49 protein-coding genes and 4 tRNA genes (1 of these 53 running past the window's edge) are annotated in these 57,671 nt (G+C 61.5%); 17 read left to right on the top strand and 36 right to left on the bottom strand.

Features of this window, described 5'->3' with window-relative positions:
• Positions 1-112 precede the first annotated feature (112 nt).
• Both R3175_RS13690 and R3175_RS13695 read right to left on the bottom strand, forming a co-directional pair.
• A tRNA-Arg gene (locus tag R3175_RS13690) sits at positions 113-189 on the bottom strand.
• Positions 190-225: 36 nt separating this feature from the next.
• A tRNA-Pro gene (locus tag R3175_RS13695) sits at positions 226-302 on the bottom strand.
• Between the two features lie 256 nt (positions 303-558).
• On the opposite strand from R3175_RS13695, the gene folD reads away from it, so the two are divergent.
• The gene (gene folD, locus R3175_RS13700; protein ID WP_318944883.1) at positions 559-1,416 is read left to right on the top strand and encodes a bifunctional methylenetetrahydrofolate dehydrogenase/methenyltetrahydrofolate cyclohydrolase FolD; all 858 of its coding nucleotides are present in this window, start codon (positions 559-561) and stop codon (positions 1,414-1,416) included.
• An 89-nt stretch (positions 1,417-1,505) separates the two neighbouring features.
• On the opposite strand, the gene R3175_RS13705 is transcribed toward folD, so the two are convergent.
• From R3175_RS13705 to R3175_RS13715, 3 genes are all read right to left on the bottom strand, one after another.
• A complete protein-coding gene (locus R3175_RS13705) occupies positions 1,506-3,686 on the bottom strand; it encodes a malate synthase G (protein ID WP_318944884.1) in 2,181 nt (726 codons plus the stop codon).
• Between the two features lie 167 nt (positions 3,687-3,853).
• Positions 3,854-5,239, bottom strand: a complete 1,386-nt coding sequence (gene cysS / locus R3175_RS13710) for a cysteine--tRNA ligase (RefSeq protein WP_318944948.1) — start codon at positions 5,237-5,239, stop codon at positions 3,854-3,856.
• A 17-nt stretch (positions 5,240-5,256) separates the two neighbouring features.
• Complete coding sequence (locus tag R3175_RS13715; RefSeq protein WP_318944885.1) at positions 5,257-6,933, bottom strand: glutamine--tRNA ligase/YqeY domain fusion protein; 1,677 nt, start codon at positions 6,931-6,933, stop codon at positions 5,257-5,259.
• Positions 6,934-7,127: 194 nt separating this feature from the next.
• Here R3175_RS13715 and R3175_RS13720 point away from each other — a divergent pair, with 194 nt between their 5' ends.
• A complete protein-coding gene (locus R3175_RS13720) occupies positions 7,128-7,637 on the top strand; it encodes a peptidylprolyl isomerase (protein WP_318944886.1) in 510 nt (169 codons plus the stop codon).
• Positions 7,634-8,362, top strand: coding sequence for a UDP-2,3-diacylglucosamine diphosphatase (locus R3175_RS13725; RefSeq protein WP_318944887.1), 729 nt, complete (start codon positions 7,634-7,636; stop codon positions 8,360-8,362). Before R3175_RS13720 ends, R3175_RS13725 begins: the two co-directional genes overlap by 4 nt.
• Positions 8,363-8,405: 43 nt before the next feature.
• On the opposite strand, the gene R3175_RS13730 is transcribed toward R3175_RS13725, so the two are convergent.
• The 5 genes from R3175_RS13730 to R3175_RS13750 all read right to left on the bottom strand — a co-directional run bounded on the left by R3175_RS13730 (position 8,406) and on the right by R3175_RS13750 (position 12,775).
• The gene (locus R3175_RS13730) at positions 8,406-9,209 is read right to left on the bottom strand and encodes an SDR family NAD(P)-dependent oxidoreductase (protein ID WP_318944888.1); all 804 of its coding nucleotides are present in this window, start codon (positions 9,207-9,209) and stop codon (positions 8,406-8,408) included.
• A gap of 110 nt (positions 9,210-9,319) precedes the next feature.
• Entirely contained in the window at positions 9,320-10,036 is a 717-nt protein-coding gene (locus R3175_RS13735; protein ID WP_318944889.1) for a transglutaminase-like domain-containing protein, read from the bottom strand.
• Between the two features lie 67 nt (positions 10,037-10,103).
• Positions 10,104-10,820 (bottom strand): helix-turn-helix transcriptional regulator, encoded by a 717-nt coding sequence (locus R3175_RS13740; RefSeq protein WP_318944890.1) that lies wholly within the window; start codon positions 10,818-10,820, stop codon positions 10,104-10,106.
• Positions 10,821-10,987: 167 nt separating this feature from the next.
• Positions 10,988-11,815, bottom strand: a complete 828-nt coding sequence (locus R3175_RS13745; RefSeq protein WP_318944891.1) for an alpha/beta fold hydrolase — start codon at positions 11,813-11,815, stop codon at positions 10,988-10,990.
• 189 nt (positions 11,816-12,004) lie between these two features.
• Complete coding sequence (locus tag R3175_RS13750) at positions 12,005-12,775, bottom strand: ferredoxin--NADP reductase (protein WP_318944892.1); 771 nt, start codon at positions 12,773-12,775, stop codon at positions 12,005-12,007.
• A 114-nt stretch (positions 12,776-12,889) separates the two neighbouring features.
• Here R3175_RS13750 and R3175_RS13755 point away from each other — a divergent pair, with 114 nt between their 5' ends.
• On the top strand, positions 12,890-13,801 hold the full coding sequence (locus tag R3175_RS13755; RefSeq protein ID WP_318944893.1) for a LysR family transcriptional regulator: 912 nt from the start codon (positions 12,890-12,892) through the stop codon (positions 13,799-13,801).
• Here the strand turns inward: R3175_RS13755 and R3175_RS13760 are convergent.
• Positions 13,791-14,399, bottom strand: coding sequence for a tRNA-(ms[2]io[6]A)-hydroxylase (locus tag R3175_RS13760; RefSeq protein ID WP_318944894.1), 609 nt, complete (start codon positions 14,397-14,399; stop codon positions 13,791-13,793). The two genes, R3175_RS13755 and R3175_RS13760, sit on opposite strands and share 11 nt — an antisense overlap.
• A gap of 336 nt (positions 14,400-14,735) precedes the next feature.
• On the opposite strand from R3175_RS13760, the gene R3175_RS13765 reads away from it, so the two are divergent.
• Entirely contained in the window at positions 14,736-17,330 is a 2,595-nt protein-coding gene (locus R3175_RS13765) for a bifunctional aconitate hydratase 2/2-methylisocitrate dehydratase (RefSeq protein ID WP_318944895.1), read from the top strand.
• Positions 17,331-17,451: 121 nt separating this feature from the next.
• Here R3175_RS13765 and putP read toward each other — a convergent pair whose 3' ends face one another.
• From putP to R3175_RS13830, 13 genes are all read right to left on the bottom strand, one after another.
• The gene (gene putP / locus R3175_RS13770; protein WP_413231776.1) at positions 17,452-18,924 is read right to left on the bottom strand and encodes a sodium/proline symporter PutP; all 1,473 of its coding nucleotides are present in this window, start codon (positions 18,922-18,924) and stop codon (positions 17,452-17,454) included.
• Positions 18,925-19,027: 103 nt separating this feature from the next.
• Entirely contained in the window at positions 19,028-22,207 is a 3,180-nt protein-coding gene (putA, locus tag R3175_RS13775; RefSeq protein ID WP_318944897.1) for a bifunctional proline dehydrogenase/L-glutamate gamma-semialdehyde dehydrogenase PutA, read from the bottom strand.
• 218 nt (positions 22,208-22,425) lie between these two features.
• On the bottom strand, positions 22,426-23,214 hold the full coding sequence (locus R3175_RS13780; RefSeq protein ID WP_318944898.1) for an AraC family transcriptional regulator: 789 nt from the start codon (positions 23,212-23,214) through the stop codon (positions 22,426-22,428).
• 232 nt (positions 23,215-23,446) lie between these two features.
• Positions 23,447-24,070, bottom strand: coding sequence for a dTMP kinase (tmk, locus tag R3175_RS13785; protein ID WP_318944899.1), 624 nt, complete (start codon positions 24,068-24,070; stop codon positions 23,447-23,449).
• Complete coding sequence (mltG, locus tag R3175_RS13790; protein WP_413231773.1) at positions 24,070-25,122, bottom strand: endolytic transglycosylase MltG; 1,053 nt, start codon at positions 25,120-25,122, stop codon at positions 24,070-24,072. Before mltG ends, tmk begins: the two co-directional genes overlap by 1 nt.
• A gap of 5 nt (positions 25,123-25,127) precedes the next feature.
• Complete coding sequence (gene pabC, locus R3175_RS13795; protein WP_318944901.1) at positions 25,128-25,937, bottom strand: aminodeoxychorismate lyase; 810 nt, start codon at positions 25,935-25,937, stop codon at positions 25,128-25,130.
• 5 nt (positions 25,938-25,942) lie between these two features.
• Positions 25,943-27,184 (bottom strand): beta-ketoacyl-ACP synthase II, encoded by a 1,242-nt coding sequence (gene fabF / locus R3175_RS13800; protein ID WP_318944902.1) that lies wholly within the window; start codon positions 27,182-27,184, stop codon positions 25,943-25,945.
• Between the two features lie 116 nt (positions 27,185-27,300).
• Complete coding sequence (gene acpP, locus R3175_RS13805; RefSeq protein ID WP_092021478.1) at positions 27,301-27,534, bottom strand: acyl carrier protein; 234 nt, start codon at positions 27,532-27,534, stop codon at positions 27,301-27,303.
• A 132-nt stretch (positions 27,535-27,666) separates the two neighbouring features.
• Complete coding sequence (gene fabG, locus R3175_RS13810) at positions 27,667-28,410, bottom strand: 3-oxoacyl-ACP reductase FabG (protein ID WP_318944903.1); 744 nt, start codon at positions 28,408-28,410, stop codon at positions 27,667-27,669.
• Between the two features lie 46 nt (positions 28,411-28,456).
• Positions 28,457-29,395 carry an ACP S-malonyltransferase gene (fabD, locus tag R3175_RS13815; protein ID WP_318944904.1) on the bottom strand — a complete coding sequence of 313 codons (939 nt, stop codon included), beginning with the start codon at positions 29,393-29,395 and terminating at the stop codon, positions 28,457-28,459.
• A 117-nt stretch (positions 29,396-29,512) separates the two neighbouring features.
• The gene (gene plsX / locus R3175_RS13820; protein WP_318944905.1) at positions 29,513-30,514 is read right to left on the bottom strand and encodes a phosphate acyltransferase PlsX; all 1,002 of its coding nucleotides are present in this window, start codon (positions 30,512-30,514) and stop codon (positions 29,513-29,515) included.
• Between the two features lie 41 nt (positions 30,515-30,555).
• Entirely contained in the window at positions 30,556-30,735 is a 180-nt protein-coding gene (rpmF, locus tag R3175_RS13825) for a 50S ribosomal protein L32 (RefSeq protein WP_318944906.1), read from the bottom strand.
• 87 nt (positions 30,736-30,822) lie between these two features.
• Positions 30,823-31,368 carry a YceD family protein gene (locus R3175_RS13830; protein WP_318944907.1) on the bottom strand — a complete coding sequence of 182 codons (546 nt, stop codon included), beginning with the start codon at positions 31,366-31,368 and terminating at the stop codon, positions 30,823-30,825.
• A gap of 208 nt (positions 31,369-31,576) precedes the next feature.
• Between R3175_RS13830 and R3175_RS13835 the strand changes: the two genes are divergently transcribed.
• The gene (locus R3175_RS13835; protein WP_318944908.1) at positions 31,577-32,194 is read left to right on the top strand and encodes a nucleoside triphosphate pyrophosphatase; all 618 of its coding nucleotides are present in this window, start codon (positions 31,577-31,579) and stop codon (positions 32,192-32,194) included.
• On the opposite strand, the gene R3175_RS13840 is transcribed toward R3175_RS13835, so the two are convergent.
• The 3 genes from R3175_RS13840 to rluC are packed head-to-tail and all read right to left on the bottom strand — an operon-like array spanning position 32,170 to position 34,965.
• A complete protein-coding gene (locus tag R3175_RS13840; RefSeq protein WP_318944909.1) occupies positions 32,170-33,183 on the bottom strand; it encodes a S49 family peptidase in 1,014 nt (337 codons plus the stop codon). The genes R3175_RS13835 and R3175_RS13840 overlap by 25 nt on opposite strands.
• Positions 33,184-33,232: 49 nt before the next feature.
• Positions 33,233-33,880, bottom strand: coding sequence for an HAD-IA family hydrolase (locus R3175_RS13845; protein WP_318944949.1), 648 nt, complete (start codon positions 33,878-33,880; stop codon positions 33,233-33,235).
• A 35-nt stretch (positions 33,881-33,915) separates the two neighbouring features.
• Positions 33,916-34,965 carry a 23S rRNA pseudouridine(955/2504/2580) synthase RluC gene (gene rluC, locus R3175_RS13850; protein WP_318944910.1) on the bottom strand — a complete coding sequence of 350 codons (1,050 nt, stop codon included), beginning with the start codon at positions 34,963-34,965 and terminating at the stop codon, positions 33,916-33,918.
• A 640-nt stretch (positions 34,966-35,605) separates the two neighbouring features.
• On the opposite strand from rluC, the gene rne reads away from it, so the two are divergent.
• Entirely contained in the window at positions 35,606-38,731 is a 3,126-nt protein-coding gene (rne, locus tag R3175_RS13855; protein ID WP_318944911.1) for a ribonuclease E, read from the top strand.
• A gap of 3 nt (positions 38,732-38,734) precedes the next feature.
• A complete protein-coding gene (locus tag R3175_RS13860; protein WP_318944912.1) occupies positions 38,735-39,274 on the top strand; it encodes a YecA family protein in 540 nt (179 codons plus the stop codon).
• On the opposite strand, the gene R3175_RS13865 is transcribed toward R3175_RS13860, so the two are convergent.
• The gene (locus R3175_RS13865) at positions 39,271-40,155 is read right to left on the bottom strand and encodes a PHP domain-containing protein (protein ID WP_318944913.1); all 885 of its coding nucleotides are present in this window, start codon (positions 40,153-40,155) and stop codon (positions 39,271-39,273) included. The genes R3175_RS13860 and R3175_RS13865 overlap by 4 nt on opposite strands.
• 97 nt (positions 40,156-40,252) lie before the next feature.
• Between R3175_RS13865 and R3175_RS13870 the strand changes: the two genes are divergently transcribed.
• From R3175_RS13870 to R3175_RS13880, 3 genes are all read left to right on the top strand, one after another.
• On the top strand, positions 40,253-40,552 hold the full coding sequence (locus R3175_RS13870) for a YciI family protein (protein WP_318944914.1): 300 nt from the start codon (positions 40,253-40,255) through the stop codon (positions 40,550-40,552).
• 112 nt (positions 40,553-40,664) lie between these two features.
• Positions 40,665-41,327: a TIGR04211 family SH3 domain-containing protein gene (locus R3175_RS13875; RefSeq protein WP_318944950.1), complete on the top strand. Its 663-nt coding sequence runs from the start codon at positions 40,665-40,667 to the stop codon at positions 41,325-41,327.
• A 177-nt stretch (positions 41,328-41,504) separates the two neighbouring features.
• On the top strand, positions 41,505-41,807 hold the full coding sequence (locus R3175_RS13880) for a PilZ domain-containing protein (protein WP_318944915.1): 303 nt from the start codon (positions 41,505-41,507) through the stop codon (positions 41,805-41,807).
• A 61-nt stretch (positions 41,808-41,868) separates the two neighbouring features.
• Here the strand turns inward: R3175_RS13880 and rraA are convergent, their stop codons facing one another.
• Positions 41,869-42,351 (bottom strand): ribonuclease E activity regulator RraA, encoded by a 483-nt coding sequence (gene rraA / locus R3175_RS13885; protein ID WP_318944916.1) that lies wholly within the window; start codon positions 42,349-42,351, stop codon positions 41,869-41,871.
• Positions 42,352-42,402: 51 nt separating this feature from the next.
• Entirely contained in the window at positions 42,403-44,772 is a 2,370-nt protein-coding gene (gene ppsA, locus R3175_RS13890) for a phosphoenolpyruvate synthase (protein WP_318944917.1), read from the bottom strand.
• 257 nt (positions 44,773-45,029) lie between these two features.
• Here ppsA and R3175_RS13895 point away from each other — a divergent pair, with 257 nt between their 5' ends.
• The gene (locus tag R3175_RS13895; protein WP_318944918.1) at positions 45,030-45,845 is read left to right on the top strand and encodes a pyruvate, water dikinase regulatory protein; all 816 of its coding nucleotides are present in this window, start codon (positions 45,030-45,032) and stop codon (positions 45,843-45,845) included.
• A 27-nt stretch (positions 45,846-45,872) separates the two neighbouring features.
• Here the strand turns inward: R3175_RS13895 and R3175_RS13900 are convergent, their stop codons facing one another.
• The gene (locus R3175_RS13900) at positions 45,873-48,797 is read right to left on the bottom strand and encodes an insulinase family protein (RefSeq protein WP_318944919.1); all 2,925 of its coding nucleotides are present in this window, start codon (positions 48,795-48,797) and stop codon (positions 45,873-45,875) included.
• Positions 48,798-48,948: 151 nt separating this feature from the next.
• Between R3175_RS13900 and R3175_RS13905 the strand changes: the two genes are divergently transcribed.
• From R3175_RS13905 to R3175_RS13915, 3 genes are all read left to right on the top strand, one after another.
• A complete protein-coding gene (locus R3175_RS13905; RefSeq protein ID WP_318944920.1) occupies positions 48,949-49,464 on the top strand; it encodes a hypothetical protein in 516 nt (171 codons plus the stop codon).
• Positions 49,465-49,611: 147 nt separating this feature from the next.
• On the top strand, positions 49,612-50,934 hold the full coding sequence (locus tag R3175_RS13910; protein WP_318944921.1) for a PEGA domain-containing protein: 1,323 nt from the start codon (positions 49,612-49,614) through the stop codon (positions 50,932-50,934).
• A 95-nt stretch (positions 50,935-51,029) separates the two neighbouring features.
• Positions 51,030-52,112 carry a response regulator gene (locus R3175_RS13915; RefSeq protein ID WP_318944922.1) on the top strand — a complete coding sequence of 361 codons (1,083 nt, stop codon included), beginning with the start codon at positions 51,030-51,032 and terminating at the stop codon, positions 52,110-52,112.
• Between the two features lie 18 nt (positions 52,113-52,130).
• Here the strand turns inward: R3175_RS13915 and R3175_RS13920 are convergent, their stop codons facing one another.
• The gene (locus R3175_RS13920) at positions 52,131-52,718 is read right to left on the bottom strand and encodes a nucleotidyltransferase family protein (RefSeq protein WP_318944923.1); all 588 of its coding nucleotides are present in this window, start codon (positions 52,716-52,718) and stop codon (positions 52,131-52,133) included.
• A gap of 145 nt (positions 52,719-52,863) precedes the next feature.
• On the opposite strand from R3175_RS13920, the gene R3175_RS13925 reads away from it, so the two are divergent.
• Positions 52,864-53,715: a 6-pyruvoyl trahydropterin synthase family protein gene (locus R3175_RS13925; protein WP_318944924.1), complete on the top strand. Its 852-nt coding sequence runs from the start codon at positions 52,864-52,866 to the stop codon at positions 53,713-53,715.
• A gap of 204 nt (positions 53,716-53,919) precedes the next feature.
• Here R3175_RS13925 and R3175_RS13930 read toward each other — a convergent pair.
• The 3 genes from R3175_RS13930 to gltX form a co-directional block, all read right to left on the bottom strand.
• A tRNA-Glu gene (locus R3175_RS13930) sits at positions 53,920-53,995 on the bottom strand.
• Between the two features lie 7 nt (positions 53,996-54,002).
• Positions 54,003-54,078 (bottom strand) — tRNA-Ala (locus tag R3175_RS13935).
• A 170-nt stretch (positions 54,079-54,248) separates the two neighbouring features.
• Entirely contained in the window at positions 54,249-55,724 is a 1,476-nt protein-coding gene (gene gltX, locus R3175_RS13940) for a glutamate--tRNA ligase (RefSeq protein ID WP_318944925.1), read from the bottom strand.
• Between the two features lie 209 nt (positions 55,725-55,933).
• On the opposite strand from gltX, the gene R3175_RS13945 reads away from it, so the two are divergent.
• A complete protein-coding gene (locus R3175_RS13945; RefSeq protein ID WP_318944926.1) occupies positions 55,934-56,920 on the top strand; it encodes a zinc ABC transporter substrate-binding protein in 987 nt (328 codons plus the stop codon).
• On the opposite strand, the gene R3175_RS13950 is transcribed toward R3175_RS13945, so the two are convergent.
• Positions 56,897-57,671 carry the 3' portion of an AEC family transporter gene (locus R3175_RS13950; protein WP_318944927.1) on the bottom strand. It continues 140 nt past the right edge of the window, so only the last 775 of its 915 coding nucleotides appear in the window; the start codon falls outside the window, past its right edge; it ends in the stop codon at positions 56,897-56,899. The two genes, R3175_RS13945 and R3175_RS13950, sit on opposite strands and share 24 nt — an antisense overlap.

The raw sequence follows: 57,671 nt of genomic DNA on the forward strand, positions 1-57,671 counted from the left end.
AGTCACAATCCTGAGCTCTACCAACTGAGCTACGTCCACCACATTCTGAGGTACTGCTATCACTTTGCTGCATCGCGATGGTTCGCCTGCCAACCCGACCGAGGAGCTATGATGGCACGCCCGGCAGGATTTGAACCTGCGACCCACGGCTTAGAAGGCCGTTGCTCTATCCAACTGAGCTACGGGCGCTTAACCTTTCGCCCACTTGAATATTCAGTTCGGGAATGGTCGGGGTAGAGAGATTCGAACTCCCGACATCCTGCTCCCAAAGCAGGCGCGCTACCAGACTGCGCTATACCCCGATCTGCCTGAACAACAAGTGCCTCAGCAAAGTTGGCGCGCATATTACCCGCGGATCTCCGCCCCGTCAACAACGATTTGGAAATTTCCCGGCAAAACAACGCAGGAAGCACCCCGGCAGGTCCGCGCGCCTCTGCTATTCTATCACCACCCCGCGAACGCCGCCTCTGTCTTTAATTCGCCTCCCCCGCATTGGAGTCGGGGCCGAAGCATGAGACAATGCGGCGTTTTTAACCGCTGGACCGAATAGACATCGAAATGACCGCGAAACTGATCAACGGAAAAGAAATTTCAGCCCGCGTCCGCCAGGAAGTCGCCGCCGGCGTGGAAGCCCGGAAACAGCAGGGGCTGAGAGCGCCCGGACTGGCCGTGGTGCTGGTCGGTAACGACCCTGCCTCCCAGGTCTATGTGGGCAACAAGCGCAAGGCCTGTGACCAGGCCGGCATTGTCTCCCTGTCCTACGACCTGCCCGCCGACACCTCCCAGGACTCCCTGGAAGCGCTGATTGACGAGCTGAACGAGAACCCGGCGGTGGATGGCATCCTGGTCCAGCTACCACTGCCGGAGCACCTGGACGCCGACCCGATCCTGGTGAAGATCCGCCCGGACAAAGACGTCGATGGCTTCCACCCCTACAACCTCGGCCGCCTGGTGCAGCGCCGGCCGGAACTGAGGCCCTGCACTCCCGCCGGCATCATCACCCTGCTGGACAGCGTCGGCACCCCCTACAAGGGCCAGCACGCGGTTATTGTGGGCGCCTCCAACATTGTCGGCCGGCCAATGGCCATGGAACTGCTCCTCAAGGGCGCCACCACCACCGTCGCCCACCGGTTCACCGATGACCTCGCCAAGTTCGTGGGCGAGGCGGACATCCTCATCGCAGCCGCCGGCAAACCCGGGCTGGTCAAGGGTGAATGGATCAAGCCCGGCGCCACCGTGATCGACGTGGGCATCAACCGCATGGAAGACGGCAAGCTGAAAGGCGACGTGGAGTTTGAAGCGGCCGCCGAACGCGCTGCCTACATTACGCCGGTGCCCGGCGGTGTCGGCCCCATGACCATCGCCACCCTGCTGCAGAACACCCTGTACGCGGCCAACGAGCTGCACAGGGACTGATCCCCGGGACCACCCCCCTTACTTCGCCCATCAACCAGCCGGGCAATAAAAAACCCCGCACTCAGGCGGGGTTTTTTATGCGCTTTGGCTTACTGACCGTACTTGGCTTTCGCCTTCAGACGGTAAGCGTGCAGAAGCGGCTCGGTGTAGCCATTCGGCTGCTCGCGACCTTTCAGCACCAAGTCAACGGCTGCCTGGAATGCCACGCTGTCGTCGAAGTCCGGGGCCATGCTGCGGTAGGCCGGATCATTGGCATTCTGACGGTCTACCACGGCGGCCATGCGCTTCATGGTTTCCATCACCTGCTCTTCGGTGCAGATGCCATGGTACAGCCAGTTGCAGATGTGCTGGGAAGAGATCCGCAGGGTTGCACGGTCTTCCATCAGGCCCACGTCGTTGATGTCAGGCACCTTGGAACAGCCCACACCCTGGTCAATCCAGCGCACCACGTAACCGAGGATACCCTGGGCGTTGTTGTCCAGCTCCTGCTGGATCTCATCGGCAGACAGGGAGCTCGGATCGTCCATCAGCGGCACGGTCAGGATGTCTTCCAGCTTGGCGCGCTCACGGCTCTCCAGCTGCTGCTGCACTTCCGCCACGTTCACCTGATGGTAGTGCAGCGCGTGCAGGGTTGCGGCGGTCGGGGACGGAACCCACGCGGTGTTGGCGCCAGCCTTCGGATGACCGATTTTGGCCACCATCATGTCGGCCATGTTGTCGGGAATCGGCCACATGCCCTTACCGATCTGGGCCACACCGCGGAACCCGGTTTCCAGACCAATGTCCACGTTCCAGTTTTCGTACGCCTGAATCCAGGTTGCCTGCTTCATCGGCCCCTTGCGGATGATCGGACCCAGGTCCATGGAGGTGTGGATCTCGTCGCCGGTGCGGTCGAGGAAGCCGGTGTTGATGAACACGGCGCGGTCCTTGGCAGCGTTGATGCACGCCTTGAGGTTCACGGTGGTACGACGCTCTTCGTCCATGATGCCGACCTTCAGGGTGAAGCGCGGCAGGGACAGGGCGTCTTCGACGCGGCCGAAGAATTCGTTGGTGAACGCCACTTCTTCCGGGCCGTGCATCTTCGGCTTAACGATGTAGACCGAGCCCTTGGTGCTGTTCTGGAACTTGCCCAGACCCTTCAGGTCGTGGATGGCGATCAGCGAGGTGACCAGGCCGTCCATCAGGCCTTCGGGAATCTCGCCGCCGTCTTTCAGCAGGATGGCGTTGTTGGTCATCAGGTGACCCACGTTGCGCACGAACATCAGGCTGCGGCCCTTCAGGCTCAGCTCGCCACCGTCCGGCGCGGTGTAAACGCGGTCCGCGTTCATCTTACGGGTCACCTGCTGGCCGCCCTTCTCGAAGCTCTCCTGCAGGTCGCCCTTCATCAGGCCCAGCCAGTTGCGGTAGACCACGGTCTTGTCGTCCGCGTCCACGGCGGCAACGGAGTCTTCGCAGTCCATGATGGTGGTCAGTGCGGACTCCATCAGCACGTCTTTGACGTGGGCACCGTCGTCCTTGCCGATCGGGTGGGAGGCGTCGATCTGGATCTCGAAGTGCATGCCGTTCTTGACCAGCAGGATGCCGGTTGGCGCATCGGCGGCACCGGTGTAGCCAACGAAGCCGGCTTCGTCTTTCAGGCCAGTGCTTTCGCCGTTCTGCAGCTTGACCACCAACTTGCCGCCTTCAACCAGGTACTTGGCAGCGTCCTTGTGGGAGCCGGACGCCAGCGGTGCGGACGCGTCCAGCACGTCGCGGGCGTAGGCGATGACCTTGGCGCCACGAATCGGGTTGTAACCGCGGCCCTTCTCGGCACCGTCTTCCTCGGACAGCACGTCGGTACCGTACAGGGCGTCGTACAGGCTGCCCCAGCGGGCGTTGGCGGCGTTCAGGGCAAAACGCGCGTTCATCACCGGCACAACCAGCTGCGGGCCGGCCATGGTGGCAATTTCCGGATCAACGTTGGCGGTGTCGATCTTGAAATCCGCCGGCTCGTCGACCAGGTAGCCGATCTCTTTCAGGAACGCCTTGTACTCGTCCATGTTGATGGACTGACCCTTGTGGTCCTTGTTCCAGGCGTCCATTTTCTCCTGGATTGCATCCCGCTTGGCGAGCAGCTCCTTGTTGCGGGGCGCCAGCTCGTGGACGATGGAGTCAAATTCTGCCCAGAATTTGTCTGCATCGACGCCAGTGCCCGGAATCGCTTCATTGTTCACGAAATCGAACAGGTTCTTTGCGACCTGCAGGCCGCCGACTTGCACGCGTTCTGTCATCGTTGTTTGCCTCAGTGGTTTGCTGTATTCCCTGGTCGCCGGAACGCTTGGACTCGGCGACCCTGCCCTCCAGACCGGCGGACCGGTTCTGGGGCAACCCGTATTTTGAGCGCGGTAGTGTACGTTAAATCCCGTACAAATTCATGCCCGCGCTGTACTGCCCCGGCTCAGGCCCGACGCCAGCTGGTGCCTTCCCGGGAATCGTCCAGAATGATGCCTTTTTCCAGGAGTTCGTCGCGGATCCGGTCCGCTTCGGCGAAATCCCGGTTCTTTCGCGCGTCCGCCCGCGCCTGGATCATTGCCTCGATGGCCTCCGCGGTGAGATCGCTGCCGGTATCCGCCTGGAAGAAGGCCTCCGGGTCCTGCTGCACCAGACCCAGGATTTTGCCCAGGCGGACCAGGACCGCCGCGCTGTCACGGGCCGCCTGGTCATCGCCGTCCCGGCGATGCTGGTTGATTTCCGCGGCGACGGCATGCAACACAGCGATCGCGCCGGCGGTGTTGAAGTCATCGTCCATGGCCTCCTGGAACCGGCGATCATGGTCGGTGTCCGGCACGTCCTTGGAGGGCACCAGGCCACGCAGGGCGTGGTACAGCTTGGTCAGGCTGCGACCGGCCTCGGCCAGGTTATCCTCCGAATAGTCCACCTGGCTGCGGTAGTGACTGGACACCAGGAAGTAGCGCACCACCTCGGCCGGGTACTTTTCCAGGATCTCGCGGATGGTGAAGAAGTTGCCCAGGGACTTGGACATCTTCTCCTTGTTCACCCGGATCGCGCCGGCGTGCATCCAGGTGCGGGCGAATTCCTGTCCGGTGGCCGCCTCGGATTGGGCGATCTCGTTCTCGTGGTGGGGGAACATCAGGTCCGGGCCACCACCGTGGATATCGAAGGTGTCCCCCAGGCAGCAGGTGGACATGGCGGAGCACTCGATGTGCCAGCCGGGTCGACCATCGCCCCAGGGCGAAGGCCAGCTCACCTCCCCTTCCTTCGCCGCCTTCCACAGGGCGAAGTCTGCGGGGCTGCGCTTGGCTTCCTCCACGTCAACACGGGCGCCGGCCAACAGGTCTTCCAGTTTCTTCTTGGAGAGCTTGCCGTAGCCCTCGAAGGAATCCACGGCAAAATAGACGTCGCCGTTGTCCGCCACGTAGGCGTGATCCTTGCTGATCAGGGTCCGGATCATCGCCAGGATGTCGTCGATGTGGGCCGTGGCCTGGGGCTCTTCGGTCGGCGGCAGCACCCCGAGCTGGGCCTCGTCCTCGTGCATGGCCTGGATCATCCGGGTGGTGAGATCGGTGAAGGCCTCGCCGTTCTCGTCCGCCCGCCGGAGGATCTTGTCGTCGATGTCGGTGATGTTGCGCACGTAATGCACATCGAACCCCCGGTGACGCAGGTAACGGGTGATGACATCGAAGGCCACCAGCACCCGGGCATGGCCCAGGTGGCAGTAGTCGTACACCGTCATCCCACACACGTACATCCGCACCTTGCCGGGCTCGATGGACTGGAACTCTTCCTTTTGCTGGGACAGCGTGTTGTAGATTCGAATCACAATACGGGCCTTTGGAGCTATCAGGATTTGGCTTTGGCCCAGGAATCCCTGAGCGTGACGGTGCGGTTAAAGATCAGGCGGCCAGACTCCGGCGACGGCTGATCCAGGAAGAAGTAGCCTTCCCGCTCAAACTGGTACGGCAGATCGGTCCGTGGCTGGGCCAGGCTCTTCTCCACCCGGGCACCGGTGAGGGTGGTCAGCGACTCCGGGTTCAGGTGATCGATAAAGTCCCCTTCCTTGTCGCTGTCCGGCGATTCGTGGTTGAACAGACGGTCATAGAGGTTGATATCCGCCTCCACGCTGTCCGTCGCCGACACCCAGTGAATGACCCCCTTGGGCTTGTAGCCTTCCGGGTTCACACCGAGCGTGTTGGGGTCGTATTCGCACTTGAGCTCCACGACGTTGCCGGCGTCGTCCTTCACCACCTCGCGGCAGGTCATCACGTAGCCACCCCGCAGGCGTACCGCCGAATCCGGTGCCAGGCGCTTCCACTTGCGCGGGGGCTCCTCGGCAAAATCTTCCCGGTCGATGTACAGGGTGCGGGTCCAGGGCACTTCCCGGGTGCCCATGGCCTCGTTTTGCGGGTGCACCGGCAGGGTCAGGGTTTCAGTCTGGCCTTCGGGGTAGTTGGTCAGGGTCACCTTCAGCGGGCGCATCACGCACATGGCGCGCGGCGCCCGGGCGTTGAGGTCCTCGCGGATGGCGAACTCCAGCATGCCCATGTCCACGGTACCGCCGGCCTTGTTGACACCGATCATGTCGCAGAAGTTGCGGATCGACTCCGGCGTGTAGCCGCGGCGGCGCATCCCGGAAATGGTCGGCATGCGCGGATCGTTCCAGCCATCCACATATCCATCGTCCACCAGGCGCTTGAGCTTGCGCTTGCTGGTGATGGTGTAGTTCAGGTTGAGGCGGGCGAACTCGGTCTGGTACGGCCGCGCCGGCGGGGTGATATTCTCCAGCACCCAATCGTACAGCGGGCGGTGATCCTCGAACTCCAGGGTGCACAGGGAATGGGTGATCCCTTCCATGGCGTCGGAAATCGGGTGGGTGAAGTCGTACATCGGGTAGATGCACCATTTGTTGCCGGTCTGGTGATGCTCGGCACGACGGATCCGGTACAGAATCGGGTCCCGCAGGTTCATGTTGGGGGAGGCCATGTCGATCTTCGCCCGCAGCACCAGCTCGCCGTCGGCAAACTTGCCCTCGCGCATCTCACTGAACAGCGTCAGGTTTTCCTCGACGGGACGGTCCCGGTCGGGGCTGTTTTTGCCGGGCTCTTTCAGGGTGCCCCGATATTCCGCCATCTGGTCCGCACTCAGGGAGCAGACGTAGGCCTTGCCCTTCTCGATCAGCTCGATCGCAAAATCGTAGATGGCGTCAAAATAGTCCGAAGCGTAACGAATGTCGCCGGCCCACTCATATCCCAGCCAGTGAACGTCCTCTCGAATGGCGTCGATGTATTCCTGGGATTCCTTCTCCGGGTTGGTGTCGTCAAACCGCAGGTTGCACTCACCGCCAAAGGTCTCGGCAATGCCGAAGTTCAGGCAGATGGACTTGGCGTGCCCCACGTGCAGGTAGCCGTTGGGCTCCGGCGGAAAACGGGTGACCACCTTGCCGGTGTGCTTGCCACTGCTGATTTCGTCCCGGATCATGCTTTCAATAAAGTTGTGGGCTTTCTTGGAATCGGCGCTCATACGATCTCAATTAAGTGGAACAGTGATTTAAAGGACGCATTATACGCATTCGGTGCGGCTGAATAACCCCATCGAAAGAGCGGTTCCTCACTTTCGCTTATGCACAGCCAGCAACTCTTACGTACAATAGACCCTTTGCGATAACTTTTGGCCCCGGCCACTGACGATTTTTCAACCTGAACAGGACCCCCCTAATGATTCTGCTGAAAACCAATCACGGCGATATCAAGATCGAACTGGACTACGACAAGGCCCCGGAAACCGCCAAAAACTTCGAACAGTATGTTCGTGACGGCTTCTACGACGGCACGATCTTCCATCGCGTGATCGGCAACTTCATGATCCAGGGTGGTGGCTTCGAGCCAGGCATGCAGCCCCGCAAGACCCGCGAGCCCATCAAGAACGAAGCCAACAACGGCCTCAGCAACATGACCGGCACCGTCGCCATGGCCCGTACCATGGACCCGCACTCCGCCACCGCCCAGTTCTTCATCAACGTGCAGGACAACGGCTTTCTCGACCACACTGCCGAAACCGCCGAAGGCTGGGGCTACTGCGTGTTCGGCAAGGTGGTTGAAGGAATGGACACGGTCAACGCCATCCGTGCCGTGCGCACCACCATGCGCGCCGGTCACCAGGACGTGCCGTCCGACGACGTGGTGATCGAGAAGGCGGAAGTCCTGGAGGACGGAGGCGCGGCGTGACCACGCTGTTCATCTCCGACCTGCACCTGGAAGAGGCCCGCCCGGACATCACCCGGGCGTTCCTGCAATTCCTCAGCGACAAGGCCAGGGGCGTCGAGCGGCTCTACATCCTCGGGGACTTCTTCGAGGCCTGGATTGGTGACGACGAGCACACGCCGCTGCAGGAGGAAATCGCCGCCGCGCTCCGGGAACTGAGCGACGAAGGCACCGAGCTGTTCCTGATGCACGGCAACCGGGATTTCCTCATCGGGGAGGACTTTTGCGGGCGCATTGGCGCCACCATGCTGGAAGACCCCACCGTGGTGGACCTCTACGGCACCCCTACCCTGCTAATGCACGGCGACAGCCTGTGCACGGCGGATGTGGAATACCAGAAGTTCCGCACCACCATGCGCAACCGGCAGTGGCAGGAAATGTTCCTGAAGCGCCCCCTGGCTGATCGACAGACCACCGCCCGCCAGCTGCGGGAAATCAGCATGGCCAAGAACAAGGGCAAGGAACAGACCATCATGGATGTGACCCCGGAAGAGGTGGTCAAGGTGATGGAGGAGCACGGGGTACAGCGCCTGATCCATGGGCACACCCACCGTCCGGCCACCCACGATCTGGAAGCCAACGGCAAAACGGCCCAGCGCATCGTGCTGGGAGACTGGGACAGAAACGTCTGGTGGATCGAAGCCTCAGCGGATCAACCGCCAACCCTCAAGCAGGAACCCCTGCAGTAATCGCTGCCTTTTCGCTGCCGGGGCCGGTTTGCCCCGGCAGCGCTCACTTGAGTTTAGCCGCCAGTTGTTTGTCCATCTGGCGGAACAGCGGCTGGGTCAGCCGGGTTACCGGCCCAGGCATGGCCGCCAGAGCCAGGCTGCCCAACGTGCCCATCGAACTCCCCACCCGTGCATCGCGGGTCTCGATGGCCCGCACAATCCAGCCCGCCGCCTTGTCCACATTCATCATCGGCATGTGCCGGTAGATGCTGGTGCGATTGGACATCGGCGTTCGCACCATCGGGAAGTGCACCACGCTCACCGCAATGCCCTGATCCGACAGTTCCGCCAACATCGACCGGGAAAAGGATTCCAGCGCCGACTTGCTCGCCAGATAGGCGGAGAACAGGGGAATCGGCACCTGGCTGGACAGGGTGGAGATGTTGACCACCTGCCCCTCGCCCTGCTCCAGCATGCGCGGCAGCAGTTTCAGAGTCAGCCCAACCGCCGCCAGGTAGTTGATATTGATGGTGCGCTGATAGTCATGCAATCGATCCAGCGCCTCGATAATCGGGCGACGGATGGAGTGAGCGGCGTTGTTAACCAGCACATCGACACGGCCATGCTCATCCAGGATGCAGTCGACACAATCGGACAACGACGCTTCGTTCGTCAGATCCGCCGGGTAGGCCCAGGCCGCGCCGCCAGCGCTATTGATCTCATCCCTGACCCGGTTCAGTTCGTCCGCTCGCCGGGCGACCAGACAGATCCGGGCGCCGGCGGCGGCCAACTGCTTACCGGCAGCCTCGCCGATGCCACTGGAGGCCCCGGTAATGACAATGGTCTTACCCCTTACATCAGCGCCCATACTCGATCCTTTCATTAATTGGTGATCGAATCATACTAGCGCTGTCGGCCGGGCAAGTCCCTCCCCGGGCCAAGTTCGGCCTCCTGGGCCAAGCAACCTTGGCGATACCCCTAAGGCCCTCTGCGCCGTATACGATTGACGTTCCAGTTCATCAAATGCCGCAGGACATAACGGAACAGAAACCGACGAAACCCGCGCAGGTTGCTACCGTACAGCCTGTAGAAGTCGTCCGGTTGCTCGAACACCCCGAAGTCGTCGGCGATGCCCTCCTTCTGAATGTAAGTATTGCCACCGGTCCAGTCATTGTCCGGCCTGCTCAAGCAGGGTGTCGCGATGCCATAACCGCTAAACCTCTCACACTGGCCGGCGAACCTGGCCTGAACCTTCTCCAGGTAGGGCCGGTCAATGATAAAGCCCTCAGTCTCCAGCCAGCTGCCGTCCAGGTACACCTCAACCCAACTGTGGATGATGCGGTTCGGCGCAAACGGGAACAGGTAGCCAGGAATGGCCCCTTTCTGCAGCTCGTTGTAGATGGTGAAACCGTGGAATCGGGTTGGAATCCCCACCGCCCTGAGCAACGCCATCAACAATGTTCCCTTGGTATTGCATTGGCCATAACCATCCTCGAGGACCTGGCTGGCAGACAGCGTGTCATCCTTGTTATAGCCAAAGGCGATTTGATCCCGCACGTACAGGTAGATCGCCTTGGCCGCATCAGCCGGGACAAGCTTTCGCCACCCCATTTGATCGACCAATTGCTGGATACGCCCGTGATGGAAATCCAGCATGGGCGTGGATTGAAGGTAGGTCTGGGCAAGACTGGTCATGGCACGCTCTCCTGTTCTGATACAGCCAGAATAGGGAAACCGGAAGCGCATGACTTGAATAAAGTAGCTATCTCTCCATGACCGCCAAGGCCTGACGAATCGACATCCCGAAATTGCTCCGGAATGTTCGGCTCAAATGGGCATTATCGGAGAAGCCAGCAGTATGGGCGGCGTCGGTAGCGTTGCCACCATGGCGGAGTACATTCACCGCGCACAGCAAACGCCGCCACAGCAGATAGGGGCGCCAGGCGATCCCCATTTCCTGACGAAACAGATGCAGGAACCGGCTTTCGGACAGGGCCAGCGATTTGGCGACTTCAGAGGCACGCCAGCTCGCCGGTTTAATGCATTCGGATTGAAAGCAATCGTCCAGGGACCCGAGCAACCTGGCAATGCGGGAATCCATCTGCTCCCGAGACTGCCAATGGGCCCAGAACCCACAGGCGCCAGGAATCCCGATCGCACGCCACAGCGGAGCCAGCCCTTCTGCGTTCAGCCCACTCTCCAGCAGAGCCGGGGAAGGACGACAGGGGCGCAGGGCGGGTTCACTTACCACCCAACGCACCGGCTGCCCCGCAAGAAACGCCTGTAAGGCTTCCCCCAGGTCCGACCGCGGTTCCACCAGCAGCAATATTCCCGATGGCATGGACAAACGGTGGGGCTGTCCCGACGCCACCACCGCCAGCCCATCCGCGACCTGACCCTCAACTTCCAGCTCACTGGCGCAGGCAGGCCAGACCACCTGAATGCCGTAATGGTGGTGCGCTTCTGCATCGATGGCCATGCCTGCCACCGCAACCAATCCCGGGAATATTTGAACCGTCGTTTGGCCTGGGCCTGCCATTGCGTGTCCAGAATGAAAAATTCAGTTGGTTCGGGGCTCCAGTGGACCTCGGGCCACGGAGCAGTACCGAATAAAAGCCTAGGAAATTATACCCATTCGGGTACATGTTATCCGCCATGGTCTCGCTCGCTCTCGCCCCCAGCTCCGATCGACCTGAGGTAGGCCAACATGGCAGACGTCACGGTTTCCGGTTGCTCCAGAGTGGAGAGATGACCCGCCTCGGCGATGATCAGCAGAGAACTGTCGGGAATCCCCGTGGCCAACTGCTCGGCACACCGGGGTGGCAGCGGCTCGTCTCTCTCCCCCACCATCACCAGCGCAGGCACCCGAATGTCAGCCAGTTGACCGACCACCGAGTCCCGGCGCTTCAAAGCCTCCGCTCCGCGCAAAGCAGTCTCCAGCGGCACTGCGGCAAATCGGTCGCGCCAAGCCTGAACCATTGTTGCGCGATGCTTGCGGCTGTGGCCACAAAAAAACATTTGGGCAATGACTGGCGCCAGCCTGACAACCCCAACACGCCTGGCCAACGCCGTCATGACCAGGTTCTTGGCCCTGTTGGGCCAGGTCTCAGCACCGGCATGAGTGTCCAGCAGGATCAGTCCGGCAACCCGGTCAGGATTCCTGAGTGCAGCCCTGATGGCCACCATACCGCCGATGGACAGGCCCGCCCAGATCGCCTTGTTCACCTGCAAGTGATCGAGAACCGCCAGCACATCGTCCACCAGATCGTACAGGTCAAATGCGCCGTCCACCGGGCCCGACTGGCCGTGCCCGCGGAGGTCCACGTTAATAACCCGATGGTGTGCCGATAGCGCCTCAATCTGCGGCTCCCACATTGCGCCGGAACACAGGAAGCTGTGCCCCAGCACGATGGCCGGGCCCTGCCCGGTGACCTCAAAGTACAGCCGCTGGGATCCTCGATCGATGGTCGGCACCTTGGGCTCCCCCGCCTCTCATTGGTGGCAACGCCCGGTTGCACACAGTCATTCCCGTTTTACTGAATCACTATAGTGACTAAACCTCCACCCCGCCCACGGGATCAACGCCAGGCCAATAAAAATGCCCCCCGGTACGGCCGTCCCGGGGGGCTTGCTTTTACGTCCAATCGGACGGGGTGAGGAGGCTTATTGCTCCACAAAGGCCCGTTCGATGACGAAGTGACCCAGGTCACCATGCCGGGCCTCATGGAAGCCCTTCGCGTTCAGGATGGAACAGGTGTCCTTGAGCATGCTCGGGCTGCCGCAGATCATGAAGCGGTCGCGTTCCGGGTCGAGGTCCGGCAGGCCGAGGTCCCGGGTCAGCTTGCCATTCTCCATGGCGTCGGTCAGCCGGCCCTGGTTGCGGAACTCTTCCCGGGTCACCGTCGGGTAATACAGCAACTTGCCCTGCACCATCTCGCCGAAGAACTCGTTGTTGGGCAGATCGGTGATCTCATTCTGGTACGCCAGCTCGCTTACGTAACGTACGCCGTGGGTGAGGATGACCTTGTCGAAGGCCTCGTACACTTCCGGGTCCTTGATAATGCTCATGAACGGCGCCAGCCCGGTGCCAGTGGAGATCAACCACAGATTCCTGCCCGGCAGCAGGTTGTCGAGGATCAGGGTTCCGGTAGGTTTGCGGCTCACCAGAATCTCATCACCTACCTGAATCTTTTGCAGGCGGGATGTCAGCGGGCCATCCTGTACCTTGATGGAGAAGAATTCCAGTTCCTCCTCATAGTTGGCGCTGGCAATGCTGTAGGCGCGCATCAGTGGCTTGCCGTCGGTCTCCAGGCCGATCATGACGAAATGGCCGTTCTTGAAGCGGAAGCCTGGATCCCTGCTGGTCTTGAAGCTGAACAAGGTATCGTTCCAGTGATGGACACTGGTGACGGTTTCTTTCATCAAGTTGCTCATCGTCTCGCCCGTATAAGTCAGTGGTTGTCAGATCATCATTGCAACCATACTAACCCAGGGTTAACCTATCGATGAAATGGGATATTTTCATAACCTTATTCGGATATATCGATTATGAGATACAGTTTCCGCCAGCTGGAGGTTTTCCTGGCCGCTGCGCATTTCCAAAACATCACCAAGGCTGCGGAATCGTTGTCCATGTCCCAGTCCGCCGCCAGCAGCGCCCTCAAGGAACTGGAAAGTCAATTCGACATCCAGCTGTTCGACCGAGTCGGAAAACGGCTGCAGCTCAATGAACTGGGGCGACTCTATCGTCCCAAGGTGGAATCGCTGCTGGCCCAGGCCGGTGAACTGGAACAGGCCCTGGCCAAGCATACCGAAGTGGGCGCCCTGAAGGTCGGCGCCACCCTCACCATCGGTAACTACCTGGCGGTGGGCATCATGGCCCAGTACATGAAGTCGGAGACCCAGCCCCGGGTGTCGCTGGAGGTGGCCAATACCCGCACCATCGCCCAACGGGTCATCGATTTTGAGCTGGACATCGGGTTGATCGAAGGCGAGCTGCAGTCGCCGGAGCTGGAGGTGATTCCCTGGCTGGCGGACGAACTGGTGGTGTTCTGCTCCCCCAATCACCCCCTGGCCAGCAAAGGCCGTCTCACCGATGACGACCTGAAAGCGGCCACCTGGATCATGCGGGAGCCCGGCTCCGGCACCCGCCAGACGGTCGAACGAGGCATGCACGGCATCCTGCCGGACCTCGAGATCCTGCTGGAACTCGAGCATACCGAGGCCATCAAACGCGCCGTGGAAACCGGTCTCGGTATTGGCTGCCTGTCCCGGGTGTGTCTGGCAGACGCCTTCCGCCGGGGCAACCTGGTGCCCCTGGAAGTGCCCGAGTACCGCCGCTTCGACCGCCAGTTCTACTTCATCCTGCACAAGCAGAAGTACCGCAGCGCCGGCATTGATCGCTGGATGGCGCTGTGTCGGGAGCTGGAAGCCGAAGGCTCGACAACCCTCAGTCGCTGACCGGCCCGCTATGGAACCGGAACTCGGTGTCAGGTTCCTCGATCAGTCTCTGCTCAATCGCCAGGAAGGCGGCCACCCGGCCATCAATGGATTCGCCGGCGGCCTGCTCCGCCAGGGTCAGGTAGTCCCGGTAATGACGCGCCTCGGATTTCAACAGGCTGTTATAGAACTCCGCCAGCCTGTCGTCCAAGTGAGGTGCCAGTGCGGCAAAGCGCTCACAGGAACGGGCCTCGATGATGGCGCCGACGATCAGCACATCCACCAGCCGCCCCGGGTCCTCGCTCCGCACCGCCTGGCGCAGGCCGGCGGCGTAACGGGCCGGGGTCAGGTGGTCGTAGATCACACCCCGCTTCTTCATGATCGCCAGCACCTGTTCGAAATGCCGCAGTTCCTCCCGCGCCAGCCGCGACATCTTGTTGAGCAGGTCGGGGTTGTCCACGTAGCGGTACATCAGGCTCAACGCGGTGGACGCAGCCTTCTTCTCGCAATGGGCGTGATCGATCAGCATCAGGTCCTGGTTGGCCAGGGCGTTCTCGATCCAGCGCTGCGGCGTGCGACAGGGCAGAAAACTGTGAATGGCGTCAAGGGCGGCAGTCATGGGCGCAGAATCACCGTTAAAAATGCGTGGGCGCGGGATTATACACGATTGACAAATCCCGTCCGACCACCGTCCATCTTAACTTTCAGCCTGGATTCCTATAGAATGCAGCGCCAGTTAGGGAGCCTCTGCGTGGCTCCCGAAGCGTTTCCGCGAGTCCTGAAGCATGCAGATGCCAGCCGCAGATCTATGCTTGAGGGCTTGCCCGCTTGGGCGTTCAGAGCCTGGGGCGCTCCCGTAGCGGCTCCAAGGCTCCAAAGGCCTTTTCGCCATAAAACTTCCGCCAGGCAAAGACGCCGTAGGTGCGGGACATTCCAACTGATGAGGGTCCATATCGTGTTAGAAGCCTATCGTGAACACGTTGCAGAACGCGCGGCTCTGGGCATTCCCCCCAAGCCCCTGAATGCTGAGCAGACCGCTGCTCTGGTTGAGCTGCTGAAGAATCCGCCGGCCGGTGAAGAGGAAACTCTGGTAAACCTGCTGGAAAACCGCATCCCGCCGGGCGTTGACGAAGCTGCATACGTTAAGGCTGCCTTCCTGACCGCCATCGTCAAGGACGAAGCCTCTTCCCCGCTGGTTGATAAAGCAAAAGCCGTCAAGCTGCTGGGCATGATGCAGGGTGGCTACAACATCGCCACTCTGGTCGAGCTGCTGGACAACGCCGAGCTGGCCGAGCTGGCCGGCGAACAGCTGAAGAAAACCCTGCTGATGTTCGATGCCTTCAACGACGTGAAGGAAAAGATGGACGCCGGCAACGCCGTCGCCAAGAGCGTCATGGAATCCTGGGCCAACGCCGAGTGGTTCACCAACAAGAAGAAGGTGCCCGAGAGCATCAAGATGATCGTGTTCAAGGTGACTGGCGAGACCAACACCGACGACCTGTCTCCGGCTCCGGATGCCTGGTCCCGTCCGGACATCCCGCTGCACGCCCGCGCCATGTACAAGATGGAACGCGATGGCCTGAAGCCGGAAGAGCCCGGCGTGACTGGCCCGATCAAGCAGATCGAGGAAATCCAGTCCAAGGGTCTGCCGGTCGCCTTCGTGGGTGACGTGGTCGGTACCGGCTCTTCCCGTAAGTCCGGCACAAACTCCGTGCTGTGGTACTTCGGTGAGGACATCCCGGGCGTTCCCAACAAGCGCGCCGGCGGTGTCTGTATCGGTAACAAGGTTGCCCCGATCTTCTTCAACACCATGGAAGACGCCGGCGCCCTGGTCTTCGAGGCTCCCGTCGACAACATGAACATGGGCGACGTCATCGAGATCCGCCCGTACGAAGGCAAGATCCTGAACGAAGCCGGCGACGTGATCTCCGAGTTCAAGTTCAAGTCCGACGTGATCCTGGACGAAGTCCAGGCCGGCGGCCGTATCCCGCTGATCATCGGTCGCGGCCTGACCAACAAGGCCCGCGAAGTGCTGGGTCTGGGCGCCACCGACACCTTCCGTCTGCCGGTGGATCCGGAAGCCGGCACCAAGGGCTTCACCCTGGCCCAGAAGATGGTCGGTAAGGCCTGCGGCCTGGAAGAAGGCAAAGGCGTTCGCCCGGGCACTTACTGCGAGCCCAAGATGACCACCGTTGGCTCCCAGGACACCACCGGCCCGATGACTCGGGACGAGCTGAAAGACCTGGCCTGCCTGGGCTTCCAGTCGGACCTGGTGATGCAGTCCTTCTGTCACACCGCGGCCTATCCGAAGCCGGTTGACGTTGAAATGCAGCACACCATGCCGGACTTCATCCAGACCCGTGGCGGTGTCGCCCTGCGTCCGGGTGACGGCATCATCCACTCCTGGCTGAACCGCATGCTGCTACCGGACACCGTGGGTACCGGTGGTGACTCCCACACCCGCTTCCCGATGGGCATCTCCTTCCCGGCCGGCTCCGGTCTGGTGGCCTTCGCCGCCGCGACTGGCGTTATGCCGCTGGACATGCCGGAATCTGTGCTGGTTCGCTTCAAGGGCGAGATGCAGCCGGGCATCACCCTGCGTGACCTGGTACACGCCATCCCGCTGTACGGCATCAAGCAGGGCATGCTGACTGTTGAGAAGAAGGGCAAGATCAACGAATTCTCCGGCCGCATCCTGGAGATCGAAGGTCTGGAGCACCTGACCGTGGAGCAGGCGTTCGAGCTGTCCGACGCCTCTGCCGAGCGTTCCGCCGCCGGTTGTACCATCAACCTGTCCGAAGACTCCGTAGCCGAGTACCTGCGCTCCAACATCACCATGCTGCGCTGGATGATTGCCGAAGGTTACGGCGATCCGCGCACCCTGGAGCGTCGCGCCCAGCAGATGGAAGAGTGGCTGGCCGATCCGAAGCTGATGCGGGCCGACAAAGACGCCGAGTACGCCCACGTCATCGAGATCGACCTGGCCGACATCAAGGAGCCGATCGTGTGCTGCCCGAACGATCCGGACGACGCCAAGTTCCTGTCCGAAGTGGCCGGCGACAAGGTGGACGAAGTGTTCATCGGTTCCTGCATGACCAACATCGGTCACTTCCGTGCCGCCGGCAAGCTGCTGGAACAGCACAAGGGCCCGCTGAGCACCCGCCTGTGGATGTCTCCGCCCACCAAGATGGACCAGGCCCAGCTGATGGAAGAAGGTTACTTCAATACTTACGGCACCGCCGGTGTGCGCACCGAGATGCCGGGCTGCTCCCTGTGCATGGGGAACCAGGCACGTGTAGCGCCGAAGTCCACTGTGCTGTCCACCTCCACCCGGAACTTCCCGAACCGCCTGGGTGATGGCGCCAACGTGTACCTGACCTCTGCCGAGCTGGCGGCGGTTGGCGCGGTTCTCGGCAAGCTGCCGAGCCCTGCGGAGTACATGGAGTACGCCAAGGACCTCAACAGCATGTCTGGCGAGATCTACAAGTATCTCAACTTCGACCAGATGGAGGACTACACCAGCAAGGCCGCCGAAGCCAGCGCAAGCTGAGTTTCCGGCCCGACCGGTTAGTCAACGAAAAACGCCAGCCTCAGGGCTGGCGTTTTTTATGGTCAAAAGAAAAGTGCCCCGAAGGACACCTTTCTCGCTGCACGGAATCAAGCAGCCTGGATCAGGACCCCATCGCCCGATCGAAGCCGTCCTGGACTTCCTTCTCCGGCTCGCCGCCGGCCAGGGACACCACGATGATGGCAATGGTGGCCAGGATGAAACCGGGGATGATCTCGTAGAGGTCCAGGATGCCGCCGGACAGGTTGCCCCAGATCACCACCGTGGCACCGCCCACCACGATACCGGCAACCGCGCCGGCACGGGTCATGCGCTTCCAGTACAGCGACAGGATCAGCGCGGGACCAAAGGCGGCACCGAACCCGGCCCAGGCGTAGGAGACCAGCTCCAGCACCTTGCTGTCCGGGTCGAACGCCAGGATGCAGGCAATGATCGCAATGCCGACCACGGCCAGGCGCCCTACCCAGACCAGCTCACCCTGGGAAGCCTCACGGCGGAACAGGGCCTTGTAGAAATCCTCGGCCAGCGCGGAAGAAGACACCAGCAACTGGGAGTCGGCGGTACTCATGATGGCCGCCAGGATCGCCGCCAGCAGCACACCGGCAATGACCGGATGGAACAGCGCGTCCACCAGCAGGATGAAGGAACGCTCGCCATCGTCCAGCGGCGTCTCGAAGTAGCCAATCGCGGCGAAGCCCACCAGCATGGCGCCTAACAGGCCCAGCCCGCTCCAGATCACCGCGATGCGGCGGGCTGCCGGAATGTCCTGCTCACTGCGAATCGCCTTGAAACGGGCCAGAATGTGCGGCTGGCCGAAGTAACCGAGCCCCCACCCCAGCAGGGAGAGAATCGCAATCGCGCCCAACGCCTTGCCGTCGCTCCCGGTCAGGGCATTCAGGAATTCCGGGTTCTTCAGCTCCATCGCGGCTTCGGTCGCACCCCAGCCTCCATCAGCATTGATCGCAATGATCGGCACCAGCAGCAGGGCAGCGAACATCAGCAGGCCCTGGATCACATCCGTCCAGGCCACCGCCAGGAAACCACCGAAGAAGGTGTACGACACCACTGCCACGGTGCCGATAATCACCGCCGTGGAATACTCCAGGCCGAAAACGGTCTCAAACAGCTTGCCGCCGGCAACCAGGCCGGAACTGGTATAGAACAGGAAGAACAGCAGGATGAAGAAGGCCGACACGACCCGCAGAATCCGCGACGTATCGTGAAAACGGTTCTCGAAGAAAGACGGCAGGGTCAGCGAATCCCCCGCGGCCAACGAATAGGTTCGCAGACGGCGAGCCACAAACAGCCAGTTGAGCCAGGTACCCGCCAGCAGGCCGACAGCGATCCAGATCGCCTCGTAACCCGCCGCATAGGCGTAGCCCGGCAGACCGAGCAGCAGCCAGCCACTCATGTCGGAGGCACCCGCACTCAGGGCGGATGGCAAGGGGCCGAGGCTACGGCCACCCAGAATGTAGTCGGACAGGTTGGAGGTGCGGCGATAGGCCACATAACCAATCCCGAGCATAAGCAGAATGTAAACGACAAAGGTCAAACTGACCCCCAAGTTGCCTTCAATCATAAGAACTTACTCCCAGTGCGCTGTTGTCGCTAATTGTTATGGGTTTGGGGTACCAGATTCATGCCGCCAACCTCCGGCTGACGCCAGGAGGCCTGTGCCATCAAATCTTTTCGATACCGAGTGAAAGTAATGACGCGTTGCCTCCAACCGCCGTCGTGTTGATGCAGCGAGCCCGTTCCGTGGCGAACCGCAGCAGATAGTGGGGCCCCCCCGCCTTGGGTCCGGTGCCGGAAAGGCCTCGTCCGCCAAAAGGCTGGACGCCGACCACCGCACCAATCTGGTTGCGGTTGATGTAGCTGTTGCCCACCTTGACCCGACGCTCGATATAAGCGGCGGTGCTCTCGCTCCGACTGTGAATGCCCAACGTCAGGCCATAACCCGCGCCGTTGATCTCGTCGATCACTTTGTCCAGATCTTCCGCGGCATATCGCACCACGTGCAGGATCGGGCCAAAGTTCTCCTTGCTCAGTTGCCGGATGCTGTCGATGCCGTAGGCCGACGGCGGGATGAAGAACCCGGCCTGACAGGACGGCGGCATCGGCGACCGGGCAATGTAGCGCCCGGTTTTCTCCAGGTGCGCCAGGTGCTGTTGCAACCCCTGCTGGGCCTCCTCGTCGATAACCGGGCCAACGTCCGTGCTATGCAGGGCCGGGTCCCCCACCGACAGCATCTGCATGGCGCCGGCCAACAGCTCCTCCATCCGGTCGGCCACGTCTTTCTGGAGGTAGAGCACCCGCAAGGCGGAGCAACGCTGGCCGGCACTGGCGAAGGCGGAATGCAGGACATCCCGCACCACCTGTTCCGGCAGAGCGCTGCTGTCGACGATCATCGCGTTCTGACCGCCGGTTTCAGCAATCAGCGGCACGATGGCCCCCTCACGCTGTGCCAGGGTCCGGTTGAGGATATGCGCGGTTTGGGTGGAGCCGGTGAAGGCCACACCGGCTATGCGCGGATCCGGCGTCAGGGCACCACCGATGGTGGCGCCGTCTCCCGGCAGCAGTTGGATCACGTCGGCGGGGAAGCCGGCTTCGAGCATCAGTTCAACCGCCCGGTGCGCCACCAAACTGGTCTGTTCCGCCGGCTTGGCGATCACCGCGTTGCCGGCCACCAGCGCCGCCATGATCTGGCCGCTGAAAATGGCCAGCGGGAAATTCCAGGGGCTGATGCACAGGAAGACACCCCGGCCCTCCATGTAAAGCTCGTTGCTTTCCCCGGTGGGTCCGGGCAAGGCGATGGGCTGGCCGAAACGGGCACGTCCCTGGAGCGCGTAATACCGGCAGAAATCCACCGCCTCACGGACCTCATCGATGCCGTCCTGCATGGTCTTGCCCGCTTCCCGGCAGCAGATCGCCATCAGCTCTTCCATGTTGGCTTCCAGGCAATCGGCATAACGCTCCAGACACCGGGCCCGCTCCTCCACCGGCCGCTCACACCAGTGCCGAAAGCCCTTGTCGGCCACCGCCAAAGCCTCCGTGGCGTGCTGCTCACCGGCCCAGTCCACCACACCCACCAGCTGGGTCTGATCGTGGGGAGAACGCACTTCCCTGCGATCGCCATCGCGACGCTGTTCGCCGCCGATGATCGGACCAGCCTCCCAACTGACGTTGGCCCACTTGCCAAGCTCGCTCAACAAGGGCTGGAGATCGGCTTCAACCTGGAGGTTCAGGCCCCTGGAATTCTTTCTGTTGTTGCCATAGATGTCCCCGGGCAATGGGATGCGATCATTGGGCAGCGACTCATACTTGAGCAGCTCCTGCACCGGGTTGCGTACCAGGTCCTCGATGGGGGTGGCGGCATCCACCAGCCGGTGCACGAAGGAGGAGTTGGCGCCGTTCTCCAGCAGCCGGCGAACCAGGTATGGCAGAAGGTCCTTATGGGCCCCCACCGGGGCATAGATCCGCACCGGATAATCGTACTGCTCCAGCACGGTGTTATAGAGGGCGTCGCCCATGCCGTGCAGACGCTGGAACTCGATCTTGCGGTCCCTGCTCTTGCACATGGCCAGCACCGACGCCACCGTGTGGGCATTGTGACTGGCCAGTTGCGGGTACAGGGCCCCCTTGGTGTAGTCGCTCAGCAGGAAGCGCAGGCAGGCCAGGTAGGACGTATCGGTGGCCTCCTTGCGGGTAAAGACCGGATACCCCGCCAGCCCCAATTGCTGGCAGATCTTGATTTCGGTATCCCAGTAGGCGCCCTTGACCAGACGGACCGGGATCTCGTCGCCCTGCTCTTTCGCCAGCTTGGTCATCCAGCACAACACCGGTAACGCCCGCTTGGAATAGGCCTGGACCACCAGACCAAAGCCGCCCCACCCCTGACAGACAGTCGAGCCATAGAGCTTCTCGAACAGCTTGAGGGACAGCTCCAGCCGATCCATTTCTTCGGCGTCGATGGTGATGTCCACGTTCTTCTGTCGAGCCAGCTTAAGTAGCCCCACCACGGTGTCATAAAGCTCGGTGAGCACCTTGTGTTCCTGGGCCACTTCGTAACGGGGGTGAAGCGCAGACAGCTTGATGGAAATCGACGGAGCGGGGACTTGGCCGCGGGGAAAGCTGTCATCGCCGACGGCCTCAATGGCTTGCACGTAGTCCGCCAGGTAACGTGCCGCGTCTTCCCGGGTCATGGCCGCTTCACCCAGCATGTCGAAGGAGTAGGTGTAGCCCTTGCCGCGGTACTCCCGGGCGTTTTTCAGCGCCTCCTGAATATCACGGCCCAGGACGAACTGCTTGCCCATGATGCCCATGGCCCGGTACATGGCGCTGCGGATCACCGGCTCGCCACTGCGCTTGACCAACCGCTTCCAGATATTGGAGGGCGAGCCGTCCAGCCGCTTGTCCATCTTGACCACCCGACCGGTGAGCAGTAGCCCCCAGGTGGATGCGTTTACCAGCGTGGATTCGCTGCGACCAACGTGTTTCTGCCAGTCGGCCACCGACATCTTGTCTTCAATCAGCGCGTCGGCGGTGTGCTTGTCCGGAATCCGCATCAATGCCTCGGCCAGGCACATCAGCAGGATGCCTTCCTGGGTATCCAGGCTGTACTCCTGCAGCAGGGCGTCCACCATATGGACCGAGTCGTCCTGCTCGCGCACCTGTTGGATGAGCCGGGTAGCGGTATCGGTCACCTCGCGGTACTCGGCCGCATCGCTCTGGGCGAGAGGAATCAGTTCGTTGAGGTAAGCGGTTTCGTCAACGGCGTAGTTATCGGTGATGCCTTGCCAGAAAAGCGATCTGGGCTGTTCCTGAAAGGCAGGTTCGAGCACCTTGCTTGCGTTGAACATGGGACACCTCTGAAGCTTTAATGTTGCGGCCATGTTGATCACATTCCGGCCGACAACGACATTGTCATTGTTCGCTATGAGGGTCAGGTAAATCGCGTTGTTCCGTCAGACGCCCTGACATTGTTCAGCTGATCTGTAAAGGTAGTCGGGTTTTCTGGCCAAGGCTTATAAAAGGCTACGGTTTTGTTGCAAATTCCTCCGATAATTTCAAAAAGGTGCTAAATTTCCCCCGAGCCCCCCTCCGATCGCAGTTGCGAAGGAATGATGCCGCGATGCTTCCGAAGCGCATTGGTCAGGGCACTCTGGCTGGAAAACCCGGTGCGGTAACCGACTTCGGACACCGATAACGAGGTCGACGTGAGCAACTGCACGGCCTGCTCCAGGCGGATCTGAATCAGATACTGGTAGGGGGACACACCGGTCAGACTGCGGAAAATCTCGTGGAATCGGCTGACGCTCAGGCAGGCCACATTGGCCATGTCCTCCACCGTGACCTTCCGGTGCAGGTTTTCCATCACATAGCGCCGAATGGTATCGGGACTCAAGCTGGCCCGGTTTCGCACCGGACGCTCAGACTGGCTGGAGACCCGGTTGGCCAGACAGTGCAGGATGCCTGTGGACAGGTGCCGCCTGAGGCCTTCGTTGTCTGGCATACGATCGAACTCGCTGGCACAGAACTGAACCAGGCCCTGAAGCTTGTTGTCCAGGTTGACGGTGCGCGGACGTTCGAAGAGCGGCGCCAGCTGTTCATAATCGCGGTGTTCGGGGGCGTTCAGGGCGGGAATATAGGGGTCGAGATTGATGACCAGCACATGATTCTGCCGGTCTCCCCGGTAATCGTGCCTGACTTCGGTGGGCAGCAGACAGGCGCTCCAGGTATCGAGACGCGCATCACGCCCCTCTACGCTCAATTCCGCTTGCCCACGAACCCCGATGACCAACTGGTGGTAGTCATGACGATGCTGATGGGCAGCTTCCGGAAGCTTTAGCAGATGCGCGTTCAACATGGCACTGTGTCTGACCGAAATTTCAGGAAAACCAGGAACCTGTTTTCATTAAAGCAAAAGATCACGGACGGTGCACAAAACAACCAGTCACACCGGGTCCGTGCCGGGGCCATCCACCGGTCACTCTCGCTGGAAATCGGTCAGTGTGCTTAAGTCTTCAGGACGGGACAACGGTCAATTGTACGTATGTGGCGTCACGCGCCGCGGGTCAGCGGCGGCGAGCGGCCGCAGGTTACAGCAGCCCAAGCAGCAGGGTACGCACCCGTTCGGTGACGGCGTCCAGCGGCACTGACGCATCGACCACGTGGTAACGATCCGAAGCGCGGCGGGCCCGATCCAGATAGCACTGTCGGATGCGCTCGAAGAACGCCACTTCTTCCTGCTCAAACCGGTCCAGCTCCCCTCGCTTGGCGGCCCGGGCCATGCCGGTCTCAACCGGGGCGTCCAGCAGGATGACATGATCCGGTCGCACATCCTGCTGCACCAGAGTCTCCAGCAGTGCAATACGCGCTTCGGGCACTCCACGACCTGCCCCCTGGTAGGCGAAGGTGGCATCGGTAAAACGGTCGCACAGCACCCAGCGCCCCTGCGCCAGCGCCGGCAGAATGCGGTTGTGCAGGTGTTGGGCCCGGGCCGCGAACATCAACAGCAACTCGGTGGTTTCGTGGACCGATTCTGCCCGGGGCGTGAGCAACAACTCCCGGATCGCTTCGGCCATCGGCGTCCCCCCCGGTTCCCGGGTCAGCTCAACCTCAATGCCCTGCCCCTTCAAGGTTTCCGCGGCCCGTGAAATCTGGGTGGATTTCCCGACTCCCTCGGTTCCTTCAAAGGCGATGAACTGTCCGCGCTTGGTCATTACTGGGTTCCAGACTGCTGTGGCGAGGGCGACGAACGGTAGTCCGCCCGGCGATTCAACTGGTACTGCCGCACCGCGCGTTGATGCTCGGCGAGCGACGCAGAAAACTTGTGGGTGCCATCGCCGCGCGCCACGAAATACAACGAGCCGCCATTCTCCGGATGCAGGGCCGCATGGATGGCCTCTCGACCAGGCATGGCAATGGGCGTGGGAGGCAGCCCATCGATCCGATAGGTATTGTAGGGAGTGTAACGGCGCAGGTCGCGGCTGCGGATGCGGCCGTTGTAGTTGTCGCCCATGCCGTAGATGACCGTGGGATCGGTTTGCAGGCGCATGCCTTTTTGCAGCCGGCGAACAAACACCCCGGCAATTTGCCCCCGCTCACGGGGCACCCCGGTCTCGCGCTCGACGATCGACGCCATGATCAGGGCTTCATAGGGGCTGTCATAGGGGAGATCAGCTTCCCGCTGCTCCCATTCCTCGGCCAGTACCTCGTTCATTGTCTCGAAGGCACGCCTCAGCAAATCCAGGTCACTGTCCCGGCTGGAGAAGAGATAGGTATCCGGAAAAAACCGGCCTTCGGGGTGCTCGCCGGCAGCGCCCAGAGCCTCCATGATCTGCTCGTCGCTCCAATTGGTAGTGACGTGCTCCAGACGGTCACTGGCGGCAAGCGCCGCCCGCACTTCCTTGAAGGTCCAGCCCTCGATAAACTGCATACTCCAGCTCTTGGTATCCCCCTCCAGCATCGCCGACAGCATGTCGCTGGTGGTCATGCCGTCAGTGAATTCATACTCCCCGGCCTTGATCCGGGTCTGCGCCGGGAACAACCGGCCGTGAATCCGCAGCCACAGGCTGCGCTCAATCAGTCCCAGGCGCTCCAGCTTGCGGGCAATCTGGGAGAAAGCCGCGCCCTGAGGGACGTCGAACAGCACCGGCTCGTCCAGGGAAACGGGAGCGTCCAGGGTCTGCAGCCCCTGCCATAGCCAGAGGGCACTTCCGGACATGGCCAGGGCCACCGTGCAAACGAGGGCAATCAGGATGGATTTCAACAAGGGCATTACTTCAGGCTGGTCAGTGGATCGCAAATTGTCGCAAGGGAGTTGTCGATTGGCAAATGCTGACAACCAATCCTGCGAACCGGTACCACGCCCACCACGCTGTTCAGCAGAAACAGCCCCTGGAAGTCTGGCTGGCCCAGCAGGGACAGGGGCAAGCGTCGCTCTCGCACGGGCGTACCCTGGGCGTCCAGGCGTTCCGCCACATATTCCTGCATGACTCCCCACACCGCCACCGAGTTGGCAGGCGGAACGAACCAGCCAGACCGAAGGTGCAGCAACACATTGGTGCGTCCGCCTTCCAACAAGTTGCCGGCGGAGTCGGTCATCAACACTTCGTAGGCACCGGCAGGAAGCTCGCGACTGGCCAGGACCTGATCGAGCCGGTTCAGGGATTTCAGACCCGCCAGGGCGGGATTGGCCTCCAGGGTATGCCGGGCGACATGGGCCACCACCCCGCCGGGATCGGGCAGAGCCGGCATCCCGTGCCGGGAGATGATCAAATGGGGCGTGGCAGGGTCTGGAGGGACATAGCCACGGCCGCCACTGCCACGGGTCAGGATCAGTTTCAGTACCCAGTCACCATCCTGATCATAGCGGGCCAGGGCCCGGTTGAGCCAGTGCTCGAGCTCAACGGCAGAAAGCGGAATCCCCAGTCGTCGGGCGCCATCGCGCATTCGACGCAGGTGGCGGCCCAGCAGGACGGGCCGTCCCCGGTGCACCCGGATGGTTTCGAATAGCCCATCGCCATAGGCGAGACCCCGGTCACTTGCCGCCACCGGGGTCTGCTCGGCCCAGAAGACCTTCAGCACGTCGCTCAGTCTTCGTAGCGTCGGAAAATCAGGGTGCCGTTGGTGCCACCAAAGCCGAACGAGTTGGACAGGGCCACCCGCACGTCGGACTGCCGGCTTTCGTTGGCCACGAAATCCAGGTCACAGCCCTCATCGGGGTTGTCCAGGTTGATGGTCGGCGGCAGCACTCCGTCGCGGACCGCCAGCAGGGAGAAGATCGCCTCCACGGCGCCGGCCGCTCCCAACAGGTGGCCGGTCATCGATTTGGTACTGCTCATGGCCAGTTTATGGGCATGGTCGCCAAACACGTTCTTAACCGCATCCACTTCCGCAACATCGCCAATCTGGGTGGAAGTGCCATGGGCATTGATGTAATCCACATCCGAGGGCGCCAGCCCCGCATCACGGATGGCGTTCTGCATGGCCTTTTCGGCGCCCTTACCCGAGGGCGCGGTAATGTGGTGGGCATCGTCGCTCATGCCGAAGCCAATAACTTCGCCATATATCTGTGCACCACGGGCCTTGGCATGCTCCAGCTCTTCCAGTACCAGCACGCCGGCTCCATCACTGAGCACGAAGCCATCCCGCTCCTTGTCCCAGGGCCGGCTGGCCTTTTCCGGCTCGTCGTTGCGCGTAGACAGCGCGCGGGCCGCCGAGAAGGCGGCAATCCCGGTGCGGGTGGTCGCCATCTCCGAGCCACCGGCCAGCATCACATCGGCGTCACCGTAGGCAATGGTACGGGCGGCATACCCAATGTTGTGGGTGCCGGTGGTACAGGCCGTGGTAATGGCAATGTTTGGGCCCTGGTAGCCAAACTTGATGGCGACGTTGCCGGAAATCATATTGATGACCGAAGCGGGCACAAAGAACGGCGACACCTTGCGCGGTCCGTTCTCGGACAGCGCGATCACGTTCTTCTCGATAAACTCCAGGCCACCGATACCGGAACCAATGGCCACGCCCACCCGGTCAGGATCCAGGCTTTCGCAGGCATCCAGCCCGCTGTCTTCCACCGCCTGCTGGGAGGCGATCAACCCGTAATGGATGAAGGCATCCATCTTGCGGGCATCCTTCGGCGACAAAAAGGGCGAGATGTCCAGATCCTTGACCGCCCCGCCGATCTTGGTGTTGTAGTCTGTGGCATCGAACCGGTCGATCAGGCCAATTCCGCTGCGGCCCGCCTTGATACCATCCCATGATGTGGCCACATCATTCCCCAGTGGGGAAAGCATGCCCAGCCCCGTTATCACAACACGTCGTTCAGCCATAACAACCCTTCACCTAAGTCCTTTGTCTGATTCAAGCGACTTCGCGGCCATAAAAAAGCCGTCCCGTGGATCGTGCTCAGGACGGCTTCTGCTTGGCGTATAAATCGAGCTGAGTATCAGGTGTGCGCGACGATGTAGTCGATCGCGTCCTGAACACTGGCCAGCTTTTCCGCTTCCTCGTCAGGGATCTCAGTCTCGAACTCCTCTTCGAGCGCCATGACCAGCTCAACGGTGTCCAGTGAGTCAGCGCCAAGGTCCTCTACAAAAGAAGATGTGCTTTGAACCTCGGACTCTTTCACGCCCAGTTGTTCACAGACGATCTTCTTCACGCGCTCTTCAACTGTACTCATAATTTCCTCACTTTAGATTTCAACCAAGCAACACATTGGATTGCCAGTTTAGTTTAAAGCCTATCCGCAAACAAGCAGACAAACTGTCTAACATCTTGTGTAAAAAGGAGAATGCCTCCCCCTACCCAAGGGTTAACCCATGTACATGCCACCGTTGACGTGGATCGTTTCGCCGGTGACGTAACCGGCCGCCTCGGATGCCAGGAAGGCCACCACGGCAGCCACCTCCTCCGGCTCGCCCAGACGCCCGGCAGGTATGACTTCCATCATAGACTCGCGTTGCTTTTCGTCCAGTTTTCGCGTCATATCGGTGTCGATAAAGCCAGGAGCAACGCAGTTCGCGGTAATTCCCCGATTGGACATTTCCTTGGCCAGACTGCGGGTAAACCCTTCAACCCCGGCCTTGGCGGCACAGTAGTTGGCCTGCCCCGGGTTGCCCATGCCCGCCACAACGGAGCTGACGTTGATGATTCGGCCCCACCGCGCCTTGGTCATGCCCCGCAGGACCGCCTTGCTCAACCGGAAGACACTGGCCAGGTTGGTCTCGATAACGTCGGACCAGTCGTCGTCCTTGAGCCGCATCAGCAGGTTGTCCCGCGTGATCCCGGCGTTGTTCACCAGGATCACCGGCGCGCCCGCCTCATCCGTTACCTGCTTCAGCCCGGCCTCGATGCTCTCGGGGTCGGCAACGTTCATGACGATACCGAAGCCATCGTAGCCGGCGCTTTTCAGATTGTCCGTAATCGTTTCCGCACCCTCGGCACTGGTTGCCGTACCCACAACCCGGGCCCCCTGAGCCGCCAGCGCGTAAGCGATGGCTTTGCCAATTCCCCGGGTTGCACCGGTCACCAGTGCGGTTTTGCCTTCTAGAGACATGGATCGCTCCCTTGCTTTGAGTATGAATCCGGCCTGTCCGGCGCGATTACGCCTGGGCGAACGCCTTGATGGCGGCTTCGAGCCCTTCCGGGGCCTCAATGCCATGCACGGCGAGTCCGCGGTCAATACGTTTCACCAATCCGGCCAGCACCTTGCCGGCACCGCACTCGACCGCAACCGAAACGTCTTCAGCAACCAGGTTACGTACCGAATCGGTCCAGAGCACTGGCGAATACAGCTGGCGTACGAGGTTGGCCTTCAGGCTGTCGCGATCCTGGCCAGAGAGTGCGGAAACATTCTGCACTACGGGTATGACAGCATCATTAAAGTCGACCTCATCCAGCGCACTGGCAAGCTCTTCGGCCGCCCCTTTCATCAATGCGCAATGGGAGGGCACGCTGACGGGAAGCGGCATCGCCTTGCGGGCGCCCTTCTCCTTGCAGGCTTCGATCGCCCGGTCGACGGCGGCCGCGGCACCGGCAATCACCACCTGGCCCGGGGCGTTGAAATTCACCGCCGACACCACGTCGTTCCCGGCCACGGCTTCGCACGCCGCCACAACGTCGCTGTCCTCCAGCCCCAGGATGGCGGCCATACGTCCTTCTCCGGCCGGCACCGCATCCTGCATCAACTCACCCCGCAGGCGCACGAGCTTGACTGCATCCACAAAGTCCAGACTCTCTGCCGCCACCAGGGCACTGTACTCACCCAGACTGTGACCGGCCACGAAATCCGGCTTCGGCCCCTCGGCCACACACCATTGCCGCCACAGGGCCACACTGGCGGTCAACAGGGCCGGCTGGGTCACCATGGTTTGATTCAGCTCCTCGGCCGGGCCCTTCTGGCACAACTGCCAGAGATCGTAGCCGAGGACATTGGACGCCTCGGAAAAGGTCTGCTCGATGATCGGCCACTGCTCGGCCGCACCGCTCAGCATGCCGACAGATTGAGAACCCTGACCTGGAAAAATAAACGCTGTTTTCATAGTTGGAATCTTACCGTTAATGAGCATTTCAGGAGATTAGCCAATAGTACAAGGCAAGTATTACAACAACCATTGCGCACCTAAGGGACCACCTTGGACATTGGTCGCAGGCCCGGGTCAGATCATCAAATCATCCAGGCGGGAATTGATTCGGCTGGGCACTTCCATTTCCACTTCACGGGCAGCCTGGCGGATCGCGGACAGCATTGCCCGCTCATTGGCATTGCCATGGCTTTTGATCACCACACCCTGAAGCCCCAGCAAGCTGGCGCCGTTGTGGCGGGAGGGATCCATCAGGCGTAACAACCGGCCCAGTATAGGCCTGGCAAGCCATCCCACAAAACGCCCATAAAGGCTACGGGTGAACGCCTGCTCCAGCAACTCGATCAGTAACCCGGCCACCCCCTCCCCGGTCTTCAAGGCAATGTTACCGACAAAGCCATCACAAACGACCACGTCTGCCACATTGCGGAACAGATCGCTGCCCTCGACGTAACCAATGTAATTGACACTGTCACACTGGGCCAGGAGATGGGAGGCCAGACGCACCTGCTCGTTGCCTTTGATCTCCTCTTCCCCCACGTTCAACAGCGCCACGCGGGGCTCCGGTAGCTTGCTGATGGCAGACGCCATCAACGACCCCATGAGCGCGAACTGATAGAGGTTCTCAGCGCTGGCATCGACGTTGGCACCCAGGTCGAGAACATGGCACTGGCCACGGAGGGAGGGGATCAGCTTGGTAATGGCCGGACGTTCGATTCCGGGATACATGCGGATAATGGAGCGGCCAAAGGCCATCAGGGCACCGGTGTTGCCGGCGCTGACACAACCCTGGGCAACCCCGTCGCGAACCAGGCGCAGGGTGACGGCCATGGAAGAGTTCTGTTTGTGCCGTAACGCGTGGGAGGGGCGCTCGTTCATCCGCACGACATCGACGGCCTCTTCGATCCGGATTCTGGGGTGGCCCTCACGCAACAAGGCCTCAAGCTCGCTCCGGATTCCCACCAGAACAATGCTCAAGGCCTCGTTTTCGCGCACCGCATCTAGGGCGGCCGAAGCCGCTATAACCGGGCCCCGATCGCCACTCATGGCATCGACGGCAATGGTGACCGATTTCACCGCTGATCCGTCAGACACTGATGCAGTTTGAGACGCAACGATTACTCGTCGCGCGCTTCAACCACCTGCTTGCCACGGTAAAAGCCGTCGGCAGAAACGTGGTGACGACGATGAATCTCACCAGTTGTGGAATCGGTGGACAGAGTCGCGGTGCTCAGCGCATCGTGTGAACGGCGCATACCGCGCTTAGAGCGGGTTTTCCGGTTTTGCTGTACAGCCATGATTATGCTCCTGACCTTGTAAAACTAGCGTTCGTAAATAAAACAGCGTCCTGGCGCGCCAGCAAGACGGCGCCTGCGCCTGTGTCGTTAATGCTTTTTCGTCTTCAGCCCGGCCAGCACGCTGAACGGGTTCTCCCGCTCCTGATCCGCGGCTTCAGGCTCTGAATCACCCGCTTCCAGCTCCTGCAGTTGCTCCCGGGCCGGACACTCGCCTAACTCATGCAACGGGAACGGCGGCAGGACCAGCAACAGCTCATCCTCCACCATGGTCCACAGGTTTGCACTGAACTCATCCGTCAGGAACGGTTCCAGCTCCTTGGGCAACTGCTGGGCCTGCTCATCGCTGGTCACCAACCCCAGACTGAATTGCGATGTCAGCGTCACGTGCATGGGTGTCATACACCGCTGGCACTCAAGCTCGACTTCAGCTTCCAGCTGCCCCGACACAACACGACGACGCTCGTCGTCCATAGCGAACGCGAGCGAAACCTGACATTGCCCGCCTGCTGCCATCCCAGCCACGCAGTCAGAAAAACGGTCCAGGGCTTTGAGGGGAACCCCGCCTTCCAGAACGCTGCTCTGCTCCGCTAACTTGTAGGGATCGACGGTCTTGGGCAATTCGGCGTTTGACATAGGCGCGCAATTTTAGGGGGCAGACCCGCCGGTGTCAAAGACTTCGTCAACAAATCCGGGCCAGCATAGTGGTTTTCAACAAGGCCAGCACTCCTTCAACAATCACCGCCCAGGAGTACCAAGCACACAGGGCATAACATTGCCGATGCATAATCGCTAGTATAGCCCCTGCCGACTCCTTCACCAGAAACGGAACCAAGGACCTCTCATGCCAGCCACCCCCCTCGTACTCGCCTCATCCTCCCCCTACCGGCGCGAGCTGCTGTCCCGGCTCGGCATTCCGTTCGAGCATGCCAGCCCCGATATAGACGAATCGCCGCACCCCAACGAAAGCGCCCAACGACTCACGGTGCGACTGGCGGCGGAAAAGGCCCGGGCGCTGGCTTCCCAATTCCCCAACCACTGGATCATCGGGTCCGACCAGGTAGCCACCCTGGCCGATGGCAGCATCCTGACCAAGCCAGGAACCCACGAACTCGCCAGCGATCAACTGGCTCGCTGCAGCGGGCAAACCGTTCGCTTCATGACTGGCCTGGCGCTGCTGGATTCCACCGACGGCCAGTTGGCCACCCTCTGTGAGCCCTTCGAAGTACAGTTTCGAACGTTAAGCGACGGGGACATCGAGCACTACCTGCGCACCGATACCCCCTACGACTGCGCCGGCAGTTTCCGTATGGAGGGGCTAGGCATCGCCCTGTTCTCAGGACTGGCGGGCCGGGACCCCAACAGCCTGATCGGCCTGCCCCTGATTGGCTTGTGCGAACTCCTGCGGGCGTGGGGATTGGACCCGCTGGAGGCGGCTTACCGCAACTCCAACCGGGACTGAACCAACTGGTCGGCAAAGCCGGCGCCGAGTGAGACACCAAAACGCCGGATCAGCTCGTCCAGCTTGGAACCTCCCAGGGTGTAATCCACCAGCTTCTCATGGCCGACCACCTCGCGGGCGACGTAAGACGCGCTGCCCAACCCATCGATCAGCCCCAGGTCCAGCGCCTGCTCCCCGGTCCAGATCAGCCCGCTGAACAGCCCGTCGCCTTCAGCGAGCCGATCGCCACGCCCCGCCTTCACCTGCTCGATGAATTGACGATGGGTGGTCTCGAGCACCTGCTCCCAGAACTCAACCTCGTCCTCTTTCTCCGGCGAAAAGGGATCCAGGAACGCCTTGTTCTCGCCAGCGGTGTACAGACGCCGCTCGACACCAAGCTTCTCCATCAGACCGGTGAAGCCGAAGCCACCTCCGACCACGCCAATGGAGCCGACCAGGCTGGCCTTGTCGGCATAGATCTCATCCGCCGCCGCTGCGATGTAATAGGCGCCGGAAGCCCCGATGTCCGAGATCACGGCATACACCTTCTTGTCCGGATATTCACCCCGGAGACGTTTGATTTCGTCGTAGACATAGCCGGCCTGCACCGGACTGCCGCCAGGACTGTTGATTCTGAGCAGCACCGCCTTGGCGGACTTCTCCTCGAAGGCTTCCCGCAAGGCCCCCACCATGTTGTCGGCGCTGGCAATCTCATTCGCCGCAATGGCCCCGTTTATCTCGATCAACGCGGTATGCTCACCGAGAGAAGGTTTTACGCCGTTGCTGATTGGAAACATAAAGGCGAAAAGCAGGATAAACAGATAAGCAAAGCCCAGCAGCTTGAAGAATATACCCCACCGGCGACTCCTCCGTTGCTCCGATTGCAGCGACATCACCAGCTTTTCAATCAGCTTCCAGTCCCGGCCCTGGTCATCGCCCTGCTGGTTGACTGCTCGTTTCGTCACTGGCGCACCCCATTCCGGCTTCTCGTCATTGTCCCATTCAGACATGTCCGCGTCCCGCTATTGCTCGATTTCCTTCCTGCAGACCCGGGAGACCTTACAGCCCCAGGACCTCCCTGAGCCCCGCCACGGTGTCCACCACCGCACAGGGATCGTATTCACCCAACACCACCCGGTCGTGCACCCCCCACTCGACCCCGATGGACGGCATGCCAATACGTCGCGCCATCTCAAGGTCATAACGGGTGTCGCCAATCATGACCGCGTCGCCAGCGTCGATGCCATAAAAATCCAGGATCTCCACCAGCATGGCCGGATCGGGCTTGGACCGGGTCTCATCGGCACAACGGGTCAGGTCAAAGTGCTCGCCCAGCCCACTGCTTTGCAAGGCCGCGTCGAGGCCTCGCCGGCTCTTGCCGGTGGCCACGGCACAACCACGCCCGGCGGCCTTGAGGTCAACCAACACCTCGGTCATGCCTGCAAAGACATTCTGGGGAGTGGTCGTCTTGGCGAAGAAATAGCGCCCGTAATTGTCGCGAATGCGCCGCATCTCTTCCCGCGTGATCCCCGGGTACAGGGTTTCCAGCGCCTCGACGATGCCCAACCCGATGATATCCCGATACGCCTCCCGCTCAAGCGCCGGGAACCCCAGATCGGTGGCCGCCAGGTGCAGGCTCTGCGCAATGTGTTCGACGGAATCCACCAGGGTGCCGTCCCAATCGAAAATGGCCACTTTGTGCTGTATCACAGACTGCTCAACTCGAAATCAGTGAATGACTATTATGCCGTACCGCGATCCGCCCGGACCGGACGCACCGCCAACTTTTGCAAGACCGCCTCAAATGGCTGATCGTACGGCGCCTCCAGGCACATCGCCTCACCCGACCCCGGCAAGGCAAACTCCAGCCCGCGCGCATGCAGCATCAGACGCCGACCGCCCTCGGCCCGAAACGCTTTCAGGCTGACATCGTCCATGTACTTGTCATCGCCCGCGATGGGATGGCCCGCGTAGGCACTGTGAACCCGAATCTGGTGGGTGCGGCCGGTAACCGGGGAGGCCTGCACCAGACTGTAACCGGCATATACGGTGAGAACCCGGTAAGTAGTCAACGACTCCTTGCCGGATTCATCCACCTTCACCCGGCGCTCGCCGTTGCTCAGTTCGTAGCGCAACAAAGGCGCCGCCACCCGGGCCAGATCTGACGGCCACCGCCCCGCCACCAGCGCATGGTAATGCTTGCGAATCCGCTTGTGCCGCAGCTCATCCTGCAGATAGCGCAGCGCCGATCGTTTCTTCGCCACCATGATCAGTCCGGATGTATCCCGATCGAGCCGGTGAACCAGCTCCAGGAACCTAGCCTGGGGCCGCGCTGCCCGCAATACCTCGATCAGCCCAAAATCAAGCCCGCTGCCCCCATGGACCGCGATACCGGCGGGTTTGTTGACCACCAGCATGTCATCATTCTCGAAGACGATGGCATTCTCCATCACCTCCTGAACCCGGGTACCCGGCACCACGGGCGCCTCTTTTACGCGCTGGCTGACCGGCGGTATCCGCACCTGGTCGCCGGACTTGAGCCGGGTGTCAGGTTTTACCCGCCCCTTGTTGACCCGTACCTCCCCCTTGCGAACAATGCGGTAAACCACACTCTTGGGCACGCCCTTGAGCTGTGTGAGAAGAAAGTTATCCACCCGCTGGCCGTGATTGTCTTCATCGACGGTGACCCAACGCACCGAACCGCGCTGGCCGGACGGGCCGGCAGCCGAAGGATGGGAACGACGACCCGCTCGCGACGGGGCGCGGGTCTTGTTGCTGGAGCCTCGGGACATATCACCTTGTCGCGCCGCTGGCGCTGATTGATTCGGGAGGTGACGGACCATCACACTGCGGGATTGATGGGTCCGATGATTACTGTTATATTCCGGCGTGCTCTACCGTTTGTCTACGGCACGGCCACTATGCCAATTGCCGGAGCGGCAGAAGTATACCGACACTATCAGGCAGTTTGAACGCCGATTAGAAAGATTAAGCGCCTGCAGGCCGATGACAAGTGGCCGCAACGCGCAAAATGCTTCCGCAGAGTGCCCTGAGTTCCCGGCGATCCGGAGACGACATCACCGCGGAAGGAAGCTGATAACCGCACGGAAAACCGGCGGGCGACATCGCGAAGAATTAGCAACACGCAGGACCGGGCCGTCCAGTTAACGAATATGACGTGAGACCCAGGCTCCAGCGTGAAAAATGAAGACGAACACCATGCGTCAACAGACATCAGCACGACAGGACAATTCTGCGGCCTCAGGCCCGCAAATGGTCGACTGCCGTCGTTTCAGTAACACGGAGAGACCCTCCGTAACCATCTGATTTGTCTGGCCGCCTAAAGTAGTTGATGCGGCACGCCAGTTCTGCTTCGCAGATGCCACCCTCCCCGGTTTTCTGTCCCAACAACGACAGGAACCAATTCTTTCCATGAAAAGAATGCTAATCAATGCAACTCACCCTGAGGAGTTGCGGGTCGCCCTGGTCGATGGCCAGCGGCTGTTCGACCTGGATATCGAATCGAGCACACGGGAACAGAAAAAAGCAAACATCTACAAGGGACGCATCACCCGCGTTGAGCCCAGCCTGGAAGCGGCCTTTGTAGACTTTGGCGCCGAACGCCATGGCTTCCTCCCGCTGAAAGAAATCTCCAAAGAATACTTCAAGAAATCGCCCGGCGAGATCGAGGGCAAGATCAACATCAAGGATGTGGTTTCCGAGGGCCAGGAAGTCATTGTCCAGGTGGACAAGGAAGAACGTGGAAACAAGGGCGCAGCCCTGACCACCTTCATCTCGCTGGCCGGACGCTATCTGGTCCTGATGCCCAACAATTCCCGTGCCGGGGGCATCTCCCGCCGCATCGAGGGAGAAGAACGGGCGCAACTCAAGGAGGCCATGTCCGGCGTCCAGGTGCCCAAGTCCATGGGCATCATCGTCCGTACCGCCGGTATTGGTCGCACCACCGAAGAGTTGCAATGGGACCTGGACTACCTGGTGCAGTTCTGGGAAGCCATTACCCAGGCCGCCAGTGAGCGCAAGGCGCCCTTCCTGATCCACCAGGAAAGCAACGTGATTATCCGTGCGGTGCGCGATTACCTGCGCCAGGACATCGGCGAAGTGCTGATCGATTCCGCCGTGGTCCACGAAGACGTCCTCAATTTCGTTCGCGCGGTCATGCCGACGTTCGAGAACAAGATCAAGCTGTACCAAGACGAGATTCCGCTGTTCAGCCGGTACCAGATCGAAGTTCAGATCGAGACCGCGTTCCAGCGCGAAGTGAAGCTTCCCTCCGGTGGTTCCATCGTCATCGACCCGACCGAGGCGCTGGTTTCCATCGACATCAACTCCTCCCGCGCCACCAAGGGCCAGGACATCGAGGAAACCGCCCTGCAGACCAACCTGGAAGCGGCCGAGGAAATCGCCCGTCAACTCCGACTGCGGGACATGGGCGGCCTGATTGTGATCGATTTCATCGACATGACGCCGGCCAAGCATCAGCGCGAAGTGGAGAACAAGGTCCGGGAAGCACTGGAACTGGATCGTGCCCGGGTGCAGGTCGGCAAGATCTCCCGTTTTGGGCTGCTGGAAATGTCCCGGCAGCGACTACGCCCATCCCTCGGCGAAACCCGCAGCGAAGTCTGCCCACGCTGTAATGGCCAGGGCACCATCCGGGGCATCGAGTCCCTGGCCCTGAGCATCATGCGGCTGATCTACGAAGAGTCCTCCAAGGAGAAAACCGGTGAGGTTCGTGCCGTCGTGCCTGTGGTGGTCGCCACCTTCCTGCTGAATGAGAAGCGCAAGCAGCTGGCCGACATCGAGGCGCGCCAGGGCGTCAGCATCGTGGTGGTACCGTCCCCCCACCATGAAACGCCCAACTTTGAAATCATTCGCGTCCGTGATGACGAAACCGGACCGGAACGGGTCTCCAGCTACCAGATCGCCCTGGAGTACGCCGAACGCGAAGAGGAAGCAACCGAGGTAATCGCAGCACGGGAGCAGCCGGCGCGCCAGGAAGCCGCCGTCAAGGGCATCCGTCCCGCGGCACCGGCGCCCTCCCCGGCTGAGCAGAAACCCGCTCCCGCTGAGGACACCCAGGAGGAGGGCCTATTCCGCCGACTGGGCCGGAAAATTGCCGAGTTCTTCCGCGGCGAGCCGGCTCGCGAGGAGACCGGCAAGCGCGGCGACAGCCGACAGGCAGACCGTCGCAACCAGGGGCGCCAGGACCGGCGCAAGTCCCGGGTAGCCAAGGCGGATGACCGTCCGGAGAAGCGCAGCGGTCAAGAACGTCGCAAGCAACAGCCCCAAGGGCGTGGTGAGGACAATCGCGCCCGCGGACGCGGCGGTAAAGAGGGTGGCAAAGGCGGTCGCCAGCAAGACGGCGGTCGCGGTCGTGGCAAGGGCCAGGGCCAGCAGGCCGACAGCCGTCGCGACAGCGACGAGCAGCGCAAGCCGTCCGGTGGTCGCGGTCAGGACCGCAAGGCCCAGGGCGGTGGCCGTGACAAGCAGGAGGCTCGCGGTCAGAGTGCCGGCGACAAGCCCCGCAAGCCACGTCGTCAGCGTAACCGCGATGGCTCCCCGGTCGAGAAACCGGCAAGCTCTCCGGCGGAACGCAAGGCAGAGCGCCTGGAGAAACATCAGAAGGACACCCAGCCGGAAAAAGCCCCGGAAACAGCAGCCAAGGCCGATGACACCAGCGCCAAACCGGGCAAACCCAAGGCGGTAGCCTCCGAAGCCAAGCCGGAAAAACCGCAAGCCTCTGCCGCTAACGGTCAGGACAAGGCAAAAGCGGAAGGCCAGGAAGAAGCCAAGGGCAAGCGGGAGGTTGCGCCAAAGGACAGCGGCGAAACCAGCAAGGCCAAGCCCGAACCTGTCCAGAGTGAAAAGCCCGCCGATAAGGCGAAGCCGGCCGCTCAGGACAAGGCCGACAAGGAAAAAGCTGCGGTCAAACCCAAGGCGCCGGCCTCCAGGGCGAAGACCGCAGAAGAAAAGCCGGACACCAAGCCCGAAACCAAAGGCGAATCCGAGCGCGGCGGCAAGGACAAGCAGGCGTCCGCAAAACCCGCTCCCGCGGCTACCAAGCCGGCGAAGGCGGAGCCGGCACCGGCGGCAGAGAGCAAGCCTGCCGAAGCAGGGGCGGAGCAGGCCGCGAAAGCGGCGGAGCAGGCCGCGAAAGCGGCCAAGCCGACCACGGACCGCGCCCCGGCGGAGGCCAAGCCGGTCGCTACCGAAGCGAAGCCCTCCAAAGCGGCTAACGAATCGGTAGCAAAAACCGAGGAGCAGCCCGAGAAGAAAGCGCCCGAGGCCAAGAAACCGGAGCAGGCTGCCAAGCCGGCCAGCAACGATGCCGCCCCGGTTAAACCCGCCGAGGCAGCCAAGCACGAGGCCAAAGGCGAGGCTAAAGACGAAGCCCAGCCCCAAACGGCTCAGGCGGAAGCCAAAGCGGAACCCAAACCGGCAGAACCACCCGTGACGCCGGGACGCGCCTACAACGACCCCCGGGAAGTTCGTAAGCGCCAGCGGGCCGCGGAAGCCGCCAAAAAGGCTGAGGGGAACTGATCCATGCTGAGCAATGCAGACATCGAAGCCGTAGAAGACATCCTGTTTGCCGAACCCTGGGGGGATGAGGCCCTGGACTTCTTCGGCCTGCATGGCGTGGTCTGTGCCAGCGTTGTTGGCCCGGTCGCCTTACAGGCGGCCGAGGTTTTCCGACTGGCAACTGGGGTGGACCAGCTCCCCGCGGAAGGCGTTCCGGAGGTGTTCACCAAGGCCGTCAATCAATTGGCGGAAAGCATGCGCAGCGCGCTCGACATGGGTCAGCCCCTGGAACTGCCGGAGCCGGAGGACGGCGACCCCATGAACGCACTGGAGAACTGGTGTGCCGGGTTCGTCGATACGTTCCTGGAAAACGAGGAGCAGTGGCTGGAGGTGCATGAGGAAGACACCGCCAACCTGCTGGTGCCGATGATGACCCTGTCGGGCCTGTTCGACGACGAGGACTTTCGCAAGGCCCGGGAAAGCGAGAAGCTGAGCAAGCAGATGGCGGATGCCATCCCCGACTCGCTGACCGACCTCTACCTGCAGTTCCACGCACCGGCCTAGGCCGGTGCCGACTGCTCCGTCAACAGCCGTTGACGGAAGTGCTGCCAGACGGGATCCAACCCCTCTGGCAGCTTATCCATCCGCCCCAATTCACACCACGACGCGCCCGGGAAATGGAAATCACTGCCCTGGGACGCCCACATCCCTTCCCGCCGACAGAGCTCGGCCAGAAACCCCAAATCGCCGGATTGCTGGCCTGAGGTGGACACCTCGATGGCACGCCCCCCCGCCTGTTTGAAATCACCCACCAGGCCTCTCAACTTGGTGGCGGTCATTTTGTACTTGCGCGGGTGAGCCAGCACGGCAACGCCACCGGCCTCGACTATCCAGCGCACCACCGTCGCCAGTTCGGGCCAGAAGGCCTTCACATCTCCAGGCTTTCCCGCTCCGAGGTGACGGTTGAAGGCCTGATTCATGTCGCTGACCACCCCCTGATCAATCAGGGCACGGGCAAAATGAGGGCGCCCGGGGACATCACCACCGGCCTTTGCCGTCGCTAACGACAGCAGCGGCTCCGGATCCTTGCGTGCGAGCCGTTCGGCAATCTTGCGGGCGCGTCGCCAACGGTTTTCATGCTGTTCGGCGAGCACCTCAAGAAACCGGCTGCTGCGGTGGTCGAAGTCCAGGCCAACCACATGAATGGTTTGACGGTTCCAGACGCAGGACAGCTCCACACCGTTGATCAGCGTCAGCCCCTCCATCTGGGCATACTGTCGCGCCTCGGCCAGGCCATCAATGGTGTCATGGTCGGTCAGGGCAAGGTGACTCACGCCCATCTCGCCGGCCCGCTGGACCAGCTCCCGGGGACTGAGTGTGCCATCGGACGCGGTGCTGTGGCAGTGGAGATCAATGCAGAAGGACGATCCTTGGGGTATAGTCACGGCTACTCATGGTTACAAAGGGCTAGGACCTACAGTCTACCAGCCACGTCCGACACTGTATGCGCCTGGTCAGAATTTTCGTTTCAGGGAGAGACCCATGTACTACGCCATCATCACTGAAGATGTGGAGAACAGCCTGCCATTGCGGAAGACCGCCCGCCCCGCCCACCTGGAACGACTGGAGGCCCTGCGGGATGAAGGACGACTGCTGGTGGCCGGCCCCCATCCGGCCCTGGACACCCCCGACCCTGGTGAGGCGGGCTTTACCGGCAGCCTGGTGATCGCTGAGTTCGATTCTCTGGCAGCCGCCAGCGAATGGGCGGACGCCGATCCCTATGTGGCAGCAGGCGTCTATCGGGCGGTCACCGTCAAACCGTTCAAACCGGTATTGCCGTAGTGTCAGCCACTTGCATGAGCGTTTTGTAATACCGCTTACCTTGAATGAAGGTATAGCTATGACAGAATTACCGCTTTAACCAGTAACTCAGGAAACGACCCACGTGACTGCAATGCGCCTGATCGTCTGCACACTTTGTTTGATTGCCTTTGGGGCCAGTGCCCAGGCAAAGACCATGTATATCGATGACACCCTGCAAATCAACGTCCGTAGCGGCGAAGGCACCCAATACCGGATCCTTCGCAGTGGCCTGGAAAGTGGCACTCGGGTGGAGCTACTGGAAACCAGCGATTCCGGCTACAGCCGCATCCGCACCCCGGACGGCGTCGAGGGCTGGGTCATAACCCGTTACCTGACCGATACCCCCATCGCCCGGGACCGGTTGGCACGGGCCAACCGGGAACTGGAGCAGGCCCGCACGGAGCTGGCCCAGGTGCGCGAAGAGCTGGCCGAGCTTCGCAAGGAGCGCGACACCCTGGCGTCGTCGGAAAGCACCCTGGAGTCGAGAACCCAGGCCCTCAGCGAAGAACTGGCAAACCTCAAGTCCATTTCGGCCAACGCCCTGAGTATCAACAAGCGTAACAGCGAACTGCAGGAGGAGAACCAGCGCCTGCGCAACGATGTAGAGGTGTTGACCGCGGAAAAGGAACGCCTCGAGGCCAAGAGCGAATCCGACTTTATGCTGCTGGGCGCCGGATTGGTGCTGCTGGGCATCTTACTGGCCCTGATCATCCCCTTGCTGAAGCCGGCCAAGAAGACCGACAACTGGGCCTAACCGGCCCAACCGAAGCCCGATCAGATCGTCCCACCCTCTCATCACCGACGAGGGCGCCGCAACAACCGAAAGCCTGGCAAACCACATGGCTTTCGGTTTTTTTATGCCAACGCGTTCTTTGACGGGAATCCTTGATCACCTTATAAATAAGAAAACAACAATCATGAGGGTGGTGTGATGTCGATGACCTTGAAGGACTACTCCGAGAAACGCGACTACTATCGGATGCAGGTAAACTCCGAGATCAAGATTACTGACGAGTTTGGCCGGACGACCAAGGCCGTTTGCCGGGACTTAAGCGGTACCGGAATGCAGCTCCAGGTGGATGACCCGATCGAGGAAGGCGCCGAGGTACATACCCTGCTGCCCTCCCACAGCGACCAGTTCCCCCCCTTTGAGACCATCAGCCAGGTCGTACGCTGTACACCGGACGGCAACGGCTATTTGCTCGGACTGTCGATCGTCCAGGTAAAACGGTAAAAAAAAGAGCAGCCAAGGGCTGCTCTTTTGTCGGACCGGGAGCCGGTCTTGCCGAACGGCCTTAATCGATGGCCAGGGCCTTCTCGGAGACCACTATGCCGTTGTTGTCGGCATAGACGTACTGGCCCGGCTTGAAGGTCACGCCACCAAAGGTAACCGGCACATTGAGGTCACCGATACCACGCTTTTCGGTCTTGCGCGGATGGGTTCCCAGGGCCTGGACCCCCAGCTTGGTCTGGCCGATAACGTCCACGTCGCGAATACAACCATAGATGATCAGGCCGGCCCAGCCATTGCTGGCCGCCTTTTCCGCCAGCATATCTCCCAGCAGGGCGTTACGCTTGGAACCGCCGCCATCCACCACCATGACGCGACCGTTGCCCGGCAGGCCAACCTGCTCCTTGACCACGGAGTTGTCTTCAAAGCACTTGACGGTGACAACCTCACCCCCAAACGCGTCAACACCGCCAAAATTGCGGAAACCGGGCTCTACCACCTGGACTTCCGGGTACTCGTCGCACAGATCAGGCGTTACGATAGGCACTCTTGATCTCTCCTTACTTAACATTGCTCAAACAGTCTGAACGTTGCTCAATCAGTCGATCTTTTCGTCCGCCAGGAAGAACCAGGTATCCAGAACCGAATCCGGGTTCAGGGACACCGTGTCGATGCCCTGATCCATCAGCCACTTGGCCAGATCGGGATGGTCGGACGGGCCCTGGCCACAGATACCGACGTACTTGCCGGCCCTCTTGCAGGCCTGGATGGCGTTGGACAACAGCGCCTTGACCGCGTCGTTACGCTCGTCGAACAGGTGGGCGACAATGCCGGAATCCCGGTCCAGCCCCAGGGTCAGCTGGGTGAGGTCGTTGGAGCCGATGGAGAAGCCGTCGAAGTGCTCCAGGAACTGCTCTGCCAGCAGTGCGTTGGCGGGCAGCTCGCACATCATGATGACCCGCAGGTCATTGTCGCCCCGCTTGAGGCCATTCTCAGCCAACAGATCCACCACCTGCTGGGCCTCGCCGACTGTCCGCACGAACGGCACCATGATCTCCACGTTGGTGAAGCCCATTTCGTTGCGAACTTTCTTGAGGGCACGACACTCCAGCTCAAAGCAGTCGCGGAAGTTCTCGGAGATGTACCGGGAGGCGCCGCGGAAACCGAGCATCGGGTTTTCTTCGTCCGGCTCGTACAGGGTGCCGCCGATCAGGTTGGCGTACTCGTTGGACTTGAAGTCAGACAGGCGAACGATGACCTTCTTGGGCGCAAAGGCGGCCGCCAGGGTGGAAATCCCCTCCACCAGCTTGTCGACGTAGAAATCCACCGGTGAACTGTAGCCGGAGATGCGTTTCTCAACCGTCTGGTGAATGTCGCGAGGCAGACTGTCGAAGTTCAGCAGCGCCTTCGGGTGGACACCGATCATCCGGTTGATGATGAACTCCAGACGGGCCAGCCCCACGCCTTCATTGGGCAGCGCCTGGAAGTCGAAGGCGCGATCCGGGTTGCCCACGTTCATCATGATCTTGAACGGTATGGTCGGCATGGAATCGACGGTGTTCTCACGCAATTCGAAGTCCAGGCTGCCCTCATAGATCAGGCCGGTGTCACCCTCGGCACAGGACACCGTCACTTCCTGGTTTTCTTTCAGGACCTCGGTGGCGTCGCCACAGCCCACCACGGCGGGAATACCCAACTCACGGGCGATAATGGCGGCGTGACAGGTACGGCCGCCCCGGTCGGTGACGATGGCAGAGGCCCGTTTCATCACCGGCTCCCAGTCCGGATCGGTCATATCGGTAACCAGTACGTCGCCGGCCTGGACACGGTCCATTTCGTTGATGCTGGTGATCACCTTGACCGGCCCGCTGCCGATCTTGTGGCCAATACTGCGTCCTTCCACCAGCACCTTGCCCTGTTCCTTGAGCAGGTAACGCTCCATGACGTTGGCGGAGGCACGGCTCTTCACGGTCTCGGGACGGGCCTGAACGATGTAGATGCGGCCGTCGTCACCGTCCTTGGCCCATTCGATGTCCATCGGGCGCTGGTAATGCCGCTCGATGATCATCGCCTGCTTGGCCAGTTCGGAGACTTCCGCATCGGTAATGCAGAACCGACCGCGGTCTTCCGGGTCCACCTTGACGGTATCCACGAAACTGTCGGAACCCTTCGGTGCGTACACCATCTTGATGGCCTTGCTGCCCAGGTTACGGCGCAGTACCGCCGGGCGACCCGCTTCCAGGGTTGGCTTGTGAACGTAGAATTCGTCAGGGTTGACCGCGCCCTGCACCACGGTCTCGCCCAGACCGTAGGAACCGGTAATGAACACCACATCGCGGAAACCGGATTCGGTGTCCAGGGTGAACATCACACCACTGGCGGCAGTCTCGCTGCGCACCATCTTCTGGATCCCTGCAGACAGGGCCACCAGCTTGTGATCGAAACCATGGTGGACACGGTAGGAAATCGCCCGGTCGTTAAACAGGGAAGCGAACACTTCCTTGACCGAGGTCTTGACCTGATCGAGACCAACCACGTTGAGGAAGGTTTCCTGCTGGCCGGCAAAGGAGGCATCCGGGAGGTCCTCCGCGGTGGCGGAGGAACGCACCGCGACAGCCAGGTTGTCGTTGCCGTTGCGCAGCTGGTCGTAGGCGCTTTCCAGGGCTTCTTCCAGCTGCGCCGGGAAGGGTGTCTCGATGACCCACTGGCGAATCTGGGAGCCCACCCGGGCTAGCTCGTTGACATCGTTGACATCAAGGGCGTCCAGCGCGTTGTCGATGCGGTCTTTCAGTCCGTCTTTGGCAAGGAATTCACGATAGGCATGGGCGGTGGTTGCGAATCCACCCGGTACGGTAACGCCGGCGTTGGCGAGATTACTGATCATTTCACCGAGGGACGCATTCTTGCCCCCAACCCGGTCAACATCAGACATTCCCAGGTTTTCAAACCAGATAATGTAATCTTCCAAAACGCGTCTCCCTTGAGTCTAAAAAGCAAAGAGCCGAACCAGGCAGGATAGAGCCGACAGAAAAAATTCGTGGTATGGCTCATCCACGCTCTCGAACTAGCCGTGTATCATACTGTAACCTGAAGCGATTACCTAGGGGACGTGGCACTCGGCGATGCTGAAAAACACGTCACAAGGCCGCCTTGTTGCCCGCAAGTTCTTTGAATTTCGGGTGGGTAGCAGTACAAAGCCGCTTGATACGGAGCCACAGCATTACCATGAAACGAACGGCGTTCTTTATATCCGATGGCACCGGCCTGACGGCCGAGGCCCTTGGCAACAGCCTTCTGGCCCAGTTTGAAAAAATCGAGTTTGAGCGGGTGACCGTTCCCTACGTGGACGACACCGAAAAGGCCAGCGAACTGGTGGACCGGATCAACCAGGCGGCGGAGCTGGACGACGCCAAGCCCCTGGTGTTCGACACCATCGTCAACAATGACATCCGGGCGATCATCAGCCAGGCCAATGGTTTCATGGTGGACATTTTCGGCACCTTCCTGCACCCCCTGGAGACCGAGCTGCAGTCCTCGTCCTCCTATACGGTGGGCAAGTCCCACTCCATCAGTAACGAGAGCAACTACGAGCGGCGTATCCACGCAGTCAATTTTGCCCTCGACAACGACGACGGCGCCCGCACCCGCCAGTACAACGAGGCCGACCTGATCCTGGTGGGCGCGTCCCGCAGTGGCAAGACCCCGACCTGCCTCTATCTCGCCCTGCAGTACGGCATCAAGGCGGCCAACTACCCGATCACCGAAGAAGACTTGATGGATGAGCAACTGCCGGACGCCCTCAAGCCCCACAAGGCCAAGATCTTCGGCCTGACCATCGAGCCGGAACGGCTCGCTGTCATCCGCAACGAACGGCGTCCGAATTCCCGCTATTCGTCACTGAAACAGTGCATGCACGAGGTGGAAGAGATTGAGCTGATGTACCGCCGTGAACGCATTCCCTTTATGAACACCACGGCGTATTCGGTGGAGGAGATCTCGACCCGGATCATGATGAGCACCGGGCTCAGGCGCAACCGCTAAGCTCGGTTGCGCCCGCTTACCGGGGGCTTACAGCTCCTCGATGGACAGCTCGAGGGCTTCCGCCGCGGCCCGGTTGTCGTGGCTGGTGATCACTGCGGTGCTGGCCCGCTCCGGCGCCAGCCAGGTGCTGGCCACCCGCTTGAGATCGTCGATGGTCACCGCCAGTACCCGCTCCCGATAGCGTGCCCGCTGCTCCGGGGACCGACCAAACAGCCGGTTATGGAAAGCATGGCGGGCCTCCCCGGCTGGTGAACGGGGCTTGTCGAGCTGGCCAATCACCCCGAGGATGGACTCTTCCAGTTCCTGGGGATCGTGCTCGGTTTCCTGCAACCACTGCAAGGCGTTGTCGAAATCGTCCAGCGTTTCTGCCAAGCGGGGATCCCGGTAGGAGAAGAAACGGAAGGTTCCGTTCACGCTGTCCTGACCGGCCCCGCCGCCGTAGGCGCCACCTTTTTCACGGATCGCCCGGTGCAGGTAGCCGTTGCGCAGGAAGCCCCCCAGTACCGTCAGGGCGGCGGCGTCGGGATGGTCCACCGGCACGGTGGGATAGGCCTTGGCGCAGAAATTGACCTGGGTGGAGGTCAGCCAGGCCTGGCGGGTCCGGTAGTCCACCGGACCCAGGGACCAGGCCTCTCCGGCGGCGGTCGTCTCACCGCCCCAGTTCCGTTTCAGGTCGTCCACCATCGGGGCCACCTGGTCGTCTTCTCCGATGACCAGGTACTGACGCGCCTGCTGCCGGATACGCTGGTGCAGGTCCGCCAGCCGCTGGCACAACTTCGCCAGCTCGGCCTCGTCCGCCAGGCTGTCGTCCAGGGCCTTGATGCCGCGAATCGCCTCCAGCCCTCCCAGCCGGAAGTTCAACCAGGCACCGGCGCTGATGCCCTGGGAGGCCGCCCCCATGGCCAGCGCATGACCACTGCCGGTGACCGCCTGCTCTCGACGGGCGCGAATCTGCGCCACCAGTTCACGAACGCGCCCCTGCTCGTCAAAGCGGGCCTCCATGCAGACATCCCGCAACAGCTTACCCAGCGCTTCCCGGTTTCGGGCCAGAGCCTTGCCGTTAAAGATCAGGTAGCCGGACAGGTCCTGGACATCATCAATCCGGCCGCGAGTGGTGGAGAACGCGGCGATGCCCCCGGACTCCGCCGAGATGCGGTCCTGCATCTGCAGGTAATCCAGCTCCCCACAACCCACCTCGGTGACACAGGTGGTGTACAGTGGCAGCAACAGGAGTTCGTCCTCGGTCATCGCCGGCAGCGGCATCACCACCTGCTCGTAGACCAGGCCGTTGGTGCCCCGGGCGTACAGGGTGGCCGGGAAGTTTTCGGCGAACTTCGCCTCCGGTTCAGGCGTCTGCAGCGGCACGTCGGTCAGATCGACCTTGGGCAGGATGGAGTCGTCGTCCTTGCGATGCTGACGCTCTTCCAGGGCGGTGGCCCGCTCGACAATCTGCCGGACCTCCTCCTCGCTCAGGGCCGCCTTGCGTTGTGCCAGGGCCTGGCGAATCGCCTCCTGACGACGGTTCTCCAGCTGCGCGTCCGGACGCAGGGTCAGGGTCACCCGATGGGGGTTGTCCAGCAGCTTGCGACGCACCAGGTCGGGGATGTAGTTGGGGTCGCGGATTTTCTCGCGCAGCTGAGCCAGCACCGGCTCCAGGTCGAGCAGGGCCACCGGATCACCACCGTGCACCATCGGCGAGATGGCGCTCATGATCAACTGCAGGCCGTAGGGGAACTGATCGCCGGCGATCTCCCGCTGGTGCAACTCCAGTTGGTGCAGGATTGCCTCCAGGCGTTCCTCGCTCACCCCGTCGTCCACCACTTTCTGCAGGGTCTGTTCCAGCAGGGCTTCCAGGTCACTACCCCGTCCCGGTTCGCTGCCTTCGATACCACAGACAAAGGTCATCTCGCGGTTGGAATCCTCCAGTCCACACATCGGCGACGGCGAATGCCCGAGATCCGAGGTTTCCAGTGCCCGCATCAGTGGCGACGCACTGTTCTCCAGCAGCACGTTGGCCAGCAGTTGCCCTTCCAGGTTCTCCTGCAGGTCGAAGCTGTGCCCGAGCAGCCAGCCCACGACGATGTGGGTCTTGTGCTCCGTCGACTCCCCTTCGGCCACCGGGTAGCCCTGCTCGACCGTCAGCGGCGTGAACATGCGCTTCTCGTCCCGTACCGGCAATTCCACGTGCTGCTGGTCGAAGCGCTTCAGGGCCAGCTCTTCGAACCGCTCATGGTGCTCTCTGGCCGGGATGTTGCCGTAAGTGGCAAAGATGGCGTTGCTGGGGTGGTAATGGTGGCGGTAGAAGCGCACCAGGTCGTCGTAGCTCAGGTCCACAATGTGGTCCGGCTCACCGCCACTGTTGTAGTGGTAGGTGGTGGTGGGAAACAGGTGGCTGGACAGGTGCTGCCAGAGCTGCGACGTGGGCGCGCTCATGGCGCCCTTCATCTCGTTGTACACCACCCCGCGGTACACCAGCGGCGTGGAAGGGTCGCTGGGATCCTCGAATTCCAGACGATGCCCCTCCTGGGCAAAATCCAGCGGATCCAGCTTGGAGAAGAATACCGAGTCCAGGTACACCGACAGCAGGTTATCGAAGTCCTTGCGATTCTTGCTGGCGAATGGATAGGCGGTCCAGTCGCTGCTGGTGAAGGCATTCATGAAGGTGTTGAGCGACCGGCGGATCATCATGAAGAACGGGTCCCGCACCGGATACTTCTCGCTGCCGCACAGGGCTGTATGCTCCAGGATGTGGGCAACCCCGGTGGAATCCATCGGGAAGGTACGCAAGGCCACAAAAAACACGTTCTCGTCGTTGTCCGCCGCCATGTGCAGATGGCGGGCACCGGTCTTGCGATGACGATACTCTTCGACGGTCAGGTTAAGCGTGCCAATCCGGTGACTTCTCAGCTTCTCGAAGGCCGGATGGACGGAGTTTTCACTGACTGCTGCCATTCAACTATCCTGTCTTTGATCGATTAAGGCTTGTAGGGTAACACGTTGCTTCGATTATCATGCAGATAACCGGTCCGACGCCACGTCTGTTTAGCCACGATGTCGGCCCCGGACCCAGAAGTTGTTCATTTGCTAGGGAATACCAACCGCTATGACCGTCGAAACCCCGGAAGGCGTAAGCCCGGCGCCCGCCTCCATCACCCCCTCCCAGACAAAGGGCGACCACCCGTCCCCGATATCGGCCCCCGATGTGGCCGCCTACTGGGCCGAGCGCCGCCGCTACCTCGAACGCATCCGCAAGGTACCGGAACTGCGCCAGCGTTACTGGCGGGCGGTGGTCATCTACCTGGTGCGCCGCATCCTGTGGTCGTTCGGCTTCTTCCCCGTTTTTCTGGCGTTCTGGATCCCCCTGGTACTGGCCAGCTTCAATCCCGTGGTCATGGTGGGAGACCTGCTGCCGCTGATGCACCATTTTGTCGACTCCAACCCCGAAGTACAGGCCAACACCCTGAGCACGCTGATCATTGCCTGGTTATCGGTCGGTTTCTTCTTCCTGGTATTCGATTTCGTGCTGACGCCGTTCAAATCCCCCTATCAGTACGAGGCCGACGTGTATATGCGCGCCTGGGAACAGCTCAACCATGACAGGCTTCCGGACAAAGTGTGATTTAGCCTGCAATCTCGTCAACTTAAGTCACTTTTCGTTACATAAGTTAACGGTAACTCGCTAGTATGAAGAGGCGTTGTCGCCGGCTTGCGTCCGTCGCCGGCGAACGCCAACCGGTTGTTGTCATGCATTAGCGAGAGATTGGGTATGGTCGATTTCAGACCACTATTGTTCATCAATGCCCTGGCCATCATGCTGCTGGTCACTGCTGGCTTTGCCTCTGTCCGGGACAGCCTGAAGCTCACGCCCACGCTGGCCCAGCCGTCCCCCCTAACGGCCGCCCCCACTGAGCCGCCAGCGGTCGAGACGGCTTCCTACCGAACAGGCAGTGACACCGAAAAGCGCCACAACCCGCCGGCCGACAACGGTAGCCACCCGACCGCACCAACAGAGGTAGCCGGGAACCCGGCCCCGGCGCCATCTCATCCGACAACCACAACGCCGGAATCCGCTGCCGAACCCCCGGGGGGGCCCATTGCCCAGCCTTTTACCGTCGCCGTGGATGAACCGGAACCCGAACCGGCTCCGGCGCCGCCGACCACCGGGCAGCTCACACTGCGCTCCAACGTCCATGACGATGTCGTGACCATCAACGGCGAGCACTATGGCCCTACTCGGCTGGACCTGAGCCTGAAGCCCGGCCGCTACGAGGTGGAAATCAGCAAGCCCGGCTTCCGCAACTGGTCCCGCTCCATCACGCTTGAGGCCGGCGACTCGCTGACCCTGATGGGGCAACTGGAAAAATACACCCGGGTGGAGTATCGCGACGGCACCTGGATTGGCGGTGTCAAAACCGGCGATGGCCGCTATATCGACGACACCGGGCTGCGGTACGAAGGCCATTTCGTCGACGGCAAGTTTGATGGTCAGGGTACCGCCTGGTATCCGGACGGCGGCCGTTATGAGGGCGACTGGCAAGCGGGGGCGCGCCACGGCGAGGGACGCTACCGGGCCGCAGACGACAGCCTCTACACCGGCCAGTTCGCAGACAACGGCTTTAGCGGCCAGGGCACACTGACCCTCGCCAACGGCGACATCCTGTCCGGCCAATGGCAGGACAGCAAGCTGAACGGTCACGGCTCCCTAACCACCGCTGACGGCATGCTATACGTGGGCGGGTTCCGTGACGGCGAGTTCCACGGCGAAGGCACCCTCACCTACCCGGATGGCCGCCACTACCAAGGCGAGTTCTCCAATGGCCGGTTTCACGGCTCGGGATCGGAGGTGTTTGCCAGCGGCAAGAAGTACCAGGGCCAGTACATGGACGGCAAGTTCCACGGCAACGGGCTGCTGCTCAATCCCAACGGCAGCTCCATTGAAGCCACCTTCCGCCATGGCGAGCCCTACGGTCAGGTGCGCCTGACCACGGCTGCCGGTGAAGTGTTCACCGCCCGAACTTCCGAGCCGGGCGTGTGTTATCGGGAGAAGAGCTACCGGGCCACGCAATGCCCGGTTCTGGAAGGCTGGTAAGTGCGGCTGACCGGGAAACGCAGGGAAACCAGTCCGGAATGGAGGCCGGGTTCCCCTGCACTAAACACGAATGCTGTAACAGGTCGAGGTTGAACATGGCGATCAAGAATGCACTTCTGGTAGACGACTCCAAGGTGGCGCGCTTCGCACTCAGCAAGCTGTTGGAGAGCCGGGAAATGCAGGTGAATATGGCCGGCTCCGCAGAGGAAGCCCTGGAATTCCTGAACAGCCATGATCGCCCCGACGTCATCTTCATGGATCACCTGATGCCGGGCATGAACGGCGTGGAAGCCACCAAGGCCATCAAGGGAAACCCGGCTACCGCCGACATCCCCATCATCATGTGTACCTCCAAGAAATCCCAGTCGTTCATGGACGAAGCCCGGAACTTCGGGGTCTACAACATCCTGACCAAGCCACCCCACGACGAGGGACTGAACCAGATGCTGGCGCAGCTGACCACCGATGTTAACGCTGGCACCCTGCCCCCAACACCGGCGGTCAATGACGGCGCCCCCGTGTCCGACGCCGCTACCCATGCCCTCCACTCGGCCACCGTGGAGCTGGCGCCCAAATCCGGCAGTGGCAGGGACAGTGAGCCCCATGCGGTGCCATTGACCAGCGAGCTGATCGAACAGATCGCCCGCTCCGCGGTCAAGACCCACATCAACAACCGGCTCCACGAACTGCTCAGTTCACTGTTTGACGAGCAGTTCGACCACCTGAAGCGCGCCCTGGACGAGACCTACAAGAAACAGGATGCCGTCCTGGACGAACGGCTCAACCGGCTGGCGGAGCTGGTGGACCAGCGCACCGCCCACCTGCGGGACGACGTCGCCGCAGAGCTGAACATCAGCCTGAGCCGGGAACTGGCGGACCTGAAGAAGGACCTGTCCCGCTCCAACGGGTTTACCAGCGAGCACATGGCGGAACTGAAGGACCACATCACCAGCGTGCAGACCATCGACACCGAGTTCTGGCAGACCCTGCAATCGGAGGCCATTCAGCAGGCCCACGAAATTTCCCGGGACACCGCCGAGGACATCGCCCAGCGCACCATCGACCTGTACGTCTCGCAGCAGCGAGCGGCTGCATCGCGGGTGTACACCGTGGGTCTGGCGGTCAGCCTGAGCATCTTCACGCTGGGTATTGCCTGGCTGTCCGGCCTGCTGGGCTGAGCACTCGGGCCTGCCGGTTCAACGCCCCGCGAGCCGGAGCCAATCCGCCGGCGAGTCCAGGTCGTCACGCACGCCCGCCACCGGAATGCGGCGGGCACCCACCCGCCGCAGGACCCGGCCAGCCCCCTGGTCGCCCTGCAGTTTCAGAATCTCCGGCCAGAGTCCTCGGGGCAGGTAAGCCGGCGCTCCGGCCTGGCCACCATAGTCCGCCCCTGCCGCCAGCCGAGGCTGCAGCTGTGCCGCCCGCCTCAGCGCCCGCAACCCCGCCGACGCCAACAACGGCTGATCCACCAGCAGCACGAACACACCGGGCACGCCGTTGGGCATCGACAGCAGCCCGGTGCTCAGGGAGGCACTCTGCCCGGCCACCCAGTGTTGCGCATACACCCAACGAACGTTCCGATACCGGCTGCGATAGCGAATCAGGGGGTAACGGGCACCGCCCACCACGGTGATCTGCGCCCCCAGCACCCTGGCCTGGCCGATGGCATGATCCAGCAGAATCCCCTGCCCCCACGGCAGCAGCGCCTTGGCGCGCCCCAGGCGGCTGGAGGCTCCGGCGGCCAGCAGAAGCACGGGAATGTCGAAGGTGGAGTGTGATTGCATAGGGGAATTGAAACCGTGCCGCTGGCAAAACCACATTATAGGCACTAATACCGGGTGACAGGCGCGCGGCTAACGCTCCTAGATGGTACGGATTTTTGCTAGAATCCGCTGGTCAATCAAGTACACCCTCTGCCGGACTCCGCTGATGAATCATCTTTTTGTAGACAACCTGACGGTCATCGACTTTGCCTATCTGGACGCAAGTCGCGGCCTGGTGGGCGAAAGCTGGATTGTCGACGTGGTGCTCGGCGGGGATCTGGACGAACAGGGCATGGTGTTCGATTTCAGCAACGTGAAACGCACCATCAAGCGCGTGATTGACGAGCGGGTGGACCATCGCCTGGTGATCCCCGCGGATTATGCCGGCCTGCAACGCGACAGCGAGGATCCCAACGCCTTTCGCTGGACCCTGAAGGACGGCAACCACATCTACCACCGCTCCCCGGATGAAGCGGTGGTCTGGATCGGCGGGGACAAGGTGGTGCCGTCTGCAGTCGCGCAGCTGTTGCAGGAGGAGCTGCGGGCGGTACTGCCCGCCAACGTCAAGGACATCCGGATACAGTTGCGGGAAGACGTGATCGAAGGCGCCTACTACCACTACGTTCACGGCCTGAAGAAGCACCTGGGCAACTGTCAGCGCATTGCCCACGGCCATCGCTCCCCCATTCGCATCGATCGCAACGATCACCGCGACTACGACCTGGAGCACGACTGGGCAGTGCGCTGGCGGGATATCTACGTGGGCTCCGAGGAAGACGTCAGCAGTCGCTCCGTGGACAGCCAGGGCGTCCGCTACGTTCGTTTCGACTACGAAGCCAACCAGGGCGAGTTCAGCCTCAGCCTGCCGGAAGACCGGGTCTACATGCTCGACACCGACACCACCGTGGAGCTGATCGCCGCCCACATTGCGGACCGGTGCAAGGCCCAGTTCCCGGACGACGCCATCCGGGTCAAGGCCTATGAGGGCGTTGGCAAGGGCGCCATTGCCGAACGCTAACCCCCCGCCTTCCGAACCACTCCGACCTTTTTGGGTGACAGAATTGAATTCTGTCACCGATGCCTGCAGCCACGCGCTTCCGTAGCCCCTGACGATCACGCCTTTCACCGCATCCTGCGGCGACCACTTTTCTGCAGGCACAAAAAAACCGCCCGAAGGCGGTTTTTTTGATGGCTTGCCGGCGGACTAACCGGCTTGCCGTATTGGCGTCCCCTAGGGGGTTCGAACCCCTGTTGCCGCCGTGAAAGGGCGGAGTCCTAGGCCACTAGACGAAGGGGACTAGAAAATGGTGGAGCCAAGCGGGATCGAACCGCTGACCTCAACACTGCCAGTGTTGCGCTCTCCCAGCTGAGCTATGGCCCCTCAACGGCTGCGTATATTAAGGATCCCCCCCTATGCCGTCAACCTTTTATTTTCATTTTTTTTAAGAAACATGGAAATCGGTTAAAAAGCACCCAAATCCGTCAAAAATCAACCAAATACCGGCGTTTTTGAGGCTGCGGGCCGGGTGCCATGACATCAGGGGGTGTCGCTTACAGCGCTGCGTACTCCTTCTCCACCCGCTTGGTCTCCTTCTTGGAGAAGCCGCCCAGCACATTCAGGGCGTGACGCAGGCGCGCCCGGGTCATGTCCGGCCCCAGGGTGGCCATGGAATCCATGACCGACCAGGAGTTAGGGGTTCCGGCAATGGCCACGAAGATCGGGAACATGAACTCGCCCATCTTCAGGTCCATGGCCTTGGCCAGGTCCTTGATGTCGGCGAAGATGTTGTCCTTGGTCCACTGACGCTGGGCCTCCAGTTTCCACAGGGCGAACTGCAGCACCCGCTTGACCTGCCCCTCCTCCAGCTTCTTGTGGGCGAACTGCTCGGGGGTCAGGTCCAGCATGCCGGAGAACATGAAGGCTGCCATCGGCGCCACGTCGCTGAACACCTCGGCCCGACCCTTCACATGGGGCACCAGGTCCCGCAGGGCCTCCTCGCGGAACCACCAGGCGCGCATGCGCTCGACAAACTCATCGTCGGAGAGGTCCTCCCGCAGCCACAGGCCGTTCAGCCAACGCAGCTTCTCCACGTCGAAGATCGGACCACCCAGAGACACCCGCTGGATATCGAAGTTCTCGATCATCTCGCTGACCGAAAACTTCTCCCGCTCATCCGGCATGGACCAGCCCATGCGGCCCAGGTAGTTGATCACCGCCTCCGGCAGGAAGCCCATGCGCTCGTAGAAATTGATGCTGGTGGGGTTCTTGCGCTTGGACAGCTTGCTCTTGTCCGGGTTGCGCAACAGCGGCAGGTGACACAGCTCCGGCATGTCCCAGCCGAAGTATTCGTACAGCAGCTTGTGTTTGGGCGCCGAATTGATCCACTCCTCACCCCGCAGCACATGGGTGATGCCCATGGCGTGATCGTCCACCACGTTGGCCAGGTGATAGGTGGGCATGCCGTCGGACTTCAGCAGGATCTGGCTGTCCACCTGGGCCCAGTCGATTTCTATGGTGCCCCGCAGCATGTCGTTGATCACGCAGACACCTTCTTCCGGCACCTTCATGCGGATGACATAGGGCTCGCCCCCGTCCAGGCGACGCTGCACCTCGTCTGCCGGCAGCTCCAGATCGCCCTTGATGCCCGGGTTCAGGCCCTGTGCCTTGCGTTCTTCCCGAATCGCCTCCAGTTCTTCCGGGGTACGGAAGCAGTAGAAGGCGTGCCCCTTCTCCACCAGTTCCATGGCGTACTCGCGGTAGGAGTCCTTGCGCTCGGACTGACGGTAGGGCCCGTGGGGACCACCCACGTCCGGCCCCTCGTCCCACTCCAGCCCCAACCAGCGCAGGGCCTTCAGGATGTCCTGTTCGGATTCCGGCGTACTGCGGGTCTGGTCGGTGTCTTCAATCCGCAGAATGAACTGGCCGCCATGCTGACGGGCAAAGCACAGATTGAACAGAGCCACATAGGCCGTGCCAACGTGGGGATCTCCAGTCGGCGAAGGCGCGATTCGGGTACGTACGGTCATGAAAGCATCCTGTCTTGCGGCTGCATCCGGTAGCCTGGCCCACGGCGCTTACAGGCCGGCCAGCCCCACACAGCCAGTGATTGGAAAGCTCCGCATTATACCGACCTGACCGGACTTTCGCATAAGCGGAAACCGGAGAGTTTCACCTTGACCTAAAACGTAATATTATAACGTTCCATTGATCAAGACAGTGAACAGGATTTCCCTTCATGCGCGTCAGCCGTTACTTCGCTCCGCTACTGCTCACCCTGGTTGCCCTGGGCACCCACCCCACCGCTTCGGCGGAGCCCCGCATTGTCACGTCCCTCAAGCCCCTGGAACTGCTGGTACGCGCCATTGCGCCCGAGAACGCCGAGATCACCAGCCTGGTGCCCGCCGGTGCCAGCCCCCACACCTACCAGATGCGCCCGTCACAGCGTCGCGCCCTGGCAGACGCCGACCTGATTTTCTGGGTGGGCCCGGAGATGGAGACGTTTCTGGAACGCCTGCTCCTGGGCTCGGACTTCCGCGAGCAACAGGTGGCACTGATGCCCGCCGTCAAATCGCCGGGGACGCAAATGGATGAACACCAGCCACGGCACGACCATCACCAGGACGAACCGGACCATCTGGGCCACGACGGACATGCAGAACACGAAGAACACGGAGCCGCTCACCACCACGGCGAAGGCGAGGACCCTCACATCTGGCTGGATCCGGAACTGGCCCTGACCATGGCCCGGGCAATCCAGCAGGAATTGTCGGAACTCCCCGGCGTCCGCCCGGCGGTGGTGGCTGCCAACCTCCAGCGTTTCGAACAGGAGCTGCGCGACGCCGAGGCGGAGATCCGTAAGCGCCTGGCCCCCGCCCGGTCGATCAGCCTGTTCACCTACCACGACGCCTTCCGCCGCTTTGCCGAGCATTACGGCCTTGAGATCCAGGGAGTGCTGACTCTGGATCCGGAACGCTCCCCCGGCGCCCGCCATATCGCCGAGCTGCAGCAGAAACTGAAAAGCCGCGACAACGTCTGCCTGCTGACCGAGCCCCAGTTCAACCGTCAATGGTGGCGTTCGATTACCGAGGGCATCGAGCTGACCATCAGCACCTGGGACCCCCTGGCCTCCGAGATCGAGGCCAACGCCGGAGGCTATGTCCGGTTTCAGCAGGCCATGGCGGAGGCCCTGCTGGCCTGCCTACCAGAGCAGTCCCAGCATTAACGGCATGGTGACCATCGCCAGCAGGGTCTGGCCGCTGATGATGCCAGCCATCAGCGGCGCGTCTCCGCCCAACTGGCGGGCCAGAATGTAGGACGAGGTGGCCGTCGGCAGCGCCGTCAGCAGGATGCCCACCTGCACCAGCAGGCCATCCAGCCCCAGAGCCAGGGCCAGCCCAGCGGTCATCAGCGGGAACAGCAGCAGCTTGGCGGTGGACGCCACCAGGAACGGTGTCGATGCCCCGCGCAGCGCCTTGAGCTGCAACCCCGCCCCCACCGTCATCAGCCCCAACGGCAACGCCAGCTCGCTCAGTGGGGCCAGGATGGCCGCGAGCAGGGGGTGGAAACCGATCTGAAAATAGCTCCAGAACACCCCGACCACCGAGCCGATGATCAGCGGGTTGGTAACAATGGCCTTGAACACCGGCCGGAACCGCACCGGTCCCTGCCCCACCAACAGCGAGAACATCAGGATGGAAAGCAGGTTGATGAGCGGGACCTTGATGGCCACCACTATGGCAATCAGCGACAGCCCATCATCACCCAGCAGCATGCCGGCGGCCGCCAGGGCCACGTAGGAATTGAACCGCAATGCGCCCTGGAACACCGAGGAATAGACGTCACCGGGCCAGCGCCAGATCAGTTGAATGATCACCAGCAACAGGCTCATGGCCACCACCATGGCCACCACCAGACTGGCGATCTCGCCGTAGGCGCCCGGCTCGATCCTTGCTTGCCCCAGCTTGAACACCAGC

The organism is Marinobacter sp. (assembly GCF_033722735.1).
In the GTDB taxonomy this organism is placed as follows: domain Bacteria; phylum Pseudomonadota; class Gammaproteobacteria; order Pseudomonadales; family Oleiphilaceae; genus Marinobacter.

Excerpts from the sequence above, each read along its gene's own strand:
- R3175_RS13730 (WP_318944888.1), bottom strand. The coding sequence starts at position 9,209 with ATGGGCGCTGATGTAAGGGGTAAGACCATTGTCATTACCGGGGCCTCC.
- R3175_RS13860 (WP_318944912.1), top strand. The coding sequence starts at position 38,735 with ATGCTGAGCAATGCAGACATCGAAGCCGTAGAAGACATCCTGTTTGCC.
- putA (WP_318944897.1), bottom strand. The coding sequence starts at position 22,207 with ATGTTCAACGCAAGCAAGGTGCTCGAACCTGCCTTTCAGGAACAGCCC.
- R3175_RS13840 (WP_318944909.1), bottom strand. The coding sequence starts at position 33,183 with ATGTCTGAATGGGACAATGACGAGAAGCCGGAATGGGGTGCGCCAGTG.
- R3175_RS13900 (WP_318944919.1), bottom strand. The coding sequence starts at position 48,797 with ATGGCAGCAGTCAGTGAAAACTCCGTCCATCCGGCCTTCGAGAAGCTG.
- R3175_RS13905 (WP_318944920.1), top strand. The coding sequence starts at position 48,949 with ATGACCGTCGAAACCCCGGAAGGCGTAAGCCCGGCGCCCGCCTCCATC.
- fabF (WP_318944902.1), bottom strand. The coding sequence starts at position 27,184 with ATGGCTGAACGACGTGTTGTGATAACGGGGCTGGGCATGCTTTCCCCA.
- R3175_RS13895 (WP_318944918.1), top strand. The coding sequence starts at position 45,030 with ATGAAACGAACGGCGTTCTTTATATCCGATGGCACCGGCCTGACGGCC.
- fabD (WP_318944904.1), bottom strand. The coding sequence starts at position 29,395 with ATGAAAACAGCGTTTATTTTTCCAGGTCAGGGTTCTCAATCTGTCGGC.
- fabG (WP_318944903.1), bottom strand. The coding sequence starts at position 28,410 with ATGTCTCTAGAAGGCAAAACCGCACTGGTGACCGGTGCAACCCGGGGA.
- R3175_RS13870 (WP_318944914.1), top strand. The coding sequence starts at position 40,253 with ATGTACTACGCCATCATCACTGAAGATGTGGAGAACAGCCTGCCATTG.
- R3175_RS13880 (WP_318944915.1), top strand. The coding sequence starts at position 41,505 with ATGTCGATGACCTTGAAGGACTACTCCGAGAAACGCGACTACTATCGG.
- R3175_RS13715 (WP_318944885.1), bottom strand. The coding sequence starts at position 6,933 with ATGAGCGCCGATTCCAAGAAAGCCCACAACTTTATTGAAAGCATGATC.
- R3175_RS13735 (WP_318944889.1), bottom strand. The coding sequence starts at position 10,036 with ATGACCAGTCTTGCCCAGACCTACCTTCAATCCACGCCCATGCTGGAT.
- acpP (WP_092021478.1), bottom strand. The coding sequence starts at position 27,534 with ATGAGTACAGTTGAAGAGCGCGTGAAGAAGATCGTCTGTGAACAACTG.
- R3175_RS13925 (WP_318944924.1), top strand. The coding sequence starts at position 52,864 with ATGAATCATCTTTTTGTAGACAACCTGACGGTCATCGACTTTGCCTAT.
- R3175_RS13915 (WP_318944922.1), top strand. The coding sequence starts at position 51,030 with ATGGCGATCAAGAATGCACTTCTGGTAGACGACTCCAAGGTGGCGCGC.
- R3175_RS13750 (WP_318944892.1), bottom strand. The coding sequence starts at position 12,775 with ATGAGCAACTTGATGAAAGAAACCGTCACCAGTGTCCATCACTGGAAC.
- R3175_RS13760 (WP_318944894.1), bottom strand. The coding sequence starts at position 14,399 with ATGACTGCCGCCCTTGACGCCATTCACAGTTTTCTGCCCTGTCGCACG.
- R3175_RS13920 (WP_318944923.1), bottom strand. The coding sequence starts at position 52,718 with ATGCAATCACACTCCACCTTCGACATTCCCGTGCTTCTGCTGGCCGCC.
- R3175_RS13705 (WP_318944884.1), bottom strand. The coding sequence starts at position 3,686 with ATGACAGAACGCGTGCAAGTCGGCGGCCTGCAGGTCGCAAAGAACCTG.
- R3175_RS13780 (WP_318944898.1), bottom strand. The coding sequence starts at position 23,214 with ATGTTGAACGCGCATCTGCTAAAGCTTCCGGAAGCTGCCCATCAGCAT.
- R3175_RS13945 (WP_318944926.1), top strand. The coding sequence starts at position 55,934 with ATGCGCGTCAGCCGTTACTTCGCTCCGCTACTGCTCACCCTGGTTGCC.
- R3175_RS13835 (WP_318944908.1), top strand. The coding sequence starts at position 31,577 with ATGCCAGCCACCCCCCTCGTACTCGCCTCATCCTCCCCCTACCGGCGC.
- R3175_RS13740 (WP_318944890.1), bottom strand. The coding sequence starts at position 10,820 with ATGGCCATCGATGCAGAAGCGCACCACCATTACGGCATTCAGGTGGTC.
- R3175_RS13830 (WP_318944907.1), bottom strand. The coding sequence starts at position 31,368 with ATGTCAAACGCCGAATTGCCCAAGACCGTCGATCCCTACAAGTTAGCG.
- R3175_RS13875 (WP_318944950.1), top strand. The coding sequence starts at position 40,665 with ATGCGCCTGATCGTCTGCACACTTTGTTTGATTGCCTTTGGGGCCAGT.
- folD (WP_318944883.1), top strand. The coding sequence starts at position 559 with ATGACCGCGAAACTGATCAACGGAAAAGAAATTTCAGCCCGCGTCCGC.
- tmk (WP_318944899.1), bottom strand. The coding sequence starts at position 24,070 with ATGACCAAGCGCGGACAGTTCATCGCCTTTGAAGGAACCGAGGGAGTC.
- rpmF (WP_318944906.1), bottom strand. The coding sequence starts at position 30,735 with ATGGCTGTACAGCAAAACCGGAAAACCCGCTCTAAGCGCGGTATGCGC.
- gltX (WP_318944925.1), bottom strand. The coding sequence starts at position 55,724 with ATGACCGTACGTACCCGAATCGCGCCTTCGCCGACTGGAGATCCCCAC.
- R3175_RS13720 (WP_318944886.1), top strand. The coding sequence starts at position 7,128 with ATGATTCTGCTGAAAACCAATCACGGCGATATCAAGATCGAACTGGAC.
- R3175_RS13755 (WP_318944893.1), top strand. The coding sequence starts at position 12,890 with ATGAGATACAGTTTCCGCCAGCTGGAGGTTTTCCTGGCCGCTGCGCAT.
- rne (WP_318944911.1), top strand. The coding sequence starts at position 35,606 with ATGAAAAGAATGCTAATCAATGCAACTCACCCTGAGGAGTTGCGGGTC.
- R3175_RS13910 (WP_318944921.1), top strand. The coding sequence starts at position 49,612 with ATGGTCGATTTCAGACCACTATTGTTCATCAATGCCCTGGCCATCATG.
- rluC (WP_318944910.1), bottom strand. The coding sequence starts at position 34,965 with ATGTCCCGAGGCTCCAGCAACAAGACCCGCGCCCCGTCGCGAGCGGGT.